The 55,149-nt window shown below is 64.7% G+C and carries 55 protein-coding genes (2 of these 55 cut by a window edge); 31 read left to right on the forward strand and 24 right to left on the reverse strand.

All coding sequences use genetic code 11. From position 1 onward, the window contains the following. A protein-coding gene (aroC, locus tag AC0IPL_RS01680; protein WP_474271564.1) for a chorismate synthase crosses the window boundary here: on the forward strand, window positions 1–649 show its 3' portion. The gene continues 455 nt to the left of window position 1, outside the view; 649 of the gene's 1,104 nt are visible here — the last part of the coding sequence; the start codon falls outside the window, past its left edge; the stop codon is at window positions 647–649. Window positions 650–693: 44 nt separating this feature from the next. On the opposite strand, the gene AC0IPL_RS01685 is transcribed toward aroC, so the two are convergent. Beyond that, entirely contained in the window at window positions 694–1,110 is a 417-nt protein-coding gene (locus AC0IPL_RS01685) for a MerR family transcriptional regulator (protein ID WP_474271567.1), read from the reverse strand. Window positions 1,111–1,182: 72 nt separating this feature from the next. On the opposite strand from AC0IPL_RS01685, the gene AC0IPL_RS01690 reads away from it, so the two are divergent. Beyond that, window positions 1,183–1,818 carry a cation efflux transmembrane domain-containing protein gene (locus AC0IPL_RS01690; protein ID WP_474271569.1) on the forward strand — a complete coding sequence of 212 codons (636 nt, stop codon included), beginning with the start codon at window positions 1,183–1,185 and terminating at the stop codon, window positions 1,816–1,818. Window positions 1,819–1,895: 77 nt separating this feature from the next. Beyond that, window positions 1,896–2,831, forward strand: coding sequence for a DMT family transporter (locus AC0IPL_RS01695; protein WP_474271571.1), 936 nt, complete (start codon window positions 1,896–1,898; stop codon window positions 2,829–2,831). 32 nt (window positions 2,832–2,863) lie between these two features. On the opposite strand, the gene AC0IPL_RS01700 is transcribed toward AC0IPL_RS01695, so the two are convergent. After that, window positions 2,864–3,562, reverse strand: a complete 699-nt coding sequence (locus AC0IPL_RS01700) for an SDR family oxidoreductase (RefSeq protein WP_474271574.1) — start codon at window positions 3,560–3,562, stop codon at window positions 2,864–2,866. A gap of 103 nt (window positions 3,563–3,665) precedes the next feature. Between AC0IPL_RS01700 and AC0IPL_RS01705 the strand changes: the two genes are divergently transcribed. Then, on the forward strand, window positions 3,666–4,538 hold the full coding sequence (locus AC0IPL_RS01705) for a LysR substrate-binding domain-containing protein (RefSeq protein ID WP_474271575.1): 873 nt from the start codon (window positions 3,666–3,668) through the stop codon (window positions 4,536–4,538). Here the strand turns inward: AC0IPL_RS01705 and AC0IPL_RS01710 are convergent. The 3 genes from AC0IPL_RS01710 to AC0IPL_RS01720 form a co-directional block, all read right to left on the reverse strand. Then, complete coding sequence (locus AC0IPL_RS01710) at window positions 4,507–6,063, reverse strand: alkaline phosphatase D family protein (RefSeq protein ID WP_474271579.1); 1,557 nt, start codon at window positions 6,061–6,063, stop codon at window positions 4,507–4,509. The genes AC0IPL_RS01705 and AC0IPL_RS01710 overlap by 32 nt on opposite strands. Window positions 6,064–6,181: 118 nt before the next feature. Further along, on the reverse strand, window positions 6,182–6,613 hold the full coding sequence (locus AC0IPL_RS01715; protein WP_474271581.1) for an MgtC/SapB family protein: 432 nt from the start codon (window positions 6,611–6,613) through the stop codon (window positions 6,182–6,184). Window positions 6,614–6,772: 159 nt separating this feature from the next. Next, window positions 6,773–7,639: a branched-chain amino acid aminotransferase gene (locus AC0IPL_RS01720; RefSeq protein ID WP_474271583.1), complete on the reverse strand. Its 867-nt coding sequence runs from the start codon at window positions 7,637–7,639 to the stop codon at window positions 6,773–6,775. Between the two features lie 161 nt (window positions 7,640–7,800). Here AC0IPL_RS01720 and AC0IPL_RS01725 point away from each other — a divergent pair, with 161 nt between their 5' ends. From AC0IPL_RS01725 to AC0IPL_RS01760, 8 genes are all read left to right on the forward strand, one after another. Beyond that, window positions 7,801–8,304: a MarR family winged helix-turn-helix transcriptional regulator gene (locus tag AC0IPL_RS01725; RefSeq protein ID WP_474271586.1), complete on the forward strand. Its 504-nt coding sequence runs from the start codon at window positions 7,801–7,803 to the stop codon at window positions 8,302–8,304. A gap of 11 nt (window positions 8,305–8,315) precedes the next feature. After that, a complete protein-coding gene (locus AC0IPL_RS01730) occupies window positions 8,316–9,011 on the forward strand; it encodes a response regulator (RefSeq protein ID WP_474271589.1) in 696 nt (231 codons plus the stop codon). Window positions 9,012–9,150: 139 nt separating this feature from the next. Continuing rightward, window positions 9,151–10,077 (forward strand): histone deacetylase family protein, encoded by a 927-nt coding sequence (locus AC0IPL_RS01735; RefSeq protein ID WP_474271964.1) that lies wholly within the window; start codon window positions 9,151–9,153, stop codon window positions 10,075–10,077. After that, window positions 10,074–10,316 (forward strand): exodeoxyribonuclease VII small subunit, encoded by a 243-nt coding sequence (locus tag AC0IPL_RS01740; RefSeq protein ID WP_474271591.1) that lies wholly within the window; start codon window positions 10,074–10,076, stop codon window positions 10,314–10,316. The genes AC0IPL_RS01735 and AC0IPL_RS01740 overlap by 4 nt, the downstream gene beginning before the upstream one ends. Window positions 10,317–10,319: 3 nt before the next feature. Further along, entirely contained in the window at window positions 10,320–11,204 is an 885-nt protein-coding gene (locus AC0IPL_RS01745; RefSeq protein ID WP_474271593.1) for a polyprenyl synthetase family protein, read from the forward strand. A gap of 47 nt (window positions 11,205–11,251) precedes the next feature. After that, window positions 11,252–13,180, forward strand: coding sequence for a 1-deoxy-D-xylulose-5-phosphate synthase (dxs, locus tag AC0IPL_RS01750; RefSeq protein WP_474271595.1), 1,929 nt, complete (start codon window positions 11,252–11,254; stop codon window positions 13,178–13,180). Window positions 13,181–13,350: 170 nt separating this feature from the next. Continuing rightward, window positions 13,351–15,540: a dehydrogenase E1 component subunit alpha/beta gene (locus tag AC0IPL_RS01755; protein WP_474271597.1), complete on the forward strand. Its 2,190-nt coding sequence runs from the start codon at window positions 13,351–13,353 to the stop codon at window positions 15,538–15,540. Beyond that, window positions 15,537–16,571: an ACP S-malonyltransferase gene (locus AC0IPL_RS01760; protein ID WP_474271598.1), complete on the forward strand. Its 1,035-nt coding sequence runs from the start codon at window positions 15,537–15,539 to the stop codon at window positions 16,569–16,571. Before AC0IPL_RS01755 ends, AC0IPL_RS01760 begins: the two co-directional genes overlap by 4 nt. A 112-nt stretch (window positions 16,572–16,683) precedes the next feature. Here the strand turns inward: AC0IPL_RS01760 and AC0IPL_RS01765 are convergent, their stop codons facing one another. The 3 genes from AC0IPL_RS01765 to AC0IPL_RS01775 all read right to left on the reverse strand — a co-directional run bounded on the left by AC0IPL_RS01765 (window position 16,684) and on the right by AC0IPL_RS01775 (window position 19,393). After that, on the reverse strand, window positions 16,684–18,258 hold the full coding sequence (locus AC0IPL_RS01765) for a DUF427 domain-containing protein (RefSeq protein WP_474271601.1): 1,575 nt from the start codon (window positions 18,256–18,258) through the stop codon (window positions 16,684–16,686). A gap of 168 nt (window positions 18,259–18,426) precedes the next feature. Beyond that, window positions 18,427–19,128, reverse strand: a complete 702-nt coding sequence (locus AC0IPL_RS01770) for a winged helix-turn-helix domain-containing protein (RefSeq protein ID WP_474271603.1) — start codon at window positions 19,126–19,128, stop codon at window positions 18,427–18,429. After that, on the reverse strand, window positions 19,100–19,393 hold the full coding sequence (locus AC0IPL_RS01775) for a hypothetical protein (protein WP_474271605.1): 294 nt from the start codon (window positions 19,391–19,393) through the stop codon (window positions 19,100–19,102). Before AC0IPL_RS01775 ends, AC0IPL_RS01770 begins: the two co-directional genes overlap by 29 nt. 167 nt (window positions 19,394–19,560) lie before the next feature. On the opposite strand from AC0IPL_RS01775, the gene AC0IPL_RS01780 reads away from it, so the two are divergent. The 4 genes from AC0IPL_RS01780 to AC0IPL_RS01795 all read left to right on the forward strand — a co-directional run bounded on the left by AC0IPL_RS01780 (window position 19,561) and on the right by AC0IPL_RS01795 (window position 23,612). Next, window positions 19,561–20,043 carry a hypothetical protein gene (locus AC0IPL_RS01780; protein WP_474271607.1) on the forward strand — a complete coding sequence of 161 codons (483 nt, stop codon included), beginning with the start codon at window positions 19,561–19,563 and terminating at the stop codon, window positions 20,041–20,043. Between the two features lie 125 nt (window positions 20,044–20,168). Continuing rightward, window positions 20,169–20,786, forward strand: coding sequence for a ribonuclease HII (locus tag AC0IPL_RS01785; RefSeq protein WP_474271609.1), 618 nt, complete (start codon window positions 20,169–20,171; stop codon window positions 20,784–20,786). Between the two features lie 107 nt (window positions 20,787–20,893). Beyond that, a complete protein-coding gene (locus AC0IPL_RS01790) occupies window positions 20,894–21,997 on the forward strand; it encodes a DNA methyltransferase (RefSeq protein ID WP_474271612.1) in 1,104 nt (367 codons plus the stop codon). Window positions 21,998–22,184: 187 nt separating this feature from the next. Beyond that, window positions 22,185–23,612, forward strand: coding sequence for an adenylate/guanylate cyclase domain-containing protein (locus AC0IPL_RS01795; RefSeq protein WP_474271614.1), 1,428 nt, complete (start codon window positions 22,185–22,187; stop codon window positions 23,610–23,612). 21 nt (window positions 23,613–23,633) lie between these two features. Here AC0IPL_RS01795 and AC0IPL_RS01800 read toward each other — a convergent pair whose 3' ends face one another. After that, the gene (locus tag AC0IPL_RS01800; RefSeq protein ID WP_474271616.1) at window positions 23,634–24,767 is read right to left on the reverse strand and encodes an alkane 1-monooxygenase; all 1,134 of its coding nucleotides are present in this window, start codon (window positions 24,765–24,767) and stop codon (window positions 23,634–23,636) included. An 85-nt stretch (window positions 24,768–24,852) separates the two neighbouring features. Next, a complete protein-coding gene (locus tag AC0IPL_RS01805; protein WP_474271619.1) occupies window positions 24,853–25,917 on the reverse strand; it encodes an A/G-specific adenine glycosylase in 1,065 nt (354 codons plus the stop codon). Window positions 25,918–26,001: 84 nt separating this feature from the next. Between AC0IPL_RS01805 and AC0IPL_RS01810 the strand changes: the two genes are divergently transcribed. Both AC0IPL_RS01810 and AC0IPL_RS01815 read left to right on the forward strand, forming a co-directional pair. After that, window positions 26,002–26,529 carry a DUF721 domain-containing protein gene (locus tag AC0IPL_RS01810; protein ID WP_474271621.1) on the forward strand — a complete coding sequence of 176 codons (528 nt, stop codon included), beginning with the start codon at window positions 26,002–26,004 and terminating at the stop codon, window positions 26,527–26,529. Then, window positions 26,526–27,197: a DsbA family protein gene (locus tag AC0IPL_RS01815; RefSeq protein ID WP_474271623.1), complete on the forward strand. Its 672-nt coding sequence runs from the start codon at window positions 26,526–26,528 to the stop codon at window positions 27,195–27,197. The genes AC0IPL_RS01810 and AC0IPL_RS01815 overlap by 4 nt, the downstream gene beginning before the upstream one ends. Before the next feature lie 26 nt (window positions 27,198–27,223). Here the strand turns inward: AC0IPL_RS01815 and lpxK are convergent, their stop codons facing one another. The 5 genes from lpxK to AC0IPL_RS01840 form a co-directional block, all read right to left on the reverse strand. Beyond that, entirely contained in the window at window positions 27,224–28,228 is a 1,005-nt protein-coding gene (gene lpxK / locus AC0IPL_RS01820) for a tetraacyldisaccharide 4'-kinase (protein ID WP_474271625.1), read from the reverse strand. Next, window positions 28,215–29,408, reverse strand: coding sequence for a 3-deoxy-D-manno-octulosonic acid transferase (locus tag AC0IPL_RS01825; RefSeq protein ID WP_474271627.1), 1,194 nt, complete (start codon window positions 29,406–29,408; stop codon window positions 28,215–28,217). Before AC0IPL_RS01825 ends, lpxK begins: the two co-directional genes overlap by 14 nt. Before the next feature lie 111 nt (window positions 29,409–29,519). Next, the gene (locus AC0IPL_RS01830) at window positions 29,520–30,323 is read right to left on the reverse strand and encodes an inositol monophosphatase family protein (RefSeq protein ID WP_474271629.1); all 804 of its coding nucleotides are present in this window, start codon (window positions 30,321–30,323) and stop codon (window positions 29,520–29,522) included. Further along, entirely contained in the window at window positions 30,310–31,656 is a 1,347-nt protein-coding gene (locus tag AC0IPL_RS01835; protein ID WP_474271632.1) for a TldD/PmbA family protein, read from the reverse strand. Before AC0IPL_RS01835 ends, AC0IPL_RS01830 begins: the two co-directional genes overlap by 14 nt. A gap of 122 nt (window positions 31,657–31,778) precedes the next feature. Next, window positions 31,779–33,302 (reverse strand): DUF2125 domain-containing protein, encoded by a 1,524-nt coding sequence (locus AC0IPL_RS01840; RefSeq protein ID WP_474271634.1) that lies wholly within the window; start codon window positions 33,300–33,302, stop codon window positions 31,779–31,781. 135 nt (window positions 33,303–33,437) lie between these two features. On the opposite strand from AC0IPL_RS01840, the gene AC0IPL_RS01845 reads away from it, so the two are divergent. Together AC0IPL_RS01845 and AC0IPL_RS01850 are read left to right on the forward strand one after the other, a co-directional pair. Further along, window positions 33,438–34,187, forward strand: a complete 750-nt coding sequence (locus tag AC0IPL_RS01845) for an SDR family oxidoreductase (protein WP_474271636.1) — start codon at window positions 33,438–33,440, stop codon at window positions 34,185–34,187. Continuing rightward, window positions 34,184–34,795: an enoyl-CoA hydratase/isomerase family protein gene (locus AC0IPL_RS01850; RefSeq protein WP_474271638.1), complete on the forward strand. Its 612-nt coding sequence runs from the start codon at window positions 34,184–34,186 to the stop codon at window positions 34,793–34,795. Before AC0IPL_RS01845 ends, AC0IPL_RS01850 begins: the two co-directional genes overlap by 4 nt. A gap of 8 nt (window positions 34,796–34,803) precedes the next feature. Here AC0IPL_RS01850 and AC0IPL_RS01855 read toward each other — a convergent pair whose 3' ends face one another. Further along, a complete protein-coding gene (locus tag AC0IPL_RS01855; RefSeq protein ID WP_474271640.1) occupies window positions 34,804–35,109 on the reverse strand; it encodes an HNH endonuclease family protein in 306 nt (101 codons plus the stop codon). 79 nt (window positions 35,110–35,188) lie between these two features. Here AC0IPL_RS01855 and AC0IPL_RS01860 point away from each other — a divergent pair, with 79 nt between their 5' ends. After that, window positions 35,189–36,397 (forward strand): TIGR03862 family flavoprotein, encoded by a 1,209-nt coding sequence (locus tag AC0IPL_RS01860; protein ID WP_474271643.1) that lies wholly within the window; start codon window positions 35,189–35,191, stop codon window positions 36,395–36,397. Here AC0IPL_RS01860 and AC0IPL_RS01865 read toward each other — a convergent pair. The 5 genes from AC0IPL_RS01865 to AC0IPL_RS01885 all read right to left on the reverse strand — a co-directional run bounded on the left by AC0IPL_RS01865 (window position 36,370) and on the right by AC0IPL_RS01885 (window position 41,702). After that, window positions 36,370–36,960, reverse strand: coding sequence for a glutathione S-transferase family protein (locus AC0IPL_RS01865; protein ID WP_474271645.1), 591 nt, complete (start codon window positions 36,958–36,960; stop codon window positions 36,370–36,372). The two genes, AC0IPL_RS01860 and AC0IPL_RS01865, sit on opposite strands and share 28 nt — an antisense overlap. A 76-nt stretch (window positions 36,961–37,036) precedes the next feature. After that, complete coding sequence (gene holA, locus AC0IPL_RS01870) at window positions 37,037–38,065, reverse strand: DNA polymerase III subunit delta (RefSeq protein ID WP_474271647.1); 1,029 nt, start codon at window positions 38,063–38,065, stop codon at window positions 37,037–37,039. After that, entirely contained in the window at window positions 38,062–38,574 is a 513-nt protein-coding gene (gene lptE, locus AC0IPL_RS01875) for an LPS assembly lipoprotein LptE (RefSeq protein ID WP_474271649.1), read from the reverse strand. The genes holA and lptE overlap by 4 nt, the downstream gene beginning before the upstream one ends. Next, complete coding sequence (leuS, locus tag AC0IPL_RS01880) at window positions 38,561–41,125, reverse strand: leucine--tRNA ligase (protein WP_474271651.1); 2,565 nt, start codon at window positions 41,123–41,125, stop codon at window positions 38,561–38,563. Before leuS ends, lptE begins: the two co-directional genes overlap by 14 nt. 88 nt (window positions 41,126–41,213) lie before the next feature. After that, window positions 41,214–41,702: a DUF3576 domain-containing protein gene (locus tag AC0IPL_RS01885; protein ID WP_474271653.1), complete on the reverse strand. Its 489-nt coding sequence runs from the start codon at window positions 41,700–41,702 to the stop codon at window positions 41,214–41,216. A gap of 294 nt (window positions 41,703–41,996) precedes the next feature. Between AC0IPL_RS01885 and AC0IPL_RS01890 the strand changes: the two genes are divergently transcribed. After that, window positions 41,997–42,980, forward strand: coding sequence for a porin (locus AC0IPL_RS01890; RefSeq protein ID WP_474271656.1), 984 nt, complete (start codon window positions 41,997–41,999; stop codon window positions 42,978–42,980). Between the two features lie 122 nt (window positions 42,981–43,102). After that, window positions 43,103–43,753, forward strand: coding sequence for a YggS family pyridoxal phosphate-dependent enzyme (locus AC0IPL_RS01895; RefSeq protein ID WP_474271658.1), 651 nt, complete (start codon window positions 43,103–43,105; stop codon window positions 43,751–43,753). Between the two features lie 26 nt (window positions 43,754–43,779). Here AC0IPL_RS01895 and AC0IPL_RS01900 read toward each other — a convergent pair whose 3' ends face one another. After that, window positions 43,780–44,289: a L,D-transpeptidase family protein gene (locus AC0IPL_RS01900; protein ID WP_474271659.1), complete on the reverse strand. Its 510-nt coding sequence runs from the start codon at window positions 44,287–44,289 to the stop codon at window positions 43,780–43,782. After that, the gene (gene ribA / locus AC0IPL_RS01905) at window positions 44,289–45,377 is read right to left on the reverse strand and encodes a GTP cyclohydrolase II (protein ID WP_474271663.1); all 1,089 of its coding nucleotides are present in this window, start codon (window positions 45,375–45,377) and stop codon (window positions 44,289–44,291) included. Before ribA ends, AC0IPL_RS01900 begins: the two co-directional genes overlap by 1 nt. A 173-nt stretch (window positions 45,378–45,550) precedes the next feature. On the opposite strand from ribA, the gene AC0IPL_RS01910 reads away from it, so the two are divergent. The 5 genes from AC0IPL_RS01910 to AC0IPL_RS01930 all read left to right on the forward strand — a co-directional run bounded on the left by AC0IPL_RS01910 (window position 45,551) and on the right by AC0IPL_RS01930 (window position 49,216). Next, complete coding sequence (locus AC0IPL_RS01910; protein ID WP_474271665.1) at window positions 45,551–46,237, forward strand: response regulator transcription factor; 687 nt, start codon at window positions 45,551–45,553, stop codon at window positions 46,235–46,237. A gap of 170 nt (window positions 46,238–46,407) precedes the next feature. Continuing rightward, window positions 46,408–47,196 (forward strand): exodeoxyribonuclease III, encoded by a 789-nt coding sequence (locus tag AC0IPL_RS01915; protein ID WP_474271667.1) that lies wholly within the window; start codon window positions 46,408–46,410, stop codon window positions 47,194–47,196. Between the two features lie 221 nt (window positions 47,197–47,417). Next, window positions 47,418–48,344, forward strand: a complete 927-nt coding sequence (locus tag AC0IPL_RS01920) for a tetratricopeptide repeat protein (RefSeq protein WP_474271669.1) — start codon at window positions 47,418–47,420, stop codon at window positions 48,342–48,344. 27 nt (window positions 48,345–48,371) lie between these two features. Then, window positions 48,372–49,016 carry an LON peptidase substrate-binding domain-containing protein gene (locus tag AC0IPL_RS01925; RefSeq protein ID WP_474271671.1) on the forward strand — a complete coding sequence of 215 codons (645 nt, stop codon included), beginning with the start codon at window positions 48,372–48,374 and terminating at the stop codon, window positions 49,014–49,016. Next, window positions 49,013–49,216, forward strand: coding sequence for a Trm112 family protein (locus AC0IPL_RS01930; protein ID WP_474271673.1), 204 nt, complete (start codon window positions 49,013–49,015; stop codon window positions 49,214–49,216). The genes AC0IPL_RS01925 and AC0IPL_RS01930 overlap by 4 nt, the downstream gene beginning before the upstream one ends. 33 nt (window positions 49,217–49,249) lie before the next feature. Here AC0IPL_RS01930 and AC0IPL_RS01935 read toward each other — a convergent pair whose 3' ends face one another. Further along, a complete protein-coding gene (locus AC0IPL_RS01935) occupies window positions 49,250–50,476 on the reverse strand; it encodes a UbiH/UbiF/VisC/COQ6 family ubiquinone biosynthesis hydroxylase (protein ID WP_474271675.1) in 1,227 nt (408 codons plus the stop codon). Window positions 50,477–50,586: 110 nt separating this feature from the next. Here AC0IPL_RS01935 and AC0IPL_RS01940 point away from each other — a divergent pair, with 110 nt between their 5' ends. From AC0IPL_RS01940 to AC0IPL_RS01950, 3 genes are all read left to right on the forward strand, one after another. After that, entirely contained in the window at window positions 50,587–51,918 is a 1,332-nt protein-coding gene (locus AC0IPL_RS01940; protein WP_474271677.1) for an amidase, read from the forward strand. A 109-nt stretch (window positions 51,919–52,027) separates the two neighbouring features. Further along, window positions 52,028–53,206, forward strand: coding sequence for an aminotransferase class I/II-fold pyridoxal phosphate-dependent enzyme (locus tag AC0IPL_RS01945; protein WP_474271679.1), 1,179 nt, complete (start codon window positions 52,028–52,030; stop codon window positions 53,204–53,206). A gap of 115 nt (window positions 53,207–53,321) precedes the next feature. Continuing rightward, window positions 53,322–55,149, forward strand: partial view of a DNA translocase FtsK gene (locus AC0IPL_RS01950; protein WP_474271681.1) — the 5' portion only. It continues 1,247 nt past the right edge of the window; only the first 1,828 of its 3,075 coding nucleotides appear in the window; the start codon lies at window positions 53,322–53,324; its stop codon lies off the right edge, out of view.

Genomic DNA, 55,149 nt, shown 5'->3' on the forward strand with positions numbered 1-55,149 from the left:
GGAGATCAAGGGCTATATGATCCGGATGGGGGAGATGGAGATCGACCGCAGCCGGTTTGACTGGGACGCGATTGAACAGAACGATTTCTGGATCCCGGATGCCGGGGCCGTGCAGGATTGGGAAGACTATCTGCAGGGCCTGCGCAAGGCGCATGACTCGGTTGGTGCGGTGGTTGAGGTCGTGGCCCGCGGTGTGCCCGCAGGCATCGGCGCGCCGGTGTATGGCAAGCTGGACACCGAACTGGCGGCGGCGATGATGTCGATCAACGCCGTGAAGGGCGTGGAAATCGGCGAGGGCATGAACGCCGCCCGGCTCAAGGGGTCGGAAAACGCGGACGAGATCTTCATGGGCAACGACGGTGCACCGGTCTATTCCTCGAACCACGCCGGCGGCATTCTGGGCGGCATTTCCACCGGGCAGGACGTGGTGGTGCGTTTTGCGGTCAAGCCGACCTCCTCGATCCTGACGCCGCGCCAGTCGATCCGCAAGGACGGCACCGCCACCGAGGTCATCACCAAGGGCCGCCACGACCCCTGTGTCGGCATTCGCGCGGTGCCGGTAGCCGAGGCGATGATGGCCTGCGTGATTCTGGACCACTTGCTGCTGCACCGCGGCCAGATCGGCGAGAATCAGGGCCTAATCGGCTGAAGAACAGGCTCTAACACGGGCAGAGTGCTGCGACTCCGGGGTGGCTAGCGGTGCTCTGTTACGCATTGGCTGTGATCGCCGAGCGCCGTCAGCACCTTGCAGCAGCCGCCGTTGCCGCCGTCGCACAGATGGCTGATCCGCTCCAGCTCCGAGGCCAGCTGTTCCAGTTTGCGAATGCGATCGCGGATATTGGCCAGCTGGCTGCGGGCAATGCGGTCGGCTGCGGCGCAGTCATCCCCCAGCTGGCCGTCCAGCCCCATCAGCGCCCTGATGTCCTCCAGTGAAAAGCCGAGGTCGCGGGCGTGTTTGATGAAACCCAGTGCCTCCATCCCCTCCTGCCCGTAGCGCCGCTGGTTGCCCGCATTGCGGCCCGGCTGTGGCAGCAGGCCAATTTCCTCGTAATAGCGGATGGTGGGCACCTTGACGCCGGTGGCCTCGGACAGCTGGCCGATGGAAAACATCACAACCCCTCTTGAAGCTATAGTGACTAGAGCAACTAGGTTGACCTCGAATCAGAACTGAGGACAAGAGAAATGGCAAGCTGCTGCAATCATGAGGCAAAATTCGACGGGGTTTCCGCGGACTACAAGCGCAGGCTTTGGCTGGTGATCGCCATCAACGCGGGCATGTTCGCGGTGGAGATGGGCGCAGGCCAGCTGTCCGGCAGCCAGGCGCTGAAGGCGGATGCGCTGGACTTTCTGGGTGATGCGCTGACCTATGGTATCTCGCTTGCGGTGATCGGCGCCTCGTTGCGCACGCGTGCGCTGGCGGCACTGGGCAAGGGCGTCAGCCTGCTGCTGATGGGGCTGTGGGTGTTCGGATCCACCATCTATCAGGTGTTTTACATCGGCGTGCCGCAGGCGCATGTGATGGGCGGGATCGGTTTCATGGCGCTGGCCGCCAACCTGATCTCGGTCATGCTGCTGGCGCGGTACAAGGACGGGGATGCCAATGTGCGGTCCGTTTGGCTGTGTTCGCGCAACGACGCCATCGGCAACGTGGCGGTGATGATCGCGGCGCTGGGGGTGTGGGGCACCGCCAGCGGCTGGCCCGACCTGATCGTGGCAGGCATCATGGGCGGTCTGTTCCTCAGCTCTGCCTTCCAGATTCTGGTGCAGGCGCTGAAGGAATGGCGCACCGAGGCGCCGCGGGCTGCACATCAGCCCTGACACCTTGGGCTGCGCCTGCCTGAAAAAGGCGCAGCCCGGCCATTGATCTTTGCAGCACTTCGGCGCAGGGTCGCGTCATGGCTAAATCGTTAACATCGCATCGACCTGTGCTGGCAATCCTGTTGAAGGTGACCGCGATTGCGCTGTTTACGGGCCTGTCCGGCATCATCAAGGCGACCTCGGTGGAGGTGCCTGCGGGCGAGGCGGTGTTCTTTCGCTCCTTCTTTGCGATTCCGGTGATCGTGGTCTGGCTGGCCGCCCGTGGCCAGCTGCGGCACGGGCTGGTCACGAAACGGCCGATGTATCACGTCTGGCGGGGGCTGGTGGGCACCTCGGCGATGGCGATGACCTTCATGGGGCTGGCGCTGCTGCCGCTGCCGGAGGTCACCGCGATCGGCTACGCCACGCCGATTTTCACCCTGATCCTGGCCGCGCTGTTCCTGGGGGAGACCATTCGCATGGTGCGGATCACCGCCGTGGCGGTCGGGTTGCTGGGGGTTCTCATCATGATCTGGCCACGGCTGGGTGGCGACCTGGAGGACGGCGCCATGCTGGGCGTGCTGCTGGTTGTCGCAGCCACGGTGGCGCGTGGTTTCGTGCAAATCCACATCCGCCGCATGGTACAGTTCGAACACACGGCGGCGATTGTGTTCTACTTCTCGCTCACGGCGTCGGTTCTGGCGCTGCTGACGGCGCCCTTCGGCTGGGTGATGCCCTCGCCCCGCGTGCTGGCACTGCTGGTTGCGGCCGGACTGGTGGGCGGGGTGGCGCAGATCCTGGTTACCTCCTCCTACCGGTTTGCCCCGGCCTCGATGCTGGCGCCGTATGACTACGCCTCAATGATCTTTGCCATCATCATCGGCTATGTCTGGTTCAATGAATGGCCGACGCTGGTGATGCTGGCGGGGGCCACGTTGGTGGTGGCGGGGAATGCGCTGGTGATCTGGCGCGAACACCGGCTGGGCCTCCAACGCGGCAAGGCCAAGCCGATGATCGACCCCAAGGGCGGATAACAGGCTCTAACAAGGGGTTTCCGCCGCATGGCCTAGACCGCGCGGGTCAGCCCGCCATCGATGCGGATGTTCTGTCCGGTGGTATAGGCCGCCGCGTCCGACGCCAGATGCGCAATCAGCGCAGAAACTTCGCGGGCGGTGCCATAGCGGCCCATTGGGATCCGCGCCTTGCGGTCCTCGGTCTCGGGCAGGCTGTCAATGAAGCCGGGCAGCACATTGTTCATCCGCACGCCCTGCGCGGCATATTTGTCGGCAAACAGCTTTGTGAAGCCAGCCAGACCGGCCCGGAACACGCCAGAGGTCGGAAACAGCGGATCAGGCTCGAACGCCGCAAAGGTCGAGATGTTGATAATCGAACCGCCCCCCTGTGCGGCCATCACCGGGGCCACCAGCCGGGTCGGGCGGATCACGTTCATCAGGTAGACGTCCATCCCCAGGTGCCAGTCGTCGTCGCTGATCTCCAGGATGTTGCCCTTGGGGCCGTGACCGGCTGAGTTGACCAGAACGTCGATCCGCCCCCAGCGTTCCATCGCCTTGTCGACCAGCGCCTGTAGGTCCGTTTGCTTCAAGTTAGAGCCTGTATGGCCGATGCCACCTAGTTCCTGCGCCAGTGCCTCTCCCTTGCCGGAGGACGATAGGATTGCGATTTCATACCCTTGCTCTCGCAGGTGGCGGGCAGCGTCTGCGCCCATGCCGCTGCCGGCGGCGGTGAAGAGGGCTGTCTTGGTCATGGTCGTACTCCTTTTCGCTGCGGGCAGAATGACGGCTGCCGAGGCGCTTGACCAATCATGTCTCATCGCGCAAGGCTGTAGAAAAACTACTGGCTGAAACCTGATGCGCCTGCCCAATCTGAATGCCTTGCGGATGTTTGACGCCGCCGCGCGCCATCTGAATTTCGGCCGCGCGGCGGACGAATTGCATCTGACCCAAGGGGCCGTGGCCCAGCAGGTGCGGCGGCTGGAGGCCGAGCTGGGGCAGAAGCTGTTTCACCGTCATGCCCGCGGACTGGCGTTGACCGACAGCGGCCGCAGTTACCATGCGCCGGTGCGGCAGGCGCTGGCGTTGATCCAAGAGGCAACAGAGGCGTTGGCCCCGGCGGTGCGGCAAGTGACGCTGTCGGTGCCGCCTTCCTTTGCGGCCAAATGGCTGGTGCCGCGGCTGCCTGCGTTCGAGGCCGCTCACCCTGGGATAGAGGTGCGCATCGTGGCTGAGGAGACTCTCACCGATTTCAAGCGGGATGGCATCGACATCGCCATTCGGCAGGGCGGCAAACCGCGGGACGCGGGCCTGCAATCGGCCCTGCTGGCGCCGGTGGAGCTGGTTGCGGTGGCGGCGGCAGATGTGGCTCTGACACTAGGGGATTCGCCCGATCTTGGGGCGCTGGCGCAGAGAACGTTGATCCAAGACGGGCACCGCCACTGGGACCAACTGCTGCGCCAGGCCGGGCTGGCCGCCACTGGGCGGATGCTGCAATTCAACCAGACCGCGCTGGCGATGGATGCCGCGGTCAACGGCCAGGGAATTGCGCTGGTACCGAGGATCTTTCTGGGCGCGCAGGATTTGAGGATCCTTTGGCAGGCCCCGCCGCAGGTGGATCTTGGGTTCTATGTGCTTTGGCCCGGCACGGATCGCCGGACCAAAGCGGTTGTTGACTGGCTGCTGACGCAGCCGGGGATCAGATCGACGCCCCAACCGGATCCAGCGTAACGCGCCACAGCTCCTGATCGGCGCGGTCCATCAACCGAACGGTCATCTGCTGGGTGGCCCCATCGATGTCGACCAGACCAAAGAATTGCAGCCCCATCGAGGGCGGCAGGTTCTGGCCTTGGTCCTCTGCCGGGGCCTTGATGTATTTCACCTCGGGGCCAAAGGTCATGTCGAGGTCATTGGGACCAAAGGTGCCGGCATGAAGCGGCCCGGAGACAAACTCCCAGAACGGCTCGAACTCCTGAAAGGCGGCTTTGTCGGGGCTGTAATAATGCGCGGCGGTGTAATGCACATCGGCGGTGAACCAGACGGTGTTCTGGATCTTGGCGGTCTTGATGAAGCGCAGCAGCTCGCCGATTTCCAGCTCACGCCCCTTGGCGCTGCCGTTGTCACCGTTGCCGATTGCCTCCTGACCGCCGCCAACCACGAGGCCGATGGGCATGTCAGAGGCGATCACCTTCCAGGTCGCCGAAGAATTGGCCAGCTCACGTTTCAGCCAGGCCATCTGCTCGGCGCCCAGGATGCGGCTCTTATCTGTCAGCTCGGCCTGCAGGTTTTCGGTGTTCGGCCCGCGATAGCTGCGCAAATCGAGGAAGAACACGTCCAGCATCGGCCCATAGGATATTTTACGATAAACCCGGCCCGGTTCCGACGGGGTAATGCGCAGCGGCGTCATCTCGTGGAACGCTTGCGATGCGCGGGCCTGCAGAACGTGGATGGACTTTTCCGAGTAGCGGTCGTCCTCCATCAGGCTGCGCGAGGAGGACCAGTTGTTCACCACTTCGTGGTCGTCCCATTGCATGAAGGTCGGGCAGACCGCGTTCATCGCGCGCACGTGCTTGTCCAGCATGTTGTATTTCCACTGGCCGCGGAACTCGTCCAGGGTTTCGGCCACCTTGCGCTTGTCATCGGTCAGGGTGGTGTTCTTCCAGATCAGCTGACCGTCTTTTTCCACCTCATCCTGCATCGGCCCATCGGCATAGATGGTGTCGCCGGAATGGATAAAGAAATCGGGGCGGTGCTGGGCCATGGTGGCGTAGGTGGCCATGCCGTCCTCGTCGATGCCCCAGCCCTGCCCGGCGGTGTCACCCGACCAGGCAAAGCGCACGTCGCGGCGCGCCGACGGCGCGGTGCGGAACTGGCCCACCACGGGTTCGGAGACTGCGTTGATGTCGCTCAGGTCAGCCGCCACGAAGCGGTAGAAGATGTCCTGATCCGAGGGCAGCCCGTCGACCAGACGCTTTACCGCGAGATCGTGGTTGGGCAGGGCGCTCATCGGTGCCAGCTGGCGGGCATTGGCAAAGCTCTCGGTGGTGGAGACCTCCATCATCACCTTGGCCGGGCGGTCGGTGCGGGTCCAGATCATGCCGGAGGTGGCGTCGACGTCGCCGGACTGAACACCATGGCTGAACTGCGGTCGCGCAGAGGCGCGGGAGATTGCCGGAAGAGCCAATGATGCGGCAAATGCGGTGCCGCTGGCCAGGAAGGCACGGCGGGTGGGGCGCGGGAAACGGATAGATGTCATGAAGCTCACCTGTCTCGGAGAATGTGGATCGGTGAACGCGGGATACAGCGGGAACTGTAACCGATGGCCGTCAGGCAGGTGACATTATCGCAACTGTTTTACGACAGGGCCGCTATGGTCATTCGCCGCCAAAATCGGGCCGGTCAGCCTTGCCGCGGTTGTCCATAAGGTGGCTGAGCGCCAGAATGCTCGCGGCGATGACGGCCAGCATCAGTGCATGCACATAATAGCCGAGGCCAGAGGCCATGCCGACCGCCCCGGCCACCCACAGGCTGGCTGCGGTGGCCATGCCGCCGATCCGTTCCTTGCCTTGGATGATCGCCCCTGCACCCAAAAAGCCGATCGCCCCCACAAGCCCCTGCATGATGCGGGTCGGGTCCGATCCCATCTCCAGATGCAGCGCCTCCAGCGACAACTCCATGGTGATGAGGGTGAAGCCGGCTGAGCCGAGCGCCACGATCATATAGGTGCGCATCCCCACCCGGCGCTCGCGCAGCTCGCGGTCCAGACCCATGATGGCCCCCGCAAGCGCGGCACACACGAGCCTCATAACCAGCTCCCAGTAACTGACATATGACGTGTCGAAGTCCACCGTCGTCTCCCTGCGTACCTGTCTGCCGCGACCGCAGGGTCGCAGCATTCAGGCGTCTGGGCAACGAAAAACCCCCGCACGATGGCGGGGGGTTCCAGCAGTCCAAGGCAACGCGGATCAGGCGCGCACCAGTTTTTCGTAGTCTTCGGCAATCTCGCGGGTCAGCGCGCCGACCTCGAACTTATAGGGGCCGATTTCGCCCACCGGTGTTACCTCGGCGGCGGTGCCGGTCAGCCAGCACTGCTCGAAGCCTTCCAGCTCCTCTGGCATAATGTGGCGTTCGTGTACGGTGATGCCCTTGTCTTTCAGCATCTGAACCACGGTCTGACGGGTGATGCCGTTCAGGAAACAGTCGGGCAGCGGCGTGTGCACCTCGCCATCCTTGACAAAGAACACATTGGCGCCGGTCGCCTCGGCCACGTAGCCGCGGTAATCCATGAACAAGGCGTCCGAGCAGCCTTTGGCCTCGGCCTTGTGCTTGGAGATGGTGCAGATCATGTAAAGACCCGCCGCCTTGGCATGCACCGGAATGGTTTCCGGGCTCGGGCGTTTCCAGTCCGCAATGTCCAGCTTGGCGCCCTTCATCTTGGCGTCACCGTAATAGGCGCCCCAGCCCCAGACGGCGATTGCCATGTGCACCGGGTTCTTGGCCGAGGCGACGCCCATGTCCTCGCCGGAGCCGCGCCAGACCAGTGCCCGCACATAGGCGTCCTGCAGACCAGACGCTTTCAGGGTTTCTTCCTTGGCGGCCTCAATCTCGTCCACGGTATAGGGCATCGGGATGTCCAGCGCCTCGGCACTGGCGATCAGCCGTTCGGAGTGTTCGCGGCTCTTGAAGATCTTGCCGTTGTAGGCCCGCTCGCCCTCGAACACCGAGGAAGCATAATGCATTGCGTGGGACAGAATATGCACCTTGGCGTCCCGCCAATCGACAAGTTCCCCATCCATCCAGATCAGACCATCACGGTCGTCATAGCCAGCCATGCCGCACCCTCCTGCGCGTTGCGTTGTTTTCCGATAATTGCGCAACTTAAGGCCGATACGGTCATAATCTTGCGCCAAAGCTGGGATTCGATACATCTTCACCCTTGGAATGTCAACAAGGCTGACATAAACTGACCGGCAGGAAAAACGAGGGACTTCTTATGCCGGAAGGGCGATCAGGGCAGGGCCACGGCGGATCCAGTCTGTTGTTTCTGACCGATGAGCAGCTGCGCCAGGGCATCGAGGCAATGTTTTTTGCCTATCGCGGCTTCACCGCGGACCCGGATCGGATCCTGGCCGAATTGGCCTATGGCCGGGCGCATCACCGGGCGATCCATTTCATCAGCCGCTCGCCGGGCACCACGGTGAACAATCTGCTCAGCATCTTGGGCGTCACCAAGCAATCGCTGAACCGGGTGCTGCGCACGCTGATCGGTGACGGGCTGGTGGTCAGCAAAGTGGGCGAGTTGGACAAACGCGAGCGGCACCTGTACCTAACGGAGGAGGGGGCGGCACTGGAGACCACCCTGTCGGACGCGCAACGCGCCCGCATGCGCGCCGCCTACAAGGAGGCCGGACCGGAAGCAGTGCAGGGCTTCAAGAAGGTGCTCGAGGCGATGATGGATGCGGATATGCGTCGCGCCTATGCCAAGCTGCGCGACTGAAAGGCAAAGCCATGACCGATGCCCATCTGCTGATCGTCGATGATGACGAACGCATCCGCGGCCTGCTTAAGAAATTCCTGATGCGCGCAGGCTTTCTGGTGACGGCGGCGCGCGATGGAGCCCATGCGCGGCGGATCCTGGAAGGGCTGGAGTTTGACCTGATCATCATGGATGTGATGATGCCGGGCGAAGACGGCGTCTCGCTGACCCGCGCGCTGCGTGAAAGCATGACCACACCGGTGCTGCTGCTGACCGCCAAGGGCGAGACCGAGGACCGCATAGCCGGGTTGGAGGCAGGTGCGGACGACTACCTCCCCAAACCTTTTGAACCCAAGGAGCTGCTGCTGCGGGTCAATGCGATCCTGCGGCGCGTCCCCGACACCACGGCGCAGGACAGCGCCCCCAAGGTGCTGCACCTTGGCGCCATCCGCTACGACATCGAACGCGGCGAGATGTGGCAGGGCGAGGAGCTGATCCGCCTGACCGGCACCGAAAGCCAGCTGATGAAAATCTTCTCGGCCCAGCCCGGTGAACCTGTCAGCCGGACCAAACTGGTGGAGGATCTGGGCCGCGACCGCGGCCAGGCGCAGGAACGCGCGGTGGATGTGCAGATCACCCGCCTGCGCCGCAAGATCGAGCCGAACCCGAAACAGCCGCAATATCTGCAAACAGTGCGCGGTGCGGGCTACATGCTCGCGCCGGACTGACGCGCCCGCGCTTTCCCACTTGCCTCAATTATAGCGGGGGCCGGGGCGGCGGCCCAGGAAACCGCTTGCAGCCGCCGCCCGCGGCCTCCTAGGTTTGCGCCAGACCCGGCCGCAGGAGGAGCAGCCCATGACCGCTGACATGACCACCGCCCTGATCACCCATGCCGACTGCCTGAATCATGTCACCCCAGAGGGGCACCCCGAACAGGTTGCCCGGCTGGAGCATGTGCTGCACGCGCTGGAGCCCTTGGAGCTGAAGCGTGTCACGGCCCCGATGGCGGCCGAGGATGACATCCTGCGAATCCATCCGGCCGCCTATCTGGCGGATCTGCGCCGGGCCTCCCCGGCAGAGGGCTGGGCGCAGATCGACGGGGACACCTTCCTGTCGCCCGGCTCGTTGGACGCTGCCTTTCGGGCTGCCGGGGCTGTGGTGCGGGGCGTTGACATGGTGTTGGGAGGCGAGGTGCAGAACGCTTTTGCCGCGGTGCGCCCGCCGGGACATCATGCCGAGACCGATACCGCCATGGGATTCTGCCTGTTCGGCAACGCGGCGCTGGCGGCAAAGCACGCGCTGGATCACCACGGGCTGAACCGCGTGGCGGTGGTGGATTTTGACGTCCACCACGGCAATGGCACCCAGGAACTGCTGTGGGACGAGTCGCGCGCGCTGGTCATCACCAGCCAGCAGATGCCGTTGTGGCCGGGCAGTGGCCGCGTGGATGAGGACGGCGCCCATGGCCAGATCCTGAACCTGCCGCTGCCGCCGGATTCGGGCCGGGCAGAGATGCAGGCAGCCTACGAGGGCCAGGCGTTTCCCCGGCTGCGGGCCTTCAAGCCGGAGCTGATTATTATCTCCGCGGGCTTTGACGCCCATCAGGATGATCCCCTGGCCAATCTGAACTGGAGCACAGCCGATTTTGCCTGGCTGACGGCCCAGCTGTGCCAGCTGGCGGCAGAGCTGTGTGGCGGCCGTATCGTCTCGACTTTGGAAGGCGGATATGATCTGAACGCGCTTGCCGCGGCAGCGCGGGCACATGTGGAAGAATTGATAAGGGCACCGGCATGACACAGACCCCTGTGGACCAGATGAGCTTTGAACAGGCAATGCGTGAGCTGGAGGGCGTGGTGGACCAGTTGGAGCGCGGCGACGTGGCGCTGGATGCCTCGATCGCGCTGTATGAGCGCGGCGCGGAGCTGAAAAAACGCTGCGAGGACGAGCTCAAGCGCGCCGAGGAAAAGGTCGCTGCCATCACACTGGATGCCAACGGCACCCCCAAGGGCACCCAACCGCTGGATGCCGGCTGAACCATGACCGCCGCCGCAGACATTGACGCGCGTCCCTTTGCGCAGGCGCTGGCAGAGACACAGGCGCGGATCACGGCCCATATGGCGGCACGGCTGGCAGGTCGCGACACGCTGCACGCGGCGATGCGCTATGCGATCACCGGGGGCAAGATGCTCCGCGGTTTCCTGGTGTTGGAAAGCGCGCGGCTGCATGGCGTGTCGCAGACCGCTGCGCTGGACGCGGCGCTGGCGATCGAGTGCATTCACGCCTACTCGCTGGTGCATGACGATCTGCCCTGCATGGACGATGACGACCTGCGCCGCGGCCAGCCCACGGTTCATCGCAAGTGGGACGAGGCCATGGCGGTGTTGGCGGGGGACAGCCTGCAATGCTTCGCCTTTGAACTGCTGGCAGACCCGGCGTTGGGGCCGCAGGCGCTGCCGCTGATCCGGGCGCTGGCGCAATCTTCGGGCAAGGACGGCATGGTGTCGGGGCAGATGCTGGACATCGCCGCCGAAACCGCCGACGCACCGCTGACTCTAGAGCAGATCACCTTGCTGCAAAGCCGCAAGACCGGCTGCCTGATCGAATGGTCGGCCACGGCCGGCGCCGTGCTGGCGGGCGATGATCCGGCGCCTTTGCGCCAATATGCGGCGGCGCTGGGCCTTGCCTTTCAGATCGCCGATGACATTCTCGATGTAGAGGGCGACGCCGCCAAGGTCGGCAAGGCGGTCCGCAAGGATGCCGAGGCCGGCAAGGCTACATTCGTGTCGCTCTTGGGCCTGGATGCCGCCAAATCGCGTGCCGCGGCGCTGTGCGGGGAGGCCTGCGCCGCTCTGGACACCTATGGCGCCGAGGCGGAAACCTTGAAGGAAGCCGCGCGCTTCGTTATCTCGCGCGACAGCTAACCCCAGCGCGCCGGGCCCCACAGCCCCGTGCAGCCCAAGGAGACACCATGTCCGACCGGCCCCAAACCCCGCTTCTTGACCAGATCAGCCGCCCGGCCGATCTGAAGGGGCTGTCTGACGCCCAGCTGACACAGGTGGCGCAGGAGCTGCGGCAGGAAACCATTTCCGCCGTCTCCGTCACCGGTGGCCACCTAGGCGCGGGGCTGGGGGTGGTGGAGTTGACCACGGCGCTGCACGCGGTGTTCGACACGCCGCGCGACAAGGTGATCTGGGACGTGTCGCACCAGTGCTACCCGCACAAGATCCTGACCGGTCGCCGCGACCGCATCCGCACTCTGCGGATGAAGGATGGGCTGAGCGGGTTCACCAAACGCTCCGAGTCGCCCTTCGATCCGTTTGGTGCGGCGCACAGCTCCACCTCGATCAGCGCCGCTTTGGGGTTTGCGGTGGCCCGCGATCTGGGCGGTGTGATCCCCGAGGGCAACGGCGACGCCATTGCGGTGATCGGCGATGGTTCAATGTCGGCCGGCATGGCGTTTGAGGCGATGAACAACGCCGGCGCGCTGGGCAAGCGGCTGATCGTGATCCTCAACGACAATGAGATGTCGATCGCGCCGCCGGTCGGGGCGCTGTCCTCCTACCTGTCGCGGCTATACGCGGGTGAGCCATTCCAGGAGCTGAAAGCGGCGGCCAAGGGCGCGGTGTCGCTGCTGCCCGAACCCTTCCGCGAGGGCGCCAAGCGCGCCAAGGACATGCTGAAGGGCATGGCCGTCGGCGGCACATTGTTCGAGGCGCTTGGCTTTTCCTACCTTGGCCCCATCGACGGCCACGACATGGACCAGCTGCTGCCGGTGCTGCGCACGGTCAAGGCACGCGCCACGGGGCCGATCCTGATCCACGTTCTGACCAAGAAGGGAAAGGGGTACGGCCCCGCCGAACGCGCCCGCGACAAGGGCCATGCCACCGCCAAGTTCGACATGGTGACCGGCGAGCAGAAAAAGGCGCCCTCCAACGCGCCGTCCTACACATCGGTTTTTGGCAATACGCTGGTGAAGCTGGCGTCACAGGACGACAAGATCTGCGCCGTCACCGCCGCGATGCCGGATGGCACGGGCCTGAACCTGATGGCGGAACGCTACCCGTCGCGCACCTTTGACGTGGGCATTGCCGAGCAGCACGGCGTGACGTTCTCAGCCGCGATGGCAGCGGGCGGGATGAAACCCTTCTGCGCGATGTATTCGACATTTTTGCAGCGCGGCTATGACCAAGTGGTGCATGATGTGGCGATCCAGCGCCTGCCGGTGCGTTTTGCCATTGACCGTGCCGGGCTGGTCGGCGCTGACGGCGCGACACATGCGGGCAGCTTCGACATTGGCTATATGGCGAACCTGCCAGGCATGGTGGTGATGGCCGCCGCCGATGAGGCCGAGCTGGTGCATATGGTCGCCACTGCTGCCGCGCATGATGACGGCCCGATTGCGTTCCGCTACCCGCGCGGCGAGGGTGAAGGCGTCGAAATGCCGGAGGAGCCGCAGGTGCTGGAGATCGGCAAGGGGCGGATGGTGCAGCAGGGCAAACGGGTTGCACTGCTGTCCTTTGGCACCCGCTTGGGCGAGGTCCGCAAGGCCGCCGAGGCGCTGGCCGCCAAAGGTATCACGCCGACCATTGCCGATGCCCGCTTTGCCAAGCCGCTGGACCGCGATCTGATCCTGCAGCTGGCGGCCGACCATGAGGCGCTGATCACCATTGAAGAGGGCGCCGTGGGCGGTTTCGGCTCGCATGTGGCACAGCTTCTGGCCGAGGAAGGCGTGTTCGACAGCGGCCTCAAGTACCGCTCCATGGTGCTGCCGGATGCGTTCATCGACCAGGCCAGCCCGGCAGACATGTATGAGGTGGCCGCCATGAACGCACCCCAGATCGAAGCCAAGGTGCTGGACGTGCTGGGCATCGCCACCTTGGGCGAAAAACGCGCCTGATCCGGCACGTGCGCCACCACGCGCCCGCGCTGCGCGCATCCAGATCTGTGCGAATTCGGCTAATCTGACGCGTGAAGCATTCCGATTTGGAATGATTTCAGTCGCCGTTCTCAGTGGCAATCCCCGGACGATGGGCCGATATTTGCGCCGTTTCGTCCCAAGGAGGCCCCATGGACCGCGCTCAGATCGTGCATCAGAATTTTCTCGACCGGGTGCAGTCCGGCCAGCTGCCGCAGGGCCGCGATCCCGCCGGGCCGCTGCATGCGGCCGAGGCCGTGGCCACCTACCGCGCCCAAGTACTGAGCCGGGCACTGGACCTGACCAGCCGCGCCATGCAGAAGGCGGGCGAGGGGTTTTACACCATCGGCTCATCCGGCCATGAGGGCATGGCGGCGCTCGCCCGCGCGCTGCGCCCCAACGATATGGCTTTCCTGCACTACCGCGATGCGGCGTTTCAGATCGCGCGGGCAGACCAGGTGCCGGGCCAGCAGATCAGCTGGGACATGCTGTTGTCCTTTGCCTGCTCCAGCGAAGACCCGACCTCGGGCGGGCGGCACAAGGTGCTGGGCTCCAAGGCGCTGATGATCCCGCCGCAGACCTCGACCATTGCCAGCCACCTGCCTAAGGCGGTGGGGGCGGCCTATTCCATCGGCGCGGCGCGGCGACACAGGCCGGAACACCAGCTGCTGCCGGATGATGCCATCGTGATGTGCTCGTTCGGGGATGCCTCGGCCAACCATTCCACCGCGCAGGGGGCGATCAACACGGCCGGCTGGACCTCGGTGCAGTCGACGCCGCTGCCGCTGTTGTTCGTGTGCGAAGACAACGGCATCGGCATTTCGGTCAAGACCCCGAAGGGCTGGATCGAGGCCTCGATTGCGCAGCGGCCGGGCATCAAGTATTTCAAGGCCGACGGGCTGGACATCTATGACGCCTACAAGGTGGCGCAGGCGGCGGCGGACTACGTGCGCAATCGCCGCAAGCCTGCGTTCCTGCACCTGCGCACGGTGCGGCTGTATGGCCATGCGGGGGCGGATGTGCCGACGACCTACCTCAGCAAGGCTGAGGTGGAGGCGGATGAAGCCAATGATCCGTTGCTGCACTCGGTGCGGCTGCTGGAGCAGGCCGGGGCGCTGACAGCCGATGCGGCGCTGAAGATCTATCGCGACACCCGCGCACGGGTGGAGCGTGTGCGCAGCGAGGCGGTGACGCGCCCGCATCTGAAAACGGCAGAGGACGTGGCGGCCAGCCTGATCCCGCCAAAGCGCGCCTGTGCAGCCACCAACGGCCCCAACGCCGAGGCGCGCGCGGCCGCCTTTGGCAGCGACCTGCGTGCCATGGAGGAGCCGCAGCCGATGTCGCGGCTGATCAACTGGGCGCTGACTGACCTGATGCTGGAACATGGCGAGATCGTCATGATGGGCGAAGACGTGGGTCGCAAGGGCGGCGTTTACGGCGTCACGCAAAAGCTGCAACAGCGGTTCGGGCCGGACCGGGTGATCGACACGCTGCTGGACGAGCAGTCGATCCTTGGACTGGCCATTGGTATGGGGCACAACGGCTTTGTGCCGATCCCGGAAATCCAGTTTCTGGCCTATCTGCACAACGCCGAAGACCAGCTGCGTGGCGAGGCCGCGACGCTGCCGTTTTTCTCCAACGGGCAGTTTTCCAATCCGATGGTGCTGCGGATTGCCGGGCTTGGCTACCAGAAGGGGTTCGGCGGGCATTTTCACAACGACAACTCGCTGGCGGTGTTGCGCGACATTCCGGGGATCGTGATTGCCTGCCCCTCGGACGGGGCGGAGGCGGCGATGATGATGCGCGAATGCGTGCGGCTGGCGCGCGAGGAACAGCGGGTGGTCGTCTTTGTCGAACCCATTGCACTGTATCCGATGCGGGATCTGCACGCGGCCAAGGATGGCGGCTGGATGCGCAGCTATCCCGCACCGGACCAGCGTATTGGTCTGGGCGAGGTCGGTGTGCATGGGCATGGCAGCGATATGGCGATCGTGACCTACGGCAACGGCCGCTACCTGTCGGCGCAGGCGCAGGCTGAATTGGCAGCCAAGGGCGTGGATGCGCGGATCGTGGATCTGCGCTGGCTGGCACCGCTGCCCACCGAGGCGCTGCTGGCGGCCACGGAGGGCTGCAAACATGTGCTGATCGTCGATGAATGCCGCACCACCGGCAGCCAGTCGGAGGCGCTGATGGCGCTGTTTGCCGAGCAGGCCAGCATGCCCGCGGCGCGGATTGCCGCCAGCGACTGTTTCATTGCAACCGGCCCGGCCTATGGCGCCACGCTGCCCTCGAGGGACAGCATCGTTGAGGCCGCCCTGACCCTTGTGGGAGGCGCATCATGACCCGCACGGCCGTTCTGATCTGCCCCGGAAGGGGCACCTACAACAAGCCTGAGCTGGGCTATCTGCACCGCCACCATGCGGACAAGGCGGCGCTGCTGGCGGGCTTTGACGCGCAGCGCGCCGCCGCCGGGCAGGATGAAGTGACCGCGCTGGACGGGGCGACGCGGTTTTCGGTGTCGAAGTATTCGCGCGGGGATGTGGCGTCACCGCTGATCTACGCCTCGGCCCTGGCGGATGCGCGCAGCCTGGCGACGGACATCGAGATCGTCGCTGTCACGGGCAATTCCATGGGCTGGTACATTGCGCTGGCCGCTGCCGGGGCGCTGAGTGCAGCGGATGGCTTCACGGTTGTGAACACAATGGGCACCCTGATGCAGGAGCAGCTGATTGGCGGCCAGTTGGTTTACCCGTTTGCGAGAGCCGATTGGCGCAACGATCCGCAGCGCAAGGCAGAGTTGTTGGCGCAGGTGCAGGAAATCAACGGGCGCGCGCAGCACGCGCTGGCGCTGTCGATCGATCTGGGCGGCATGCTGGTGCTGGCGGGCAACGAGGCTGGCCTTGCAGCGTTCGAGTCCTTGGTGCCGGTGGTGGCGGATCGCTTCCCCATGCGACTGGCCAACCACGCGGCTTTTCACACGGCGTTACAGGAACCTGTCGCAGCACAGGGGCGCAGGCGGCTGGGGTCAGACCGGTTCCGCCAGCCGGAGTTGCCGCTGATCGACGGACGTGGGCAGATCTGGTGGCCCGGCGCCACCGAGACGGCGGCGCTGTGGGACTACACGCTGGGGCACCAGGTCGTCGCGCCATATGATTTCACCCGCGCGGTGCAGACTGCCGCGCAGGAATTTGCGCCGGATCTTTTCATCGTGACCGGTCCCGGCACCACGCTGGGTGGTGCCGTCGGCCAGTCGCTGGTGCAGGCCGGATGGCAGGGGCTGACGGACAAGGACGCCTATCAGGCGCGGCAGGCGGAGGCGCCGCTGGTGATCCCGATGGGGGATGCTGCGCTGCGGGCGCGGGTCACCGGCTAGACGGGCGGTGCGGCGCAAGAGGCTCCCGCGCCTGTTGCCTGCATCAAAGATGCTGGCAAAGCAGCCTTGGGCGTGGCCCTGCCCTGCGGGCAGGGCGGTTGCGGTCCGGCTGCTAATGCGCAGCTGCCTTCGCCCTGGGCGCGGCTGGGATCGCATAGCAGGTCACGGGCTGGGTGACATTGTGCAAACGCACCGCGCCCAGCGGCAGGCCCTGTGACGCGTCGCTGAGAATGTCGCTGCTGACGACAATCGGATGATCGGCAGTTTTGCCCAGATCCCCCAGCCGCGCGGCGATATTGGCGGCCTGGCCGATCACCGTGAAGTCCAGCCGCTCCCGTGAGCCGACGTTGCCGTAGGTCACGCCGCCATAGGCAATGCCAATGGCAGCCTCGCAGCGGTGGCCTTCTTCGGCGTCGGCGAGGTCTTCCAGCCGGGCGACGATGGCGCGGGCGCTGTCCAGCGCCTGGGCGCGGGCCTGCTGCGGGCAGCGGTCGGCTGGAAACACCGCCAGCACGGCGTCGCCGATGAATTTCAGCACCTCACCGCCGTGTTCATGCACGATGGTCGAGGCGGTCTCGAAGAACTGGTTCAGCAGCGCGATGTAGTCGCGGCGGCCCAGGTCTTCCTCCAGGCGGGTGGATCCGCGCAAATCGCAGAACATGATCGCGGCGTCGATCTCATCACCGTCGCCGCGGCGGATCTTTCCGCCCAGCACCCGCGCGCCGGTGCGCTTGCCGACATAGGTCTCCAGCAGCGACTGGGCGTTCTCGCGCTGCATGAAAATTTCATAGTAGCGGGCGATCACGTCGGAACATTCGAAAATCAGCCCCAGATCGGCGGTGGAAAACCCGTCGGGGTGGTCGCAGGTCAGGGTCAGCACGTTGATGCGCCCGTCGGAAAACCGCAACGGCATCGCGACATAGTCGGTGGCCCCTTCACGGCGCAGATCCTTCAGGATCGGAAAGGCATCCGCGCCGGGATCGTGCTCTAGCCGGTGGCGCACGCCGCCAAATCCGTTGGACACATGCCGCAGCGGGCTGTCGCGATAGGCCGGATGATCGTGGATCTCGTACGACGGCGCATAGGTGGTGACCTCGCCGGAGTGTTTCTGCCAGATGTAGTTCTTGCCCGCGATCAGCGGATGCAGCGACCAGGCCATGACCGAGAGCCGACTGAGATGGATGCCCTGTTCCAGCAGCTTGGTCGCCAAGGCCGCGGTCAGCTGTGCCGGTGTAGCCACGAGCGCGGCCTCGCGCAGCAGCCAGTCGATGACGGGGCCGGAGATGTTGCCGTAGTCCGGATTTTCCACATGGTTGCCGCCAAAGTCAAAGTCCACCCCGGCTGCGGGCATGAAGCCGATGTGACCGGCAATCCCCTGCGCTTCGGGCAGGGTGTCGTCATAGGACCAGACGGCGTTCTCCAGCTCCTCGCTGTCCAGTCGCAGGCTGCGATAGCTGGCGGTGCCCTTGAACGGGCAGAAGGTCTGTAACGGCGTGGGGTCGGACAGCGGCACGGTCACATCCTGCGCCGGGAAATAGATCGTCGGCGGCAGTCGGGTCTCATACATTACCTTGGCATGGTTGCTCTGGGCCAGCAGGGTGCCGTTGCGGCGGGCGCGGACCAGACCGTTCAGGGGCTCCACGATGATGCCGTAGCCGCGGGGGTGTGCCGGTCGTTCCATGTCCATCCGCGGGGTCCCTGTGCTGCCGCAATCGTGCCAAGGCACATGAAGCCGACCTGAGGCGCCAGCGCAATCACGCTGTCAAAACTTCGGCCCAGAGCCGCAGTATGGGGCCGTGGCGGCGCTGAATCCAGTGCCCGACACGCGATATTGACCGATGCGGAGCGTCGCAGGTCAGACCATGCGGATCACATCCTTGCTGATCGACAGAACATAGCCGCGTTTGGCGATGTTCTTGACCAGCAGTTCGCTGACCATCTGATTGCCCAGCGTGTCGCGCAGCCGTTTGATCCGCGTGGCGCCGGCAGCCTCCTCGCAGTCGGCGGAGGCGCGGCCGGAGATCACCGATTCAATCTCGGCGCCGGACAGCACATCGTCATCCAGCCGCGCCTCAGCCAGTACCGACAGGGTCTCCATCGCGGCGGGCGTCAGTCGGAAACCCATGTTGTTGAGGTAGACTGTGTTTTCGTCGCGGCTGATCAGCAGCTCATTGACCTGAATGCCCGACCGTTCGATCTGCGCCATGCGCCGGTTCAGCATCACCAGCATGCCCAGCACCGTCAACGCCGCAACCATCATCGCTGCGGCAAAGACCATCAGCACGAAAATCACCGCGCGGTAGCTGGCCAGCGTGTCGGCAAAGGCGGTGCCGGACTGGGCGAGGATTTCCAGCAGCTTGATTTCGGCCGGGGAAGTCAGGTCGTTCTCGACAAACAGCTGTTCCACCCGTGCGTTGAAGGCATTGGCATCCGGCAGAGTCAGCAGCAGCAAGGTTCCCGCAGCCACCAGCAGCGCCACGATGGCGGCAATGCCAAACGCGATGACCCGGCTGCCCGCGGTGCGGGCGTCAGAAACGGAGAAAATAGGATCCGGCATCAGCCTTCCTTTGTTGCAGCCCCTCGGGGCCAAAGACCGACAGAACGTTCAGTAGGGTCCAGCCGGACGCCGCCAGTCGGCTGCTGATTTCGGCGCGGGCGGCCCGTTTCCTGCAACTGCCATCAAGCTGGATCACCCCATAGTGCAGGCGCAGGGGATTGTCCTGCTTGGCCTTGTAATCGGCGTAGCAGTCCGCCGCCTGAGCCGGAAGCGCAAGCCCCAGCAGGGCAGCCGCAAGGGCGGGGATAAGGATATTCTGTTTCATGCTGCCATCCTGAGTGGTGAGGGGGCGAAATTCAATAACCGCAGGGGTTTGAGCCACTGATATTCGATAACAGAGGGGCGATATTGCCTGTCTGACGGGGGCGGGGCGAAGGTTTTCATATCCTGGCGCACCGGATGCGCCGCACAACCCGATTGAAAGGTTCCGGCATGGCCCAGACACCCGCAAAGACCGCTCATCGCAAATTCATTGCTTTCATCGTGGCAACCTCGATCGCCATCACCGGCTTTTCTGCCGCCCCCGCCCGCGCGGATGAGGACGTGGCGAAGTTCATCGCCGGGATGGCTCTCCTGGGTATTCTTGGGGCTGCCATCAACGACGCCCGCAAGAATGACCGCGCGGTGACACAACCCCAGTACTACCCGCACAAGCCGCATCATCCCGGCGGCCAGGTCCGCCCCTTGCCGCCCAAACTGCACAAATACAATCTTCCGGCCCAGTGCGTGCAGTATTTCCCGCACTACAGCCAGACCTATCCGCTGGCCAGCAACCTGTGCCTGAAGCGTCACTACGGCAGCACCCGCGCTCTGCCCGCAGCCTGCAAGGTGCGGTTCTGGAACGGCAGGAACCACCGTGTCGGCTTCAAGCCGACCTGCCTGCGCAAGCATGGGTATCGGATGGTATTGCGCTGAATTCACAGCAATCGAGCAGACTGGGGGGCGAGAGCCCCCCCTTTTTGCCATTTCTCCAGCCTTGCGTCTTCTGGGGGCGCTGACCGGGCGGTTGCATTTGACCTGCGAATTGGTTTTGTCAGGGCATGACCCAGCCAGATTACAGTTACGAGCAGGCCGCCAGGGCCAAGGGATTTCTCCGCATCGCCGGTGTTGACGAGGTCGGTCGTGGGCCGCTGGCCGGTCCGGTGACGGCGGCAGCGGTGGTTCTGGATTCCGAGGAGATCCCCGAAGGCCTTAACGATTCCAAGAAGTTGAGCCTGAAACGACGCGAGGCGCTGGAAGCCGATATCTTCGGGACCGCAGAAGTCGCAATAGCCCATGCCTCCGTCAAGGAGATTGATTCCCTCAACATCTTGCGGGCGTCGCATCTGGCGATGGAGCGCGCGGTTGCGGCGTTGGATCCTCCGCCGGATTACCTGCTGATCGACGGCAATCTGATTCCGCAAGGTCTAACCCAGCCGGCCGAAGAGGTGGTCAAGGGGGACAGAAAATCAGTCTCGGTTGCGGCGGCGTCCATCGTGGCCAAATTGGCCCGCGATCGGATCATGGTGGATTTGGCGCAACAGTTTCCGGGATATGGCTGGGAGAAAAACGCAGGCTACCCCTCGAAACAACACCGCGACGCGCTAGTTCAACTGGGGGTGACCCCACATCATCGGCGATCCTTTAAGCCCGTACACAACATCTTGTATCAAGAGTGAACCGCAGGGTGTTGTTCTAAAAAACAAATTGACCTCGAATCCGCGATGACTCATCCTGTGGACAACCTAATGAGCGCAAAAATGCGCCGTGGTTTTGAGGCAGAGCAATGAATACAACCATCACAAAGGGCGCGGCAGCGCTCCCTTTAAACACGATTATTGGCGGCGACTGCGTTGAGGCGATGAACAGCCTGCCGGCCAACTCGGTCGATCTGATCTTTGCGGATCCGCCGTACAACCTGCAATTGAAAGGCCAGTTGCACCGCCCCGACAACTCCAAGGTCGACGCGGTGGACGATCACTGGGACCAGTTCTCCAGTTTTCAGGTCTATGACAATTTCACCCGCGACTGGTTGAAGGCGGCACGCCGCCTGCTGAAGCCGAACGGCTCGATCTGGGTGATCGGCTCCTACCACAACATCTTCCGCGTCGGTTCCGTCCTGCAGGACGAGGGCTACTGGGTGCTGAACGACGTGATCTGGCGCAAGTCGAACCCGATGCCGAACTTCCGCGGCAAACGGTTCACAAATGCCCATGAGACGATGATCTGGGCGTCGAAGTCCGAAGGTGCCAAATACACCTTCAACTACGAAGCCCTGAAGGCGCTGAACGAAGGCATCCAGATGCGCAGCGACTGGGTGCTGCCGATCTGCACCGGACATGAGCGGCTGAAGGACGAGAACGGCGACAAGGCGCATCCGACGCAGAAACCGGAATCGCTGCTGCACCGTATCCTGGTCGGCGCGACCAATTCGGGTGACGTGGTGCTGGATCCGTTCTTTGGCACTGGCACCACCGGTGCTGTCGCCAAGATGCTGGGCCGCGAATTCATCGGTATCGAACGCGAGGAAGCCTACCGCAAGGTTGCCGAAAAGCGCATCAAGGCGGTGCGCAAGTTCGACCGCGAGGCGCTGGAGGTCTCTGCCAGCAAACGTGCCGCACCGCGGGTGCCCTTTGGCCAGCTGGTCGAACGCGGCATGCTGCGTCCGGGCGAGGAACTGTACTCGATGAACCGCCGCCACAAGGCCAAGGTGCGTGCAGACGGCACCCTGATCGGAGACAACATCAAGGGGTCGATCCATCAGGTGGGCGCGCATCTGGAAAACGCGCCTTCCTGCAATGGCTGGACCTACTGGTGCTTCAAGCGCGAGGGCAAGACAGTGCCGATCGACGTCTTGCGCCAGCAGATCCGCGCCGAGATGCAGAACTGACGGCCACGTTTCCAAACAGCCAGACCGAATTGCTGGCGCCTGTGCTGCGGCACAGGCGCACACCTTGCCCCGCCTGCATCAAGGCGGGGTTTTTTGCGTTTGTTCAACGGCTGGGCTATTCCCGCCCCAGCACCGCGTCCCTATTTTGGACTCGCCACCGCACCCGCCTGCTAAGAGAGGCCTTTTGATGACTGAAACCGCGCTTGCAGGTGTTGCAACGGCAGGACCTTTGGACAACCGGGCAAAGGCGCGGTCTCAGGAACGGGCGAAACAGTTGGATCTGGGGCTGGGGGATTCAGTCCTGGAGAACAGATTCGCCGAGGCGGCGCTGGATGCGCACAAGCGACGCGGCTTGCAACTGGCGGTGCAGGCGCGCTGGATCATGATGCCGCTGATCGGCCTTTTCCTCACCGTCATCATCCCCGGCGTAGAGGTTCTGTATTATCACGGATTCTTGCTGCTGTTGTGCCTGAATGGTTGGTTCATCAGCCGCGCGGGCAAGGTTGGACGCTCCAAGATGGAGCTGTTTCTGATCTTTCTGGACCTGCTGATCCTCACCCTCGGCATGGTGACGCCCAACCCGCTCAGCCAGCATGACTTTCCACTGGCGATGCACTACCGCTTCGACAACTTTCAGTATTTCTTCGTGATCCTGGCGGCCGGCACGATGGCCTACTCCTGGCGCACGGTCATTGCCATCGGCACCTGGACCGCCGCCATGTGGCTGTCGGCCTTGGGGGTGGCGATGTGGTATTCCGCGCCGGTGCCAGAGCTGTCGGAGGCGGTGCGGGCGGCGCTGGCGGCAGAGCCGGAGCTGGCGGAGTTCTTTGACCCCAACAGTTTCGTGCCCAGCCTCCGGGTGCAGGAGGCGCTGGTGTTTTTGCTGGTGGCGGTGACGCTGGGCTTTTCGGTGCGTCGCTTCAACGGGCTGTTGCGCAGCAACGCCAGCCTGGAACGCGCGCGCGCCAATCTCTCGCGCTATTTCTCGCCCAATGTGGTCGATCAGCTGTCCCAGAACGACGAGCCGCTGAAGCAGGTGCGCAGTGAGGACGTGGCAGTGCTGTTCATCGACATTGTCGGCTTTACCCGGCTGACGGCGGAACTGGACCCGCGCGCGGTCATTGACCTGCTACGTGCTTTCCACGCCCGGATGGAGCGCGAGGTCTTCCGCCATAACGGCACGCTGGACAAATACCTGGGCGACGGGCTGATGGCGACCTTCGGCACACCTGTGGCGGGGCAGCAGGACGCCACAAACGCGCTGTCCTGCGCCCATGCCATGCGTGCCGCCCTGACCAAATGGAATACGGAGCGCGCGCGCCAGGGGCTGCCGGAAATAAAGGCCGGCATCGGCATTCATTACGGCGAGGCGGTGCTGGGCGACATCGGTGCCAACCGGCTGGAATTCGCGGTTTTGGGCAAGACGGTCAATGTCGCCGCCCGGCTGGAGCAGCTGACGCGAAGGTTGCAGGCGGACATTGTGGTCAGTGCTGATCTGGCGCAGCGGGTCGAGGCGGAGAACATCAGCCTGGACCTGCTGGAGGGCAGTTGCCGATGTCCCGATCAGACAGTGCGCGGGCTGGATCTGCCCATGACCGTGCTGACCTGGGACTAGCCGGATGCGGCCGCCGCCTGCCTAGCGCGGCAGCGGGGTCTGCGCCTTGTTGTAGGGCTGCCAGTCGGTGATCTCAGGGTAATATGTCTGCCGCCACCGCCGCACCCGCGGGTTCATGATCCGACGCCACAGCGGCGGGATCATCGCCGCCACGGTCATCACCGGATAACCATAGGGCAGCTGCGGTGCGTCGGTCTCTGTATAATTCTGCAACAAGGGAAACCGGCGGTTGGGCTTGTAGTGGTGATCCGAGTGGCGCTGCAGGTTGATCAGCAGCCAGTTCGACGCCTTATGCGCAGCATTCCAGGAATGGCGCGGTCGGACGGGTTCATACTTGCCGTCGCCCAAGTGCTTGCGGGTCAGACCGTAGTGTTCGACATAGTTCACCAGCTCCAGCTGCCAGATCGCCACACCCGCCTGCACCAGGAACAGCAGCAACCCGGTCAGCCCGCCCAGCAGCAGCGCCAGCAGCAGCATAGCCGCCTGTAGCGTCCAATAGCGAAAAAACGGGTTCGACAGGTCGGTCCAGGGCCGGTTCTTCTGCGCCAGCTTGCGCTTTTCGGCCTGAAAGGCGGAGCGCCAGCACTGCCGCAGGACCCGCGGATAGAATCGGTGGAACCCCTCGTTGTAGCGCGCGGTGACCGGGTCTCGCGGGGTGCCGACGTAGCGGTGATGCACCAGCAGGTGTTCCGAGCGGAAATGCGAATAGAGCACCATCGCCAAGAGGATGTCTCCCAGCCAGCGCTCGCGGCGGCTGGACTGGTGCATCAGCTCATGGCTGTAGTTGATGCCGACGGCGCCGGTGACAACGCCGACGCCAAAGAACACGGCGAACTTTTCGAACCCGGACAGGTGATCGGCCCCACTGACATAGGCGATCAGCCCGAACAGGGTCAGAAATTGCAGCGGCACCCAGGCCGAGGTCAGCGCTTTGTACCACGTTAGCTGACTGTCCGGTGTGTCGGGGTCGGCGTTTTCGAGGTTGAGGCCGAACATGCCGTCCAGCACCGCAAACAGGTGCCAGGTGACCAGTGGCGGCAGCAGCAGCGTCCAGCCGCCATATAGCGCGGCGATCCAGACCAGCGGCAGCAGCAGAAAGGAGATCCAGAACGGCAGGGCGCTGTGCCAGCGGGCAAGGGTTTTGGGGGCAATCATGCCGGGTCTCCCAGATCAGTTGGCGCGCGTTTGTCGATGACCCTATGCCCAAAGGTCTGAAAACCCAAGACCGGCGGTGCGTGACCTAACGGCCCGCGTACAGCTCATGGGCCTTGCGCATCACTGTCGGCAGATTGCTGGCGCGAAACGCCTCCTGCGGCACCAGCTCCTGGGTGGGGGTGGGGTTGAAACCTTCGTGCAGCGGGGCGCATTGCACCCGCAGCACCAGATGAAAATGGGTGAAGGTGTGGCGCACTTCGCCCTCCAACTCCTGCCAGTCGGCAGCAAAGGGCGGGTTGGCTGCCGGGGCTTCGTTCCAGTCGGAGCCGGGCCAGCCCAGCGTGCCACCCAGCAAGCCCTTGTCCGGGCGCCGCTCCAACAGCCAGGTGCCAGCGGCAGAGCGCGCAATATATGCGATGCCATGGCGCGTGGGTTTGGGCTTCTTGGGCGTTTTCTTTGGCAGCACCGCCGCGGTGCCTGCCACGCGCGCTGCGCAAGGGGTCCGCCAGGGGCAAAGACCGCAGACCGGGTTGCGCGGGGTGCAGATTGTGGCGCCCAGATCCATCACCGCCTGCGCGTAATCGCCAGGGCGCTGTTGTGGGGTCAGCGCTGCTGCCCGTTCGCGCAGCAGCGGTTTTGCCCCCGGCAAAGGGTCGTGGATGTCGTGCAGCCGCGCCATCACCCGTTCCACGTTGCCGTCCAGCACCGTGGCCGGCTCATCAAATGCGATCGAGGCGATGGCCGCCGCGGTATAAGGCCCGATGCCCGGCAGTTTCAGCAAGGCATCATGGCTGCCGGGAAACTGGCCGCCCAGATCATCTGCCACCACACGCGCGCATTTCAGCAGGTTGCGGGCGCGGGCGTAATAGCCAAGCCCGGCCCATTCGGCCATGACATCGGCATCTGCGGCTGCGGCCAGATCCTCCACACTTGGCCAGCGCGCGGTAAAGCGCAGAAAATACTCCCGCACCGCGGCAACGGTGGTTTGTTGCAGCATCACCTCGCTCAGCCACACCCGGTAGGGGTCGGGGCGCTGACCCGCCTTGCGTGCGGCAGGCGAGACGCGCCAGGGCATGTCGCGGGCATGGCGGTCGTACCAGTCCAACAGCGCGTCGCTGAGACCGTCAGAGCTGCTGTTCAAGTCACGCATTCGTTATTCCTTGGGCGGCGGTTTGGCTGGTGCCTGCACGGTGGCTCTTTACAATAGGGCAGGCAGTCGAGCAAAAGCTAGATCATGGCATTCAGGCGTAGCACAACACGCGGGTTTTCCCGAACCTCCAAGCTCCTCAGCGAGCAGATTCGCAAAGCAGGCGAAAGCCGGGGCTTTGCGGTGTCGCGGCTGCTGACCCATTGGGAGGAAATCGCCGGCCCGGATCTGGCAGCCATGGCGCGGCCGGTCAACGTCGGCTATGGGCGCGGCTCCTTCGGCGCGACTTTGACGGTGCTGACCACAGGCGCCAACGCGCCGATGCTCGAGATGCAGAAAGAGCGCCTGCGCGAGCGGGTGAATGCGGTCTACGGCTTCAATGCAATTTCCAAGGTGCGAATTACGCAGACCGCACCGACGGGATTTTCCGATGGCCGCGTGGAATTCAAATATGCCCCCAAGGTGCAGCCGCCGTTGCAGCCTGATCCGCAGGACGCGGCAGAGGCCAGCAAAGCGGCCGCGGTGGTGGAAAACGAAGAATTGCGCGCCGCCCTGGAACGTCTGGGGCGCAATGTGCTGACTAAACAGAAAACGCAAGGAAAGGGGTTCAAATGACCCGTCTGATGTCTGGTGTCTTTGCCGCGGTTGCGGTGGTTGCGGGTGGCTACGCCCTGTCGGGTTTTAACAGCCAGGGCAGCCTGCCGACCAATCCGCTGATCGGTGCCGCCACGGCGCAGGAAGCCGAAGTCGACACCTCCACCATCACCGAGATGACGCTGGGGGCAGAGGACGCGCCGGTCACGCTGATCGAATATGCCTCCTATACCTGCCCGCATTGCGCCAGTTTTCACAATGACACCTTCAAGAAGCTGAAGGCCGACTACATCGACACCGGCAAGGTGAAGTTCATCTACCGCGAGGTCTATTTCGACCGCTACGGTCTGTGGGCCTCCATGATTGCGCGTTGCAACGGGCCAGAGACGTTCTTTGGCGTCTCCGACCTGATCTACAAGGGGCAGTCCGAATGGGCGCGGGCTGGCGGCGCGACCGAAATCGTGGATGAGCTGCGCAAGATCGGCCGCCTGGCGGGGCTTGAAAACGACCAGTTGGAGGCCTGCCTGCAGGATGGGACCAAGGCGCAGACGCTGGTGAGCTGGTATCAGGAGAACGCCACTGAGCACGGCATCGAATCGACGCCCTCCTTCATCCTGAACGGCGAGAAGATCTCCAACCAGTCTTATGCCGAGTTCAAGAAACTGATCGACGCCGAACTGGAAGGCTGAAACAGGTTCCGTTTGTCGCAGGGACGTTACAATGCTCCGGGGGCCACCTCTCGGAGCATTTTCTTGAGCTGCTCCCCTTCGGCGATCTGGAGCCGAACCGGCAGAGTAATCACCTTGCGGCGGAAACTGTCGGGCAGGCGCACGGCGTCTTTCTCGGTGGTGACCAGCTGCGCGTTCAACAGCGCGGATTCGTTTTCCAGCCGGGTCAACAACGCGGCGGTCAGTGGCTGATGATCGTCCAGCGGTTCAGCCCGGATGACGTCGGCGCCCAGATGGCGCAGGGTGGCAAAGAACTTCTGCGGCTGGCCGATGCCGGCAAAGGCCAGAACGCGGGTGTCCTGCCAGGGCATGCCGGTCGGCAAGGGCGCCAGCGCGCCAGTAAAATGGGGTAGCGATTGCAAATGGTTGCCCCAAGCCGCCCGGAAGCTTTCCTGCGCCTGCGCGTCGCCCAGCGACAGCACCGCCTGCGCGCGGGCCAGCCCGGCGGCCACGGGTTCGCGCAGCGGGCCTGCGGGCAGGCAGCGCCCGTTGCCGAAGCCCTGCTGTGCATCGACGACCACCAGCGACAGGTCCTTGACCAGCGCCGGGTTCTGAAAACCGTCATCCATCACGATCACCGTGGCTCCGGCGACCGCGGCCGCACGGGCGCCGGCGGCGCGGTCCTGGGCCACCCAGACCTCGGCAAAGGCCGCTAGCAGCAGTGGCTCGTCGCCGGTTTCGGCTGCCTTGTGGCGGCTGGGGTCGACGTGTGTCGGCCCTGCCAGCGTGCCGCCGTAGCCGCGGCTGACCACATGCGGATCATGCCCCATGGCGCGCAGTGTCTCGAGCAGCCAGATCACCGTGGGCGTCTTGCCAGTGCCGCCCGCGTTCAGATTGCCGACGCAGATCACGGGCACCCCGACCGCCTGCGGCTCCGCGCCCGCCAGCCGCGCGGCGGTGGCGTGGGCATACAGATGCCCAAGCGGTGCCAGCAGCGTCGCGCGCAGGTCGAAATGGTCCGGTGGTTTATGCCAGAAGTCAGGCGCGCGCATGGCTGTCCTCGCGTTGGTCAAGAAGATCTTGGACCTTCTCCATCAATGTATCGGTTGTCGCGGCACTCTCGGTGACGCTTTGCCAGCCCGCCAAGGCCATCTGCGCCGCCCTGTCGGGGGCGGACAGGTCAACCACTGCCTCGGTCAGCTGGGGACGGGTGCTGATGGCGCGGCTCGCCCCGGCCGAGGCAAGCCGCTCGTAAAGATCCCGGTGGGCGTGGATCCCTGGCCCGTGAATCAGCGCAGAGCCCAGAGCCGCCGCATCCAGCGGCGACTGGCCCTGGGCGGCCGGGTCCAGGCTGCTGCACACCAGTGCGACGGGCGACAGCCGGTACCACAGGCCCAGCTCTTCGCCATCGGTCAGCAGCACCTGGTTGTGATCCTCCGGGCTGTCGCCGTTGTCCCAGTCGGCAACCGACAGCCCGCTGTCGCGCAGCTGCTGGCGGGCTTTGCCGAGATCACCATAGTCATTCATGGCAACCACCAGTATCAGCCGGTGCAACAAGCGCAGCGCGCTGCGGTGGGCGTCCAGAATGGCAGGCAGCTCGCCGATCTTGACGTGGGCCGCCAGCCAGACGGGACGGCTGCCGAGCGATTGTTGCAGGGTGGCCAGCTCCTCCTCGTTGCAGCCGGGCGGGATCGCCGACATGCGCAACGGGCCGGCGATTTCTATCCGATCGGACGGGAAACCCGCGCGGGCGACCGTGTCGCGCACCTCGGCGGACGGGGTGAGGATGCAGGTCAGCCCGTCCAGCAGCCGCTTGCGCTGGTCCGGCAACCATCGGCTGGCCCGGCTGGGAACCTCTGCCTGTGTCAGATCGGCCAGCAACACCCCAATGCGGCGTTCACGCAGCTGGCGCAGCAGGTGGCGACGGGTCGGCGGGCCGGTCCAGATGCAGGCATCCGGCTGCCAGTGGTCGAGAAAGGCGCGGGTCTCTGCCACCGTGTCTTCGGCCAGAGGGCCAATGGGCAGATCGCAGCCGACGGTGCCGGTCAGTCGCAGGTCCGGCTCCCAACTGGCCAGCACCCAGAGATCCGGGCGTAGCGATTTCAGCCGGCGGCCGATGTCACACAGCGCCTGGTAGCGTTCCGGCGTGGTCGCGTGAATCCACAGCAGCTCTCCCTTGGGGCGGGGCTGCTGCGCGGCGTGCAGATGGGTGTCTGTGGTTCGCCGTTGCATCTGGGTTGATCCGATTTTTCCGGCCAAAGGTATCGGCAACATGCGGCCCTGTCTGTGAAAATCTTCCGGTCCTGAAACAAGCTGCTGCGCGCGGCTTAAGCCCCGCAGGGGTCAATGTCCAGTCGTGCCGGGGGCGACGGGTGCCAGCGCGGTCACGATCGCGCGGTGCAACGCGGGGTTACCGGCCACCACCCCGTTGAGCCGAGGAAGCGGATTGTTGAACCGCAGCGGCGCGCCTGCGCGGTCGGTCACCACGCCGCCTGCCTCCTGCAGAATCAATGCGCCCGCGGCGATGTCCCATTCCCAGCTGGGTCTGAGGGTCAGCATGGCGCCAAACCGGCCATCGGCGACCCGGGCCAGACGATAGGCCAGCGAGGGCCGGTGCATACGGATGAAGCTGGGCGGCGTGCCACCTTGCCAGTTTCGCGCCACCAGGCTGGGTTTGGCGGCCAGAACTTCGGCGGTCGCCAGATCCGCGCTGGTGGAAACGGCGATCGGCTGGCCGTTGCAGGCCGCGCCCTGACCCTTGGCGGCACTATAGAGCAACTGGCGCTGCGGCAGGTAGATCACCGCGGCGGTGACCTCGCCCGCGACGGCGATGGCCAGTGAATGCGCCCAGGTGCTGGAGCCTTCGGCGAAACTGCGGGTGCCGTCGATCGGGTCGATGATGAAGACCCGGTCGCGCGACAGCCGGTCCGGGTTGTCTTCGGTTTCTTCCGACAGCCAGCCGTAATCAGGCCGCGCCTTTTGTAGCTTGTCCTCCAACATGTCGTTGACCGCGAGGTCGGCCTCTGTCACCGGACCGGCGCCGCCCGGTTTGTCCCAGCGTCTGGCGGCAGGGCCGGTGAAGCCGCAGGCGATGTCGCCGGCCTGTTCCGCCGCCTCGATCAGCAGGGCCAGGTCAGTTGCCGGCAAGGGTCATACCCTCGACCAGCAGCGAAGGCACTACAGTCGACAAGTGCTGCCGGGCGTCATTGGCGGGCACCAGGTTGCGCAGCATGTCCAGCAGGTTGCCGGCGATGGTGCATTCATTGACCGGATAGGCGATTTCGCCGTTTTCCACCCAGAACCCAGACGCGCCGCGTGAATAGTCGCCGGTGTTGGGGTTGATGGTGGAGCCGATCATCGAGGTGACCAGCAGCCCGGTGCCCATTTGCGCGATCAGGTCCGCGCGGCTGGCGTCGCCCTGGCTCAATGCGATGTTCCAGGTCGCGGGCGAGGGCACGCCGCCGATGCCGCGCGCGGCGTTGCCGGTGCTGTCGAGCCCCAGCTTGCGGGCCGAGGCAAGGTCCAGGGTCCAGCCCGTCAGAACGCCCTTGTCGACCACGGTGCGGCGGCGGGTCGGCAGCCCCTCGCCATCAAAGGGACGCGAGCCGGAAATGCGCGGGCGGTGCGGGTCTTCGATCACTGACAGGGCTTGGGGCAGCACCTGCTTGCCCAGCGAGTCCTTCAGCCAGGAAGCGCCGCGGGCAATCGCGGCACCATTGGCGGCCGACATCAGATGCCCGATGAGCGACGAGGAAATACGCTCGTCGAACAGGACGGGGTAGCTACCGGTCTTGGGTTTGCGCGCGCCTAGACGCGCAACGGCACGGTCACCTGCGGTGCGGCCGATGTCCTCGGCACGACGCAGATCGGCCTGAAAGGTGCGAGAATCGCCATCGTAGTCGCGCTCCATGCCGGTGCCGGTGCCCGCAATCCCGGTGCAGGACAGCGACCGGCCGGTGCGCTGGTAGCCACCGGAAAAGCCATTTGTCGCGGCCAGATGCACCGCGTGGCGGCCATACCCGGCGGCGGCGGATTGCACCTGGGTGATGCCGTCAACGGCCTGACACGCGGCCTCCGCAGCCAGCGCATCCGCCTGCAAGGCGGCCGGTTCCGGCTCGGCGGCGGGGTCCTCCAGTTGCAGCGCGGCCAGATCCCAGTCCTGCGCCAGCTGCGTTGGATCGGCAAGCCCCGCATAGGGGTCCTCCGGCGCCTCTCGGGCCATCGCCACCGCGCGTTCCGCCATGGCAGCGATGGTTTCGGGGCGCATGTCGGACGCGGACACCAGAGCCTGACGTCGACCAACGAAAACCCGCAATCCCAAGTCGGTTCCTTCGGAGCGTTCTGCATGTTCCAGTTTGCCGCTGCGGACTTCGATGCTGAGAGAGCTGCCCTCGGCGGCCATGGCATCTGCGGCATCTGCGCCGGCCTTTTGGGCGGCATCAATCAGGGCGTGGCAAAGCGCTTCGGGGGACTGGGACATGGGCACCTTCTGTTCTGCTCTGTAAAAGAGCTATCCAGTGCAGCCGCCTGCCGCAAGGGCGGGCCGCAAAAAAGGGGCTGCACGTGACAGCCCCTTTGGTGGTTCTGACTGGCGTTTTGCGGTTACTTGATGCGCTGGCCGTTGGCGTGGATCTGGCCGTCCTCGGAGATCTCGATCTTGGAGGTCAGCGTGTCCTCGCCCTCGCCCGGAACCGCCAGCATGCCCATCATCATCCGCGCGCCCATGGCGTCGCTGTCGGACATCAGCCCCATCTGGATCAGCTTGTCGATCAGCGTGTTGGCGCCGGTCAGCTTCAGATTCGCCGCGCCCGACGGGGCGGGCATACCGTCAAAGCTGGTCAGGTCGTCGTTGTTGAAGGTGAAATCGCCGGTGCCGGTCAGCTCCGCCCCCGCAGCGGAGACCTGCAACCGGTTTACCGTTAACGCGTTCAGCTCACCCGGTTGGGCGTTGCCCTTTTCGACGTCTTTCATTGCTTCGGGATCGAACATGTCGAACAGCACCTTGCCCTTGCCGGCGAGGTCCAGCACCAGCGTCGCCGGGTCGTGCGGGAGCTGGCCGGTCGGGTCGATCAAGCCCCACAGCATCTCCGGCACCACAAAGTCACGCAGCGTGATGCCCATGGCAAAGTCCTGCTCCTCCTGCGATTTTTCCAAGGGGATCATCAGCTTGAGACCGGCTTCGGCCATGCTGAGCGCCAGAGGGAAGGGGATGTCGGAGCCTGCGATGCGCACCTGGGTGCCGACTTGCGACAGGTCATAGCTCAGGTGCTGGCGATCCATCGACATGCCGATCACACCGCCGTCGGAGCTGGTGCCCATGTCAAACGTTTCGCTGCCACTGACGCCGGAAATCGTGCTGGTGCCGCTGGCGAAGGTGAACTGCCCGTCAAAGGCGAGGCCCGCTTCGAGCAGGGCAGGCATGTCCGCGGCGTCAACGCCGGTCGGAACGGTGCTGGTGCCGGAAAACGCCAGATCGCTGAGCGTGCCCTTGAACTGGCCCCTGTCGTCGCTCTGCGGGTCTCTGAAGCCGATGTCATAGCTCAGATCGGCAGCAGACAGGGTCTGATCATAGCTGCGTGTCCCACCAATCGCCATGGTCGTCCGGGTGGCCACATCATTCAGCAGGATGCGCGCCTGCGCGACCTCGGCCGGAATGTCCTCCCCTTCGACGCGCAACCCGTCCAATGTCATGCTGACAGTGGCAGAGGCGTAATCATAGCTCATGTTGTCCGAATCGCCGCTGACCGTCATCGGTTTTCCGTCATGGGCATAGATCAGGTTGCCCGAAATGCTGTCGCCATCGACGTCCATTTCAAAGCCCAAGGGGAACTCCGCGGGCAGCAGCACGTTGACGGTGCCGTCGCCATTCTCCACGAACTTGATCTCTGGCAGGCTGACCGTGGCACTGCCGTCGTCTTCGGCAACCGGCACGGTCATCACCACGTCGGACACGGTCAGCGTTCCGCCAGCTGAGGTCTCCGTGCCGGAGACGGTGTAGCCGGTGCTGGTCAGATAGGCCTTCCAGTCTTCCCACACCTCTTGTGCGCTGACGTCGGCCAATGCGGCCTGGGCTGAAACAACAATAATTGCCGCTGCGGCACCAGCGCGCGCAAGAAATACGGACATGAGAGAACCCTTCTCTGAGAGATAATTGCTGGCATGGTCGGCCCGCGGGCCGGTGCGGTCAAGGGGGCGTTGGGCTGGACCGTTCCCCCTAAGCGCAGTACCACTTGGATAAAGTGTCACTTGGAGGGACAGGGTATGGATTTCAATGGGAAAACGGTTGTCATTACCGGGGGCAGCCGCGGCATCGGCGCTGATGCGGCCCGCCAATTTGTAGCCGCAGGGGCCAATCTGGCCTTGCTGGCAAGGAGCGCGGATGCGCTGGACGCCTTGGCGGCAGAGATCGGCGGAAACGTGCTGACGGCGGCCTGCGATGTGTCCGACTATGCGGCAGTGTCGGCGGCGCTGGGCAAGGCGCATCAGCAGTTCGGCAGCTTGGATGTGCTGATCAACAACGCCGGCGTGATCGACCCCATCGCCCGGCTGGAGGACGCTGACCCGGCCGCCTGGGCCAAGCTGATCGACATCAACCTGTCGGGCGTGTTCAACGGCATCCGCGCCGCGCTGCCACTGATGAAGCCGACGGGTGGCGGCACCATCATTACCGTCAGCTCCGGTGCCGCGCACAACGCGTTGGAGGGCTGGAGCGCCTATTGCGCCTCCAAGGCGGGGGCGGCGATGCTGACCCGCGCGCTGGACCTGGAGGAACGGACCAATGGCATCCGCGCCCTGGGCCTGTCGCCGGGCACCGTCGCCACGCAGATGCAGCGCGACATCAAGGCCAGCGGCATCAACCCGGTGAGCGAGCTGAACTGGGAAGACCACATCCCCGCCGAATGGCCGGCACGGGCGCTGATGTGGATGTGTACCTCGGCGGCGGATGGCTACATTGGTCAGGAAATCTCCCTGCGGGATGAGGACATCCGCAAACAGGTCGGTCTGATATGATCCAGCTGGAGGTTGCTGACAGCGGGCTGTGGACGATCACGTTGAATCGCCCGCACAAGGCCAACGCGCTGACCGCCGCGATGCTGACGGAACTGGCCGAAATTGCCGAGAGCGCACAGGCGGCGCGTGGGGTGATTCTGACTGGCGCGGGCGGGGTTTTCAGTGCGGGGGCCGACCTGGACGAAGCCCACGCCGGGTTGGCAACCTCGCCCCTGTGGGAGCGGCTGTCGGGCGCGCTGGCGGCGCTGCCCTGTCTGAAGGTGGCGGCGCTGAACGGCACGCTTGCGGGTGGGGCAAACGGCATGGCGCTGGCGTGTGATCTGCGCATCGCGGTGCCGGGCGCGCGGTTTTTCTATCCGGTGATGAAGCTGGGCTACCTGCCGCAGCCATCGGATGCGGGGCGGATGGCGGCGCTGATCGGCCCGGCCCGCACCAAGCTGTTGCTGGCGGCGGGGCAAAAGATCACCGCGCAGGAGGCCTACGACTTTGGCCTGGTGGACCGCATCGTGGCGCCTGAAGATCTGATCGCTACCGCGCAGGATCTGCTGGCGCATTCGCTGGCAGCAGCGCCAGAGACCGCAAGGGGCATCTTGGAGGCGTGCGGCTGAGCGCAGGTTTAGCCGCGGCCCGGACGTGTCCGCCGTTTGCCCGGCACGCGGGAGCGGAAACCGGGCGGGCGTTTTTGCACCCAGGCGATGAATTTAGCCAGCCGGGGATGGGCTTTCAGCGCGTCTGGTGTGTTGAAGCTGCGCGCCAATTCCGTCTCGGACAGCGTGGCATGGATTTCACGGTGGCAGATGTGATGCAGCAGTACGGTCGGACCGCCCTTGCCACCTTTCAGTTTTGGGATCAGATGGTGCAGGCTTTGCGGTACATCTTCTGGAATGGGGCGCCCGCAGAGCGGGCAGACCGGATCGGACATAGGTACGGCCTTTGTGATCTGCTGTGCGAAATTGAAACGCAGGCGGGCGGCGCTGGCAAGTGAGTGGCACGGAAACGGCATGACGCAAACATGGGATGCAGTGGTGATCGGCGCCGGACCTGCGGGGTTGATGGCGGCTGAGGAGTTGGGCCGGGCCGGGCACCGCGTGCTGGTGGCGGAGGCCAAGCCCTCGGTCGCACGCAAGTTCCTGATGGCTGGCAAGTCCGGTCTGAATCTGACCAAGGATGAACCTTTTGCGCAGTTGATCTCCCACTATGGCGCAGCGGCGGACTGGCTGGCGCCGATGGTGCAGGAGTTTGACGCGCAGGCGGTGCAGGAATGGGCCTCGGGGCTGGGCAGTGACCTGTTCACCGGCACCACCGGGCGGGTGTTCCCCAAGGCGATGAAAGCTTCGCCGCTGCTGCGCGCCTGGCTGGCCCGGTTGGAGGGCTGCGGCGTGCAGATCCACACGCGGTGGCGCTGGGCAGGCTGGCAGGAGGGCGCGCCGCAGGCGCTGCTGTTTGCGACACCGCAGGGGTCGCAGCAGGTGGCGGCGCGCACGGTGGTGCTGGCGCTGGGCGGCGCCAGCTGGGCGCGGCTGGGGTCTGACGGCGCCTGGGCACCAGAGTTGGCGCGCGCCGGGATTGCGCTGGCGCCATTCAAACCTGCCAATGCCGGGCTGTTGGTGCAGTGGTCCGATCATATGGCGGCGCAATTCGGCCAGCCGCTGAAGGGAATCGCCCTGCATGCGGGCGATCTGTCCTCACGCGGGGAGGCGGTGATTTCGCAGCGGGGTCTGGAAGGTGGCGGTGTCTATTCCGTCTCGGCCGCGGTGCGCGAGGGCGCGCCGCTGCATCTGGATCTGCTGCCCGACCTGTCGGAAAAAGAGGTCGGCCAACGTCTGTCACGACCGCGCGGCAAGGCCAGTCTGTCCAACCACCTGCGCAAGGTGCTCAAGCTGGGCGCGGCACGCATGGCGCTGTTCCAGGAGTTTGCCCGCCCCCTGCCGCAAGACCCGACGGATCTGGCAAGGCGGCTCAAGGCGCTGCCGGTGCGGCACGCGGGTCTGCGCCCGTTGGATGAGGCGATCTCCACCGCCGGAGGGGTCACTCGCGCTGCGCTGGACGAGTCCCTGATGCTCCGGGCCTGTCCGGGACTCTTCTGCGCGGGCGAAATGCTGGACTGGGAGGCGCCAACGGGCGGCTATCTGCTGACTGCCTGCTTTGCCACCGGGCGCTGGGCCGGGCGGGCGGCAGGTCTCTACTTGACCAACGCCGCCACCCGCTGAAACGCGGGACGCGCCCGCATTCGCTTGCCGTAGTCTTGCATCGCCGTGTTTTCCAGCGGGAAGTTGGCGTTGCGGGCCCAGTTCAGGCAGTGGGTGCAGATGATGTCGGCAATGGTGAATTCCTTGCCCATCAGACACGGTCCCGCCATACGATCTGCCACCCGGTCCAAGCTCTGCGCAAACTCCCATTTCAGGCTGTCTTTGACCTCTGGCACGCGGCGCGCCTCGGGCAGGATGAAACTGTGCCGTGCGGCGGTCCACAGAACCGCATCCAGCTCGTCCAGAACCAGGTGGGTCATGGCGTCCTGACGCGCGCGATCCAAGGTGCCCGCGGGGGCGGTCAGATCCTCGTGCCGATCGGCGAGATAGGTCAGGATGGCGGTCGAATCGGTGATGACCTCGCCGTCTGTCTGCAACACCGGCACTTTGCCCGAGACGTTCAGCGCCTGAACCTCCGCACTGCGGGGCGGGTGTGGTTGCAGCTCATAGTCGGTGCCAATCTCTTCTAGCGCCCACAGCACGCGAAAGGTGCGGGTCTGCGGGATGCCGGTGACGGTATACATGTCATGCCTCCTCTGCTCTGCGGCAAGGATGCGCGGGAATAGACAGCGGATCAAGCGCCGCGTCAGGGCGCGGGGGTCAGCGGCTGCGGCCCAGCATCGACAGGCGTATCAGGGCGCGCTCCATCAGCGCCAGTGCAGGCGCGGTCTGCCCGGCGGAGCGCAGCTGAAGATCCGTATCCGTCAAAATCGTCAGCGCCGTCTGCAACCGGTCCGCGCCCCAGTTCTGCGCCTGCCGCAGCATGCGGTCGCGGCGTTTGCCATAGAGCGGCGGGCGCAGCTGGCCGATGCCCTGGGCCGCCCCACCGGGGGCCGAGGCAATCGTGTAAAGGGTTCTGAAATGACGGGTCGCGCCAATGCACAGGGTGACCGCATTGGTGCCTTGGGCCTGAAGGCGCCGCATCAGCGGGCCGATTTCGGCGCTGCGGGCCTCGGCCACCACATTCAGCACATCGTCCAGCGCCGCCTCGGTCGATTGCGGCGCGACGGCGTCGATGTCCTCCAGCGTCAGCGGGCTGGGATCGCCATGTTTGTACAGCGCCAGCTTGTCGATCATGCGCGAGAAGTCACCGGGGCCGACATCGTTGGCAATATCCGTCAGCGCCGACATACTGTCGCCGGGAACCTCGCGGATGCCACCCTCGCCCAGGATGCGTTCGATCTCCGCGCGCGAGGGCGGGTCATCATAGATACCCACGGCATAGGCGTTGCTGTGCCCTTCAAAGGCTTTGCGCAGTTTGGAGCTGGCCTTGAGCTGTCCGGCCGTGACCACGATCTGCGCATCGCCAGGCTGCCACGCCTGCAAAGCTGACGTAATGGCCGGTGTGGCGGTTTCATTGGCGCCTTCGACAAAGACCGCGCGAACACCGGGAAAGAAGCCCACAGCCTTGACCGCATCCTGCAGCTGGGCGGGGTCCTTGCGCAGGTCTGCGCCGGGCAGCCGGGTCAGGCGCATCTCCTCTTCGGCGCCGGGGCCCAGCAGGGCCGCCAGCACCTGTTGCCGTTTCAGCGACACGCGCATGGCGTCACCGCCATAGATCAGCAGGCCGGTCTTGCCCGGATCCGGCTTGGCAAAATAGCCATCTGCCTCACGCGGGGAGAGCTTCATTCCGCCGCTGCGGTCAGATCCGCGGTTGCGAGAATCTGCGCTGTTATCTGATCCGCCAGAATCACCATCAGCCGCTCATGCGCGTCGCGTTCGCCCGCCAGCGTTTCAACGGTGGAGCCGGTGGCGGAATAGCCGGTGAAATTGCGCACCGTGCCGCTGGCCGCGACCTTGCCGTCCGACTGCCGGGTCAGCACGAAATCCGCCGTGCCAATCACCGAATAGCGGGTGATGTCGTTGTCCGCAGTGATCGCCTGGCCTTCCTCGGTGGTGCGCAGCGTCAGGTCCAGCTGATAGGCGCTGCCGCCGCGGCCCAGGCGTTGTTCCAGGTTCTGCACCAGGAAATAGGCGTCGGTGCCGCTGACGCCGCGGATGTCCTCGGGGCTTTGCACCGCGATCTGCCCGTGCAGCGCGGTGCCGGTGCCGCCGGGGGCGTAGACCGGGCTGAAGCCACAGGCGGCTGCCGCAAGTGGCAGCGCCAGGAGCAGGGTGCGCAGGTTAAGCAACGACATTCACAATCCGGCCCGGAACCACGATGATCTTTTTGGGAGCGCCGCCATTCAGCGCCTTCTGTACAGCTTCGTGTGCCAGCGCCAGTTTTTCAACCTCTGCCTTGTCCAAGTCCTTGGCGACCTCGATCTCGCCGCGGCGCTTGCCGTTGATCTGGATCGGCAGGGTGACGGTGGCCTCGACCAGCATCGCCTCATCCGCGACCGGCCAGGGGGCGGTGGCAACCAGTCCTTCGCCGCCCTGATGGTTCCAGATGTCCTCTGCCAGGTGAGGGGTCATCGGTGCCATCAGCTGCGCCAACGTCATGATCGCCTGCTTCTGCACCGATGCGCTGGCCTTGGATTTGGCCAGCGTGTTGGTAAAGGCATAAAGCTTGGCAATCGCCGCGTTGAAGCCGAAGGAATCGACCCCCAGGGTCACGTCGCGGATCGCCTTGTGCATCTCGCGCAGCAGCTCCTCGTCGCCCTGGCCGGGGGCGTCAGGGTCCATTTTTGCGATCTTGTCACACAGGTTCCAGACCCGGTTCAGGTGCTTATACGCGGCCTCGGCCCCGGCGGCGGTCCATTCCACGTCCCGCTCGGGCGGCGAATCGGACAGCACGAACCAGCGCGCCGTGTCAGCGCCAAAGGAGGAAATGATGTGCAGCGGGTCCACCACGTTGTTCTTGGACTTGGACATTTTGGCCGAGGGGATGATTTCCACCTCGGTGCCGTCCTTCAGGTAGCCCTTGCCGTCGCGCAGCTCGACCTCTTCGGGGTAGTGGTAGACGGGGCGGTGGTTGTCGCCGGTGGTCTTGTAGATCGCGTGGGTGACCATGCCTTGGGTGAACAGCGCATCGAACGGTTCTGCCGATTTCGCTGGCAGGTGGCCGCAGATCTGCATCGCGCGGGCAAAGAAGCGCGAGTACAGCAGGTGCAGAATCGCGTGCTCGATGCCGCCGATGTACTGGTCGACATTCATCCAGTATTCGGCCTCGGCCATGTCGGTGGGCGTTTCGGCGCGCGGCGCGGTGAAGCGGGCAAAGTACCAGGACGAATCCACGAAGGTGTCCATCGTGTCGGTTTCGCGCTTGGCCGGAGCGCCGCAGGACGGGCAGGCGCAGTCGCGCCAGGTCGGGTGGCGGTCCAGCGGGTTGCCGGGCACCGAGAAATCGATCGGCTTGCCGCCCTCGTCGTAGGGCAGGGCAATCGGCAGGTTCTCTTTCTTCTCCGGCACCACGCCGCAGGCGTCGCAGTGCACCACCGGAATCGGGCAGCCCCAGTAGCGCTGGCGGCTCAGCCCCCAGTCGCGCAGGCGATACTTGGTGACACCGGTGCCCCAGCCTGCCTTTTCGGCAAAATCGACGGTGGCGTTGATCGCCTCTTCGCCGGTGGCCTCGGTCAGCCCGGCAAAGTGATCGACCCAGCGGACCTTCTCGGTTTTCGGCGGCACCAGGGCCTCATCCGCGACCGGGGCGTCGTCGTCCAGGGTGAAGAAGGCATTGGTGACCGGCAGGTCATACTTGCGGCAGAAGTCGAGGTCGCGCTGGTCATGCGCCGGGCAGGCAAAGATCGCGCCGGTGCCGTAGTCCATCAGGATGAAATTGGCGATCCAGACCGGCAGCTCCCAGTCGGGGTTCAGCGGATGCTTCACCCGGATGCCGGTGTCATAGCCCAGTTTCTCCGCGGTCTCGATGGCTTCCTCGGTGGTGCCGCCCTTGCGGCATTCGGCGACAAAGGCGGCAACCTCTTCCGACTCCGCTTCGAGCTGCTTGGCGATGGGATGGTCGGGCGAAATGCCGACGAAGGACGCGCCCAAGAGCGTGTCGGGGCGGGTGGTGTAGACCTCGACCGGCTCGCCGCCGTCGGTGCGTTCAAAGGCAAACTGCAGCCCGCGCGACTTGCCGATCCAGTTCTCCTGCATCAGCCGCACCTTGGCGGGCCAGTTCTCCAGATCGTCCAGCGACGACAGCAGCTCTTCCGAGAAATCGGAGATCTTGAAGAACCACTGCGTCAGCTCGCGCCGCTCCACCAGCGCGCCAGAGCGCCAGCCACGGCCGTTTTCGACCTGTTCGTTGGCCAGAACGGTCATGTCGACCGGATCCCAGTTCACCACCGCGTTCTTGCGGTAGACCAGACCCTTGTCCAGGAAGTCGAGGAACAGCGCCTGCTGCTGGCCGTAATATTCCGGGTCGCAAGTGGCGAACATGCGCGACCAGTCCAGCGACAGCCCCAGCGGCTTCATCTGCTCGACCATCGTGTCGATGTTGGAATAGGTCCAGTCCTTCGGGTGGCCTCCGCTCGCCATCGCGGCGTTTTCGGCCGGCATGCCAAAGGCGTCAAACCCCATCGGATGCAGCACATTGTGGCCGGTGGACAGTTTATACCGCGCGATCACGTCGCCCATGGTGTAGTTGCGCACATGCCCCATGTGCAGCTTGCCCGACGGGTAGGGGAACATCTCCAGCACATAATACTTCGGCTTGTCGCCGCTGCGCGTGGCCTGAAAGATCCCGGCCTTGTTCCAGGCTTCCTGCCATTTAGCTTCGATTTCCGTGGCGGAGTAACGCGACATCAGAGCGGTCCTTTGCATGAAAACGCCGGGCGAGGGGCCCGGCGCTTCTGATAATGGGGTTTGACTGTGGTTTCCAGTGCGCAGCGGGTCAGAACTTCTTGTCTGCGATCCTTAGCTGCCGGGCGCGCGACAGAATCGCGTCCTCGACCGCGCGGGTGGTGCTGGCGCTGACCGGACCGCCCTTGGATTGCAGCGCAACATTCAGCGACCGTGCATCCAGCGCCGGATCCTTGATATGCACCGTGGCGCGATAGGCGCGGCCGCCGCCGGGTGGGGTGCCGTAGCCGGTGACGATCAGACCGGTGAAGGGATCCACCGACTGCACCGGCAGAAAGCTCAGCACATCCAGGCTGGCGGTCCACAGGTAGCGGTTGACCTGCACTTCGCGTTCCGCGGTGTTGGGCTTGAAGATATCCCAGATCGTGCTGCCTTCGACATTGTCGGGGTCTCGGGGATTCCCGCCGATCACATTTTCATTATAGGAGGAGGGGTTGCGGTCATCCTTGCCGCCAAAGGCTCCGCAGGCGGAGACTGCCGCGGACAATGAAATGATTCCCAGAATCTTCAACCAGCGCATCTCGGGCCTGTTCCTCTAATTCGCATGTGATGCGCACAGTCCTAGACAAGGGTGGGCGCTGCAACAAGCCAAATCTTGCCGCCAGATCAGGGCGTCGCAGCTCTTTATATATGGTGAAGTGTCGGGCGGTGTGGGCGCACTGTGGCATCCATGCACCAACTTGGGGGGGATTGCAGCGGCGCATTCTCAGGATGCTTGCGCCGACACCCCAAAAAGAGCGAAACGGGGTTCGTACTCAGATCGGTGCGGGTTGCGCAGGTTTGAGATCGGAAATCTAAAACCCGAGGGAAAACAATGAAAAAGATTCTCTTCGCTTCGACCGCCCTGGTCGCCACCGCAAGCGTTGCAGCAGCCGACGTGTCCTTCAACGGTTACGGCCGTTTTGGTCTGGGCTACGTTGAAGACCGTGGCGCCGCAGGCACCGCGACCACCAACGGCATCTCCGACACCGTGATCGTCAGCCGTTTCCGTCTGAACATCGACGCCGACGCAGAAACCGATGGCGGCGTGCGCTTCTCCGCTCGTGTCCGTCTGCAGGCAGACGAAACCGCCGCAAACGGCGAAGCTGGTGCAGCTGCCCTGAACGGCGCGCGTTTCTCGGTTGAAAACGGCGGCCTGCGTGTCGACGTTGGCAACGTTGCTGGCGCCATCGACAACCTGCCGGGCTACTACGGCTTCGAGCCGGGCCTGGAAGGCACCTTCGGCATGTACGCCGCAGCTGACTACGGCTTCATGGGCTACACCACCGGCGCCGCAGGCTCCAACGGTGTGTACGCTCGTTACGCAATCGGCGACTTCGCCGTTGCAGCGTCCTACGACAGCGCACCCGGTGGCACCGCAACCGCGACCAACGGCGACCGTTGGGACATCCACGCCGCTTACTCCTTCGGCAACCTGACCGCCGCTCTGGCGTATGGCGAAACCGACACCACCGTGTCGCAGGAAATCACCGTCCTGACCCTGCAGGGTGACTTCGGCCCGCTGTCCGTTGCAGCCATCGTCGGTGACGAAGACGTGAACAACGCAGCCGGTACTCTGAACACCGCAGTTTCCGACACCTTCTACGGTGTGTCGGCATCCTACGCTGTGTCCTCCGCGACCTCCGTGAACTTCGCCTACGGCGACGGTTCCGGTTCCGGCGACGCGCGTCACATCGGTCTGGGTGCTGTGCACGACCTGGGCGGCGGTGTGTCCCTGCGTGGCGCAGTCGGCACCAAGCGTGTTGGCTCCGGCAACTCCACCACCGTTGCAGACTTCGGTGCTCAGTTCAGCTTCTAAGCTGACCTGAACCACCTTGGTTCTTGGGCGGGTTCCTTCGGGGACCCGCCCTTTTCTTTTGCCTCTTAACATTTGCGCGCAAACCGTGTTTCTCTGCGGCAAATCAGACATGAGGCCCGACCATGCCGCTAGAAGACATCAAATCCAGAATTGCCAAGGCTGAGGAACAGGCAGACCGCGCGCCCGGCAGCGTGCAGCTGATCGCCGTCTCCAAGGTGCAGCCGAACGAACGGGTCGCCGCGGTGCTGGAGCAGGGGCATCGTTGTTTCGGCGAAAACAAGGTGCAGGAGGCGGCCGGCAAATGGCCCGACTTCCGGGATCAGTTCGCAGGCGTGGATCTGCATCTGATCGGCCCGCTGCAAACCAACAAGGCACGGCAGGCGATGGAGCTGTTTGACAGCATTCATTCCGTCGACCGCCCCAAACTGGCCCGCACCCTGGCCCGTCTGGCGCAGGAACTGGGCAAATGCCCGGAGCTGTTCATCCAGGTGAACACCGGCGAAGAGTCTCAAAAGGCCGGCGTTCTGCCTGCCGAGGCAGATGATTTCATTTCCGAATGCCGCGCTCTGGACTTGCCGCTGCGCGGGCTGATGTGCATCCCCCCGGTCGATGAGGAAGCCAGCCTGCATTTTGCCCTCTTGGCCAAGATTGCCGCGCGCAACGGTCTGGATGGCCTGTCGATGGGGATGAGCAGCGATTTCGAGAAGGCCATTGCGCTCGGCGCGACCCATGTCCGCGTCGGCTCGGCGATCTTTGGCGAACGCAGCGCCTGAGCGCGACAGCCGAAGGTCTTGGGCGGTCAGCTGCCGGGGCGGGCGGGGATGATGATGCGGGTGCCCGGCGTGATCCGCGCGGCCAGCCAGTGCAGATCCCGCCGCGCAAAGGCAAGGCAGCCTTCGGTCGGATAACCGCGGCGGCGCCACTGGTGCAGAAAGATCGCCGAACCGCGCCCGGGGGTCGCTTGGGGCCAGTTCCAGTCGGTTGTCAGAACCAGGTCATACAGCGGATCCGCCCGCCGCAACCGTTCATGGCTGCCGCAGTAGGGTGCGCGCACATGTTGGTTGTACCGCGCGTCCGCGGCATCATCCGACCACAGATCGCCCGGCCCGATGGCCTGCGCCCAGGGGGCAGGCGCGCGCAGACGGTCGGGGCGGTAGAACATGCCGGTAATCCGGTGAAACCCAACCGGCGTGGCGCCATCGCCCTCTTGCTTGTGTCGGGTCAGTCCGCCCTTGCCGATCACACAAGGGAGCATTCGTCCCCAGACCCGCAGGCCACCGGGCGTCAGCACCAGGTCGGCGGGGGACATCACAGCATATGCCCGGACTTGCTGGCCTTGGTCGCCAGATAATGCCGGTTGTGGGCGTTCTCGCCCACCTTCAGCGCCACCCGCTCGCTCACCTCGATGCCGGTCTTTTCCATCATTGCGATCTTGTTGGGGTTGTTGGTCAGCAAACGCACCTTGGAAAAGCCAAGTTTTTGCAGAATGGCAGCACCCAGACGAAAATCGCGTTCGTCGTCCTCAAACCCCAGCCGGTGGTTGGCCTCGACCGTGTCAAACCCCTGATCCTGAAGCGAATAGGCGCGCATCTTGTTGGCAAGGCCAATGCCGCGCCCTTCCTGATTGAGATAGAGCAGCAACCCAGCACCCGCGGCCCCCATCTGGGTCAGGGCCCCGTGCAGTTGCGGTCCGCAGTCGCATTTGAGCGAGCCCAGCACGTCACCGGTGAAACAGGCCGAGTGCAACCGCGCCAGCACCGGTTGGGCGCGATCCGGGCGGCCGATTTCCACCGCGTAATGCTCTTCGGCACCATCGTCGGGGCGAAAGATATGCAACCGTCCAGCCTCGGCCGCGGCCATCGGCAGCCGCGCAGCGGCGACTGGGTTCAGAGGTGAGCTGGCGCTCAGCAGCGGGTCCGCGGCCGTTTTCGAGATGGTGGTCAGCCCGTGGTTGGCGGCAAACACGGCCGGGTGTTCTATGGGCACCAGTGCCGCCGCGGGCAGCAGCCGGGCGGATTTCACCAGCGCAATCGCCAGCCGGTGCAGATCTGCGGTGCCGCCACGCAGGCTGGTCAGCGGCCCCTTCAGCGGCACGTTCAGATCATCGGCCGGATCCGCCAGCGACTGGATCCAGGCCAGGCCTTCATCGGCGGGCACGGTGACGCGGCTGATGTCTTCGTCATAGACCCGCGCCTTCAGCGTTTCGGCGCGGCGCGCGGTCAACGCCAGCGACAGCTCGCCCAGGGTGCGCAGCTCTGCCAGACGGAGGGGCGTCAATGTCTCTACCGCAATGGCGAGGGTCGCCGCAGGTCCATCTGTCAGCACCACCGGCAGCCCCATGCGCAGATCCACCCGCGCGCGGGCCAGCAGTTCGATCATCGTGGGCATCAGGCTCATGCGGACTTCCGATGTTATTTTGTAACAAAAACCTCGGTGTGCTTACGCGGAAATGCAACGGATGTGAAACATTTTTGGCCTGCGGGACACGTCGGCGTGAAAGTATTGCAGCATATCTTGCCGCGGGCGCAAGGGATGCGCATGTGTGATCCTGTGAACAGGAGGGTTAGCCGATGGCGCAACTGAAGAAAATTCTGCTGGTGGATGACGACGACGACCTGCGCGAAGCCTTGAGCGAGCAGCTGGTGATGACCGAAGACTTCGATGTCTTTGAGGCGGAAAACGGCCAAAGCGCAATGGAGCGTGCCAAGGAAGCGCTGTATGATCTGATCATCCTGGACGTCGGCTTGCCCGACACCGACGGGCGCGAGCTGTGTCGGCTGATGCGCAAACAGGGCGTCAAGGCGCCGATCCTGATGCTGACCGGCCATGACAGCGACGCGGATACCATTCTGGGCCTCGATGCCGGGGCCAATGACTACGTGCCCAAGCCCTTCAAATTCCCGGTGCTGCTGGCTCGCATTCGAGCCCAGCTGCGCCAGCACGAACAGTCCGAGGACGCGGTCTTTGCGCTGGGGCCTTATACGTTCAAGCCGTCAATGAAGCTGCTGATCACTGAGGATGAGCGCAAGATCCGGTTGACCGAGAAGGAAACCAACATCCTGAAGTTCCTGTATCGCTCCAGCGACGGGGTGGTACCGCGCGATGTGCTGCTGCACGAGGTCTGGGGCTATAACGCCGGTGTCACCACCCACACGCTGGAAACCCATATCTATCGGCTGCGCCAGAAGATCGAGCCCGATCCCTCCAACGCGCGGCTGCTGGTGACAGAATCAGGCGGCTATCGCCTGGTGGCCTGATGTGATCCCGCGCATGTCCGGGTCATGACATGCACCTCCCTGTTGGACTTGGCCGGGCCTTGTGCCCGGTCTTTTTTTGGGGCTGCGGCGGCGCGCTAAATCTGCTCTGGCCCTTGGCGGCCGGGGCGGGCAGTATCGCGGCCAATCCGAAATTCATGATGAGACGCGCAATGCCCTTCACCCTTGCCACCTGGAACATCAACTCTGTCCGTCTGCGCGAACCAATCGTGCAGAAACTGCTGCAGGAGGAGGGTCCGGACGTTCTGTGCCTTCAGGAATGCAAGAGCCCGGTCGACAAGATCCCGCTGGAGGGGTTCGCGGCGCTTGGCTACACCCATATGGTTGCGCGCGGTCAAAAGGGGTACAACGGCGTCGCGATCCTGTCGCGCCTGCCGATCGAGGACGTGGGGGACAAGGATTTTGCGGGCCTTGGCCATGCCCGGCACGTGGCCGGGCGGCTGGAAAACGGCACCGTGATCCACAATTTCTACGTGCCTGCGGGCGGTGATGTCCCGGACCGCGAAAAGAACGAGAAATTTGGCCAGAAACTGGACTACCTGGCCGAAATGCGGGATTGGTTCCATGCCGAGACGCCGGAAAAGGCCATTCTGGTTGGGGATCTGAACATTGCGCCGCGCGAAGACGATGTCTGGGACCACAAGAAACTGCTGAAGGTGGTCAGCCACACCCCCATCGAAGTCGAGCATTTCGCCGATGTGATGGAGGCGGGCGGCTGGTCTGACGTGACCCGCAACGATATTCCGGACGGGCGGTTGTACAGCTGGTGGAGCTATCGCGCCAGGGACTGGGATGCCGCCGACAAGGGGCGGCGGCTGGACCATATCTGGGCAACGCCGGACATCCGCAACGCGGCCCATTCCAGCCGCATCGTGCGTGCGGCGCGCGGTTGGGAAAAACCAAGCGACCACGCGCCGGTCTTTGCCAGCTTCGACCTGTAGACGGCGGGCATGGGCGGTGGCGCTCCCGCCTGCTCCGGATCCTCCGCCGGAGGATCCTGCCCCGTTGGGCCGCGCACTGTGCTGACGCACAGTGCGGCGCTACCGCGCGATGGCCAGCAGGACGGGCAGCAGGGCGGGGAGCGCGGCAAGTAAACTCCACCCTTGGTTTCCGGCGCGCAGGATTCCATATAGGGGGCAAGTTCCAAGTGGAGAACAGACTGATGAGCGAAATACTGGGCGGCGCCGCACCGGCGGCAGATCTGATCAAGGACGTGTCCGAGGCCACCTTCATGCAGGACGTTGTCGAAGCGTCCATGCAGGTGCCTGTAATCGTCGACTTCTGGGCGCCGTGGTGCGGCCCGTGCAAGACCCTGGGTCCGATGCTGGAGGCCGCGGTGACCAAGGCCAAGGGCGCGGTGACCATGGCCAAGATCAACGTCGACGAAAACCAGCGTCTGGCGCAGGCGCTGGCGCAGCAGGGGCTGCCGCTGCAATCGATCCCGGCTGTTGTGGCCTTTGTGGAGGGGCGTCCGGTGGACATGTTCCAAGGCGCGGTGCCCGCCTCTGAAATTGATGCCTTTGTAAAACGCGTGGCCGAGGCCGCGGGCGTCAGCGCCGATGGCGGCCTGGGCGAGGCGCTGGAGGCGGCCGAGCAGATGCTGGCCGAAGGCGCCGTCGCGGATGCAGCACAGACCTTTGCCGCAATCCTGGGCGAGGACGACAAGAACGCGGCGGCCTATGGGGGCCTCGCACGCGCCCACATCGCGCTGGGAGAACTGGATCAGGCCGAAGCGGTGCTGAACGGCGCCCCGGCAGACATCTCCGACGCCCCGGAGATTGAAGCGGTCCACGCCCAGATCGCACTGGCGCGGCAGGCAGAAAACGCGGGCCCCGTGGCCGACTTGCGCGCCGCGGTCGAGGCCAACCCGGATGATCTGCAGGCGCGGTTTGATCTGGCGCAGGCGCTGCATGCGGCGGATGACGCCGAGGCGGCGGTGACGGAGCTGCTGGAGATCTTCCGCCGCGACCGGGAATGGAATGACGGCGCGGCCAAGACCCAGCTATTCACCATTTTCGATGCGCTCAAGCCCAATGACCCGGTGGTGCTGAATGGGCGGCGCAAGCTCAGCTCGATGATATTTGCCTAACATCCGGGCCGCGCTACACTCTGGACCATGATCCAGGCCGCTGACCTGCCGGACACGATCCCCGTGTTCCCATTGCCCGGGGCGCTTCTGCTGCCCCGGACCCGCTTGCCGTTGCACATCTTTGAACCGCGCTACCTGCAAATGTTTGAAGATACGCTGAAAACACGGCAGCGACTGATTGGCATGGTGCAACCGGTTCCGAGCAGGCGCGGCGATGGCGACGTGCTGCACAGCATCGGTTGCGCGGGGCGGGTCACCCAGTTTTCCGAGACCGAGGATGGCCGGTATCTGGTGACGCTCTCCGGCGTCTCCCGGTTCCGCATCACTGAGGAGGCCAGCGGTTTCACGCCCTATCAACGGTTTGATGTCAGCTGGCACGGATTTGACCGCGACCTGGGTCGCAGTGAAGCCGATGTTTCCTTGGATCGCGGGCCTTTCCTGCATCTGCTGGAGCGTTTCTTTGCAGCGCAGAACCTGTCCACCGACTGGGAGGCGCTCAAGGATGCCGAGGATGAGCTGCTGATCAACTCGCTGGCGATGCTGCTGGATTTTGAGCCGGAGGACAAACAGGCCTTGCTCGAGGCGCCCTGCCTTGCCACAAGACGAGAAACCCTGGTCACCTTGATCGAATTTGCCCTGCGTGGCGGCTCTCAGGAGGAAACCCTGCAATGAGTGAAACAAAGGCGAGTGAGCCTCAGGCGCCGGCCTTTGAGCGGCGGATGCTGGAAGCGCTTGTCTGTCCGCTGTCCCAGACCGTGCTGGAATACGACGCCGCGGCGCAAGAGCTGATCTCTCGCGCGGCCAATCTGGCCTTTCCGATTCGCAATGGCATCCCGGTCATGCTGGTGGATGAGGCGCGCACGCTGGACTGACGTGCGGGCGCGTACCCCGCAAAGCGGCAGCCCTCAGATCTTATTGCCTGTCAGCAGCTTCGGCAGGTCGCCGGTCAGCCCGGCGGCTTCGCGCATGAAATTGCGGCGCAGGCCGGGGATGGCGCCAGCCAGGCCCAGCCCCAGGTCACGGCCCAGCCGAAGGAGTGGATTGTCATTTGAAAACAGGCGGTTGAACATGTCTGTCGTTGTCGCCAGCGTGGCGGTGTCGAACCTGCGCCACTGCTGATACCGCTCCAGTACCAGCACAGAGCCGATGTCCTCTCCGCGGCGGGTCGCCTCCGTGATGACCTCGGCCAGCGCTCCGACATCGCGCAGGCCCGCATTCAGCCCCTGGCCCGCAATCGGGTGCAGCCCATGTGCGGCATCGCCCAGCAGCGCCACGCGCGGCGCGATGAAGCTGTTGGCGAGGCTCAGAGCCAGTGGATAGGTGAACCGCTTGCCCGCCAAGGCAATGTCCCCCAGGAAATCCCCGAATCGCGGCCTCAAGGCCTGTAGATAACCGTCGTCGTCCAGCGCATGGATGGCCTGCGCCGTCTCCGTGCGTTCGCTCCAGACGATGGAGGACAGGTTGCCCGGCAGCGGCAGGATCGCCAGTGGCCCGGCGGGCATGAAAAACTGGTGCGCCACCCCATGGTGCGGCTGCTCGTGGCGAATGGCACAGACCAGAGCCGTCTGTCCGTAATCCCACCCCGAGCGCTTGATCCCGGCGCGCAGTGCGGTGCCGCTGCGGCGCCCGTCGGAGCCCACCAACACCCGTCCGCGCAGTTCTGTGCCATCATCCAATGTCACGTCGACGCCATTGGCATCGATGGACTGGTTTACCACCCGGCGGCCATCGATTCGGGAAATGCCGGGGGTCTCGGCCATCGTCTGCTGCAAGGCGCGGCGCAAGAAGCGGTCTTCGACCATATAGCCCATCGGGCCTTCTTCCAGTTCTGCGTGGTCGAAATGCAGGAAAAACGGCGACGGTCCCTGGCCCGCATGACCGTCGGTCACTTTGATGTCCAGCATCGGCTGGGCGTGATCGGCCACATGCTGCCAGACGCCGGTTTGCTGCAACAGCCGCTGCGACGCCAGCGCCAGCGCATAGGCGCGCCCGTCAAAATTGTCTCTGGCCTGCTGCTCGGGTTGGAGCGCATCGACAATGGTGACGCTGTGACCGGTCTGAGCCAGCGCCAGGGCCAGGGCCGGGCCGTTGAGCCCGCCGCCCACGATCAGGATATCGGAAGTGTTCTTCATGCCCTGCACTATGCGCCTGCGGGCGAGATTGTCCATGCGGCATGGGTGGGATTGTGCCTTTGCCGCGCGGCCGTTACCGTCGCGCCGACAGCGAATTGGAAGGGATGCGGATGCAAGACTGGCTGACACTGACAGCGGCTGAGCTGGGGCGGGGAATCGCGCAGGGGCAGATCAGCCCGCTGGAGCTGACCCACTGCTATCTGGAGGCTATCGCGGCGCACCCCGCGCGGGACCGGATCTATACGCACGTCACCAGTGACCGCGCCCTGGCCGAGGCCGAAGCGGCGGAGGGCCGCGCCCGGGCAGGCCTGCGCCGCTCGCTTCTGGACGGGGTGCCGCTCAGCTGGAAAGACCTGTTCGACAGCGCAGGCACCCCCACCGAATCCGGGTCCGACCTGCTGAAGGGGCGGGTGCCGGATCGCGACGCGTGGGTGCTGCGCAACGCCACGCAGATGGGGGCGGTCTGCCTTGGCAAGACCCATATGAGCGAGCTGGCGTTCTCTGGTCTCGGCTTCAACCCGGTCAAGCAGACCCCGCCCTGCATTAATGATGCCGCAGCGGCGCCGGGCGGGTCGTCCTCGGGGGCAGCCGCCTCCGTGGCCTTTGGGCTGGCGGCGGCGGCCATCGGTTCGGATACCGGCGGGTCGGTGCGTATCCCTTCAGCTTGGAACGACCTCGTTGGGCTTAAAACCACCTCTGGACGGATTCCGCTGGAAGGGGTGGTGCCGTTGTGTTTGAAATTCGACACCATCGGCCCGCTGGCACGCTCGGTTGAGGATGCAGGGCTGCTGCTGGGCCTGCTGGAGGGCGGATCTGGCCCCGACCTGCGCAACCCGGCCCCGCTGCGGGGCCGCCGGTTTGCCGATCTGCAAACCGTGGCGCAGGAGGATCTGGATCCGGCGGTTGCCGCCGCGCACCAGACCGCGCTGGACCGGCTGCGCGAAGGCGGCGCAGAGATCGTGCCGCTGGATGTGCCACAGCTGGAAGAGGCCATGGGTCTGAGTCCGATCCTGTTCACCACTGAGGCCTACGGGCTGTGGAAAGACGTGATCGAAGAGGCCCCGCATCTGATGTTCGCCGAAGTGCTGGAGCGGTTCCGCTCCGGTGCGCAGTTCAGCGGCGCTGACTATGTTGCGGCGTGGCAGCGGCTGGAGCAGCTTCGCAAGGTCTGGGCGCAGGCAGTGGCCGGCTTTGATGCGGTGCTCAGTCCGGCGGCGCCGATCCTGCCGCCCAATCTGGATCGTCTGCAACGCGATCATGACTATTATGTGCGGTCGAATCTGCTGGCGCTGCGCAACACCCGGATCGGCAACCTGATGGGATTGGCCGCGCTGTCGCTGCCGACGGGCGCGCCCAGCTGCGGCTTGCAGGTTCTGGGCACGGCCGACGGCGAGGAGGCGCTGCTGCGCATCGGCACCGCGATAGAGGCCGCCTTGGCCTGAAAGCCACAGCTGGCCGGGCGGGCCATGCAGCGGGTGGACGCACCCGCCCGCCCCCTGTAAACTATGGCGCAAACGGGGCGCCAATGATCCCGTGACCGAGGCAGAACACATGACTTTTCCTGAGCGGTTCTCGAACCTGCCGGCCTACGCATTTCCGCGTCTGCGGGCGCTGTTGGACCACCACACCCCCGGCGGGGATGTGGTGCATATGACCATTGGCGAACCGAAACACGCATTTCCCGCCTGGGTCAGCGATGTGATCACCGAGAATGCGGCGGGCTTTAACCAGTACCCCGCAAACGACGGCACGCCGGAGTTGCGCGGCGCCATGGCCGACTGGATCCAGCGCCGCTACGCTGTGGCGGTCGACCCGGCCACCCAGGTGATGGCTCTGAACGGCACCCGCGAAGGCCTGTACAATGCGGCGATGGCGTTGTGTCCCGAACAGAAAAACGGCCAGCGCCCCGCGGTGCTGATCCCGAACCCGTTCTATCAGGTCTATATGGTAGCCGCGCTGTCAGTCGCCGCAGAGCCCGTCTTTGTTCCCGCAACTGCGGCAACCGGCCACCTGCCGGATTACGAGAGCCTGCCCGCTGATGTGCTGAACCGCACCGCCGTTGCCTATATCTGTTCCCCGGCCAACCCGCAGGGTGCGGTGGCCTCGCGCGGGTACTGGGAGCGGCTGATCCGGCTGGCAGAGACGCACGATTTCCGCATCTTCGCGGATGAATGCTACTCCGAAATCTACCGCGATACCGCGCCGGTTGGCGCGCTCAGCGTCGCGCAGGAACTGGGGGCCGATCCCGAACGGGTGGTGCTGTTCAACTCGCTGTCCAAACGATCAAACCTGCCGGGGCTACGCGCCGGGCTGATTGCAGGCGGGCCGGAGACGATCGGCCGTGTCAAGCAACTGCGGGCCTATTCCGGCGCGCCCATTCCGGGGCCGTTGCAGGTGGCCGCGGCCCGCGTCTGGGCGGATGAGGCGCATGTGTCAGAGAACCGCGCGCTCTATCAGCAGAAATACACCATCGCGGACGAGGTCTTTGCCGGGCTGGATGGCTACATGCCCCCCGAAGCGGGCTTTTTTCTTTGGTTGCCGGTGGCTGATGGCGAACAGGCGGCGCTGAAGCTGTGGCAGCAGACCGGCATCCGGGTGCTGCCCGGCGCCTATCTGGCGCAGGGGGCAGCAGGCAGCAACCCCGGCGAAGGATATATCCGGGTGGCTCTGGTGGCGCCCGCTGAGGAGACCCGTCGCGCGCTCACCGCGTTGCGCGATTGTCTCTATTGAAGACCGCGGCGTGCCCCCGAAGGCCGGGCAGCCGCCAAGATCAACAAACGAACAGGCCCAGGACCCGGCGGCCAACAGCCGGGCAGGGGTCAGCAGAAACGGAACTGAGGTAGGCATGGCATTTCAAACCCGCAGCCGCGACCCGCTGCTCGACAGCAACATGCAGGCGGCCATTGAAAAGCGCGGCAAGGAATTGATTGGTCTGGCGCTGATCCTGGCGGGGCTGATGTTCGCGGCGATGCTGGGCTCCTACACGCCCGAGGATCCGAACTGGACCGTGTCAACGGATGCGCCGGTGCAGAACTGGCTGGGCCGCCCGGGTGCGTCTGTGTCGTTCATCCTGATTACCCTGTTTGGCAAGGCCAGCTGGGCGATGCCGCTGTTTCTGTCGGCCTGGGGGCTGCGGTTCGTCTTGCACCGCGGCGAGGACCGGGTGGTCTGGCCGCTGCTGGTGTCGGTGCCATGGCTGCTGGTGGTGGCGCTGCATATGGAAACCCTGAACGCCAGCAACAGCTGGCAGCAGCATTACGATTTCGGCCTTGGCGGCATGGTTGGATACACCTTCCTGGGCGCACTGTTGGCCCTGTTGCCGGTCGGGTTGCATTTCATGGTCAAGATCATGTCGCTGCTCAGCGCCGCTGGTATGCTGGCGCTAGGGTGCGTCGTGCTGGGCTTTACCTGGCCGGAGGTCCGCAAGGGGCTGCACCGGGTGATGGTCGGCCTGATCCTCGGCTATGGTGGGATTGCCGCGCTGCTGGGCCGCGGGGCGTCAACGGGCCTTCAGGCGGCAATGACATACCGCCGCGATCGTGGCACGGCGCAGGAGATCCCGGACGCGGACCCCTATGCCGCGGCTGAGCCCGAGGCTGATGTGTTCGAAGATTACCCGGAGGAAATCTATCAGCAGGAACCACTGCTGGAAACGCCGCTGCTGGATCCCGGTGCCGCATCCGTACCTGCGGCGCCCGCGGCCAAGCCGGGTCTGCTGGCGCGGGTTCCCGGGCTGATCCGCCGCACTCCGGTTCCGGACCCGGCAGATGCCGCGCTGACCACCGCAGAGTCGGCAGACCTGGCAGAGGGCACAGAAGGCGGCGGCGACCGGATCTCGGAGAAGATTGCCAACGCGGTGCGCATCCGCCGCGCCGCGGAGGTGCGACCGGAGGAAGACCCGAATCTGCCCCTGACCAAGGGGCGCGGTCAACGTCCGGCGCCGTTGATCTTCAACGCGGCGTCGGCGCAGGGCGGCTTGCCCCCGGAGCCGCCGCTGACTGCGACCACGCCGTCGCACCGGCAGGATCCGCCGCTGCACAGCGAATCGCCTGTCGCGCAGGATGATGCGGCGACCGCCGCGCCTGTTGCCACGCCGACGCCCGATGCGCTCGACCCGGCACCGCAAACCGCCGCACTGTCAGAGACGCCGACGCCCGCGACCCCGGCGGCCATGCTGGCGCCGGATCACGTTGCCAGCGAGGGTCTGCCGGACCTCTCTGCCGCGCGCGAAACGCCGTCGGACGCCGCCTCGCGCCCTGCGGCCCCCGCCCGGCCCAGCCTCGATCTGCCGGTGGCAGAACCGCGCCGGGCCGTGGTGGAACACACGGTCCGCAAGCCGGTGCAGCCCTCGACCCGCGCCAAGGCCGAGGCGCAGCCCAATTTAGGCTTTGACGACAGCAACAGCGGTTTTGAACTGCCGCCGCTGAGCCTGCTGACAAACCCCGAGAGCATCGAACGCCACCACCTCAGCGACGAGGCGCTGGAGGAAAATGCGCGGATGCTGGAATCAGTTCTGGATGATTATGGCGTAAAGGGCGAGATTGTCTCGGTGCGTCCCGGGCCCGTTGTGACCATGTATGAACTGGAACCGGCGCCGGGCCTCAAGGCGTCGCGGGTGATTGGCCTGGCGGATGATATCGCGCGCTCGATGTCGGCGCTGTCGGCGCGGGTTT

This window comes from Leisingera sp. SA32, from assembly GCF_056033425.1.

Coding starts and splice junctions, on each gene's coding strand:
- lptE (WP_474271649.1), bottom strand. CDS start 38,574: ATGTCGTTGCTTAACCTGCGCACCCTGCTCCTGGCGCTGCCACTTGCG.
- AC0IPL_RS01805 (WP_474271619.1), bottom strand. CDS start 25,917: ATGCGTGACTTGAACAGCAGCTCTGACGGTCTCAGCGACGCGCTGTTG.
- AC0IPL_RS01720 (WP_474271583.1), bottom strand. CDS start 7,639: ATGGCTGGCTATGACGACCGTGATGGTCTGATCTGGATGGATGGGGAA.
- AC0IPL_RS01890 (WP_474271656.1), top strand. CDS start 41,997: ATGAAAAAGATTCTCTTCGCTTCGACCGCCCTGGTCGCCACCGCAAGC.
- AC0IPL_RS01855 (WP_474271640.1), bottom strand. CDS start 35,109: ATGTCCGATCCGGTCTGCCCGCTCTGCGGGCGCCCCATTCCAGAAGAT.
- AC0IPL_RS01775 (WP_474271605.1), bottom strand. CDS start 19,393: ATGAAACAGAATATCCTTATCCCCGCCCTTGCGGCTGCCCTGCTGGGG.
- AC0IPL_RS01885 (WP_474271653.1), bottom strand. CDS start 41,702: ATGCGCTGGTTGAAGATTCTGGGAATCATTTCATTGTCCGCGGCAGTC.
- AC0IPL_RS01945 (WP_474271679.1), top strand. CDS start 52,028: ATGACTTTTCCTGAGCGGTTCTCGAACCTGCCGGCCTACGCATTTCCG.
- AC0IPL_RS01815 (WP_474271623.1), top strand. CDS start 26,526: ATGACCCGTCTGATGTCTGGTGTCTTTGCCGCGGTTGCGGTGGTTGCG.
- AC0IPL_RS01735 (WP_474271964.1), top strand. CDS start 9,151: ATGACCACCGCCCTGATCACCCATGCCGACTGCCTGAATCATGTCACC.
- AC0IPL_RS01895 (WP_474271658.1), top strand. CDS start 43,103: ATGCCGCTAGAAGACATCAAATCCAGAATTGCCAAGGCTGAGGAACAG.
- AC0IPL_RS01690 (WP_474271569.1), top strand. CDS start 1,183: ATGGCAAGCTGCTGCAATCATGAGGCAAAATTCGACGGGGTTTCCGCG.
- AC0IPL_RS01760 (WP_474271598.1), top strand. CDS start 15,537: ATGACCCGCACGGCCGTTCTGATCTGCCCCGGAAGGGGCACCTACAAC.
- AC0IPL_RS01695 (WP_474271571.1), top strand. CDS start 1,896: ATGGCTAAATCGTTAACATCGCATCGACCTGTGCTGGCAATCCTGTTG.
- AC0IPL_RS01810 (WP_474271621.1), top strand. CDS start 26,002: ATGGCATTCAGGCGTAGCACAACACGCGGGTTTTCCCGAACCTCCAAG.
- AC0IPL_RS01925 (WP_474271671.1), top strand. CDS start 48,372: ATGATCCAGGCCGCTGACCTGCCGGACACGATCCCCGTGTTCCCATTG.
- AC0IPL_RS01900 (WP_474271659.1), bottom strand. CDS start 44,289: ATGTCCCCCGCCGACCTGGTGCTGACGCCCGGTGGCCTGCGGGTCTGG.
- AC0IPL_RS01845 (WP_474271636.1), top strand. CDS start 33,438: ATGGATTTCAATGGGAAAACGGTTGTCATTACCGGGGGCAGCCGCGGC.
- AC0IPL_RS01915 (WP_474271667.1), top strand. CDS start 46,408: ATGCCCTTCACCCTTGCCACCTGGAACATCAACTCTGTCCGTCTGCGC.
- AC0IPL_RS01860 (WP_474271643.1), top strand. CDS start 35,189: ATGACGCAAACATGGGATGCAGTGGTGATCGGCGCCGGACCTGCGGGG.
- lpxK (WP_474271625.1), bottom strand. CDS start 28,228: ATGCGCGCGCCTGACTTCTGGCATAAACCACCGGACCATTTCGACCTG.
- AC0IPL_RS01825 (WP_474271627.1), bottom strand. CDS start 29,408: ATGCAACGGCGAACCACAGACACCCATCTGCACGCCGCGCAGCAGCCC.
- AC0IPL_RS01745 (WP_474271593.1), top strand. CDS start 10,320: ATGACCGCCGCCGCAGACATTGACGCGCGTCCCTTTGCGCAGGCGCTG.
- AC0IPL_RS01710 (WP_474271579.1), bottom strand. CDS start 6,063: ATGACATCTATCCGTTTCCCGCGCCCCACCCGCCGTGCCTTCCTGGCC.
- AC0IPL_RS01850 (WP_474271638.1), top strand. CDS start 34,184: ATGATCCAGCTGGAGGTTGCTGACAGCGGGCTGTGGACGATCACGTTG.
- AC0IPL_RS01930 (WP_474271673.1), top strand. CDS start 49,013: ATGAGTGAAACAAAGGCGAGTGAGCCTCAGGCGCCGGCCTTTGAGCGG.
- AC0IPL_RS01920 (WP_474271669.1), top strand. CDS start 47,418: ATGAGCGAAATACTGGGCGGCGCCGCACCGGCGGCAGATCTGATCAAG.
- AC0IPL_RS01725 (WP_474271586.1), top strand. CDS start 7,801: ATGCCGGAAGGGCGATCAGGGCAGGGCCACGGCGGATCCAGTCTGTTG.
- dxs (WP_474271595.1), top strand. CDS start 11,252: ATGTCCGACCGGCCCCAAACCCCGCTTCTTGACCAGATCAGCCGCCCG.
- AC0IPL_RS01935 (WP_474271675.1), bottom strand. CDS start 50,476: ATGAAGAACACTTCCGATATCCTGATCGTGGGCGGCGGGCTCAACGGC.
- holA (WP_474271647.1), bottom strand. CDS start 38,065: ATGAAGCTCTCCCCGCGTGAGGCAGATGGCTATTTTGCCAAGCCGGAT.
- leuS (WP_474271651.1), bottom strand. CDS start 41,125: ATGTCGCGTTACTCCGCCACGGAAATCGAAGCTAAATGGCAGGAAGCC.
- AC0IPL_RS01865 (WP_474271645.1), bottom strand. CDS start 36,960: ATGTATACCGTCACCGGCATCCCGCAGACCCGCACCTTTCGCGTGCTG.
- AC0IPL_RS01785 (WP_474271609.1), top strand. CDS start 20,169: ATGACCCAGCCAGATTACAGTTACGAGCAGGCCGCCAGGGCCAAGGGA.
- AC0IPL_RS01790 (WP_474271612.1), top strand. CDS start 20,894: ATGAATACAACCATCACAAAGGGCGCGGCAGCGCTCCCTTTAAACACG.
- AC0IPL_RS01765 (WP_474271601.1), bottom strand. CDS start 18,258: ATGGACATGGAACGACCGGCACACCCCCGCGGCTACGGCATCATCGTG.
- AC0IPL_RS01715 (WP_474271581.1), bottom strand. CDS start 6,613: ATGAGGCTCGTGTGTGCCGCGCTTGCGGGGGCCATCATGGGTCTGGAC.
- AC0IPL_RS01700 (WP_474271574.1), bottom strand. CDS start 3,562: ATGACCAAGACAGCCCTCTTCACCGCCGCCGGCAGCGGCATGGGCGCA.
- AC0IPL_RS01685 (WP_474271567.1), bottom strand. CDS start 1,110: ATGTTTTCCATCGGCCAGCTGTCCGAGGCCACCGGCGTCAAGGTGCCC.
- AC0IPL_RS01795 (WP_474271614.1), top strand. CDS start 22,185: ATGACTGAAACCGCGCTTGCAGGTGTTGCAACGGCAGGACCTTTGGAC.
- AC0IPL_RS01740 (WP_474271591.1), top strand. CDS start 10,074: ATGACACAGACCCCTGTGGACCAGATGAGCTTTGAACAGGCAATGCGT.
- ribA (WP_474271663.1), bottom strand. CDS start 45,377: ATGAGCCTGATGCCCACGATGATCGAACTGCTGGCCCGCGCGCGGGTG.
- AC0IPL_RS01910 (WP_474271665.1), top strand. CDS start 45,551: ATGGCGCAACTGAAGAAAATTCTGCTGGTGGATGACGACGACGACCTG.
- AC0IPL_RS01800 (WP_474271616.1), bottom strand. CDS start 24,767: ATGATTGCCCCCAAAACCCTTGCCCGCTGGCACAGCGCCCTGCCGTTC.
- AC0IPL_RS01940 (WP_474271677.1), top strand. CDS start 50,587: ATGCAAGACTGGCTGACACTGACAGCGGCTGAGCTGGGGCGGGGAATC.
- AC0IPL_RS01755 (WP_474271597.1), top strand. CDS start 13,351: ATGGACCGCGCTCAGATCGTGCATCAGAATTTTCTCGACCGGGTGCAG.
- AC0IPL_RS01730 (WP_474271589.1), top strand. CDS start 8,316: ATGACCGATGCCCATCTGCTGATCGTCGATGATGACGAACGCATCCGC.
- AC0IPL_RS01835 (WP_474271632.1), bottom strand. CDS start 31,656: ATGTCCCAGTCCCCCGAAGCGCTTTGCCACGCCCTGATTGATGCCGCC.
- AC0IPL_RS01780 (WP_474271607.1), top strand. CDS start 19,561: ATGGCCCAGACACCCGCAAAGACCGCTCATCGCAAATTCATTGCTTTC.
- AC0IPL_RS01770 (WP_474271603.1), bottom strand. CDS start 19,128: ATGCCGGATCCTATTTTCTCCGTTTCTGACGCCCGCACCGCGGGCAGC.
- AC0IPL_RS01840 (WP_474271634.1), bottom strand. CDS start 33,302: ATGTCCGTATTTCTTGCGCGCGCTGGTGCCGCAGCGGCAATTATTGTT.
- AC0IPL_RS01705 (WP_474271575.1), top strand. CDS start 3,666: ATGCGCCTGCCCAATCTGAATGCCTTGCGGATGTTTGACGCCGCCGCG.